Source organism: Shewanella sp. T24-MNA-CIBAN-0130 (assembly GCF_040310185.1).
Classification (GTDB): domain Bacteria; phylum Pseudomonadota; class Gammaproteobacteria; order Enterobacterales; family Shewanellaceae; genus Shewanella; species Shewanella psychromarinicola.
This window is the reverse complement of sequence record NZ_JBEOPP010000031.1, coordinates 1-50,659: the sequence shown is the minus strand read 5'-3', so window position 1 is coordinate 50,659 and position 50,659 is coordinate 1. Positions and strand designations below refer to the sequence as shown.

46 protein-coding genes and 1 pseudogene are annotated in these 50,659 nt (G+C 41.7%); 19 read left to right on the top strand and 28 right to left on the bottom strand.

Features of this window, described 5'->3' with window-relative positions:
• Window positions 1-119: 119 nt before the first annotated feature.
• The 6 genes and pseudogenes from AAEZ02_RS13390 to AAEZ02_RS13365 form a co-directional block, all read right to left on the bottom strand.
• Window positions 120-497, bottom strand: a complete 378-nt coding sequence (locus AAEZ02_RS13390; protein ID WP_124012290.1) for a hypothetical protein — start codon at window positions 495-497, stop codon at window positions 120-122.
• Between the two features lie 4 nt (window positions 498-501).
• Entirely contained in the window at window positions 502-1,182 is a 681-nt protein-coding gene (locus AAEZ02_RS13385) for a hypothetical protein (RefSeq protein ID WP_351123554.1), read from the bottom strand.
• A gap of 24 nt (window positions 1,183-1,206) precedes the next feature.
• Window positions 1,207-1,632 carry a hypothetical protein gene (locus AAEZ02_RS13380; RefSeq protein WP_351123551.1) on the bottom strand — a complete coding sequence of 142 codons (426 nt, stop codon included), beginning with the start codon at window positions 1,630-1,632 and terminating at the stop codon, window positions 1,207-1,209.
• Between the two features lie 149 nt (window positions 1,633-1,781).
• The gene (locus AAEZ02_RS13375; RefSeq protein ID WP_124012292.1) at window positions 1,782-2,240 is read right to left on the bottom strand and encodes a hypothetical protein; all 459 of its coding nucleotides are present in this window, start codon (window positions 2,238-2,240) and stop codon (window positions 1,782-1,784) included.
• A 364-nt stretch (window positions 2,241-2,604) separates the two neighbouring features.
• The gene (locus AAEZ02_RS13370; protein ID WP_124012294.1) at window positions 2,605-3,063 is read right to left on the bottom strand and encodes a GNAT family N-acetyltransferase; all 459 of its coding nucleotides are present in this window, start codon (window positions 3,061-3,063) and stop codon (window positions 2,605-2,607) included.
• Between the two features lie 344 nt (window positions 3,064-3,407).
• Window positions 3,408-3,734, bottom strand: a pseudogene (locus AAEZ02_RS13365) (transposase); the annotation flags it as partial.
• A gap of 223 nt (window positions 3,735-3,957) precedes the next feature.
• Between AAEZ02_RS13365 and AAEZ02_RS13360 the strand changes: the two are divergent.
• Window positions 3,958-4,296, top strand: a complete 339-nt coding sequence (locus AAEZ02_RS13360; RefSeq protein WP_123776827.1) for a cytosolic protein — start codon at window positions 3,958-3,960, stop codon at window positions 4,294-4,296.
• Window positions 4,297-4,919: 623 nt separating this feature from the next.
• On the opposite strand, the gene AAEZ02_RS13355 is transcribed toward AAEZ02_RS13360, so the two are convergent.
• From AAEZ02_RS13355 to AAEZ02_RS13345, 3 genes are all read right to left on the bottom strand, one after another.
• On the bottom strand, window positions 4,920-5,753 hold the full coding sequence (locus AAEZ02_RS13355; RefSeq protein WP_124012296.1) for a sulfurtransferase: 834 nt from the start codon (window positions 5,751-5,753) through the stop codon (window positions 4,920-4,922).
• A gap of 37 nt (window positions 5,754-5,790) precedes the next feature.
• Entirely contained in the window at window positions 5,791-6,213 is a 423-nt protein-coding gene (locus AAEZ02_RS13350; RefSeq protein WP_124012297.1) for a VanZ family protein, read from the bottom strand.
• Between the two features lie 237 nt (window positions 6,214-6,450).
• Window positions 6,451-7,947 (bottom strand): aldehyde dehydrogenase, encoded by a 1,497-nt coding sequence (locus AAEZ02_RS13345; RefSeq protein ID WP_351123547.1) that lies wholly within the window; start codon window positions 7,945-7,947, stop codon window positions 6,451-6,453.
• Between the two features lie 303 nt (window positions 7,948-8,250).
• On the opposite strand from AAEZ02_RS13345, the gene aptA reads away from it, so the two are divergent.
• The 5 genes from aptA (at window position 8,251) to AAEZ02_RS13320 (ending at window position 13,624) form a co-directional block, all read left to right on the top strand.
• Window positions 8,251-9,603, top strand: coding sequence for an omega-aminotransferase AptA (gene aptA, locus AAEZ02_RS13340; protein ID WP_124012299.1), 1,353 nt, complete (start codon window positions 8,251-8,253; stop codon window positions 9,601-9,603).
• 65 nt (window positions 9,604-9,668) lie between these two features.
• Window positions 9,669-11,168 carry a CoA-acylating methylmalonate-semialdehyde dehydrogenase gene (locus AAEZ02_RS13335; protein WP_124012300.1) on the top strand — a complete coding sequence of 500 codons (1,500 nt, stop codon included), beginning with the start codon at window positions 9,669-9,671 and terminating at the stop codon, window positions 11,166-11,168.
• Window positions 11,169-11,180: 12 nt separating this feature from the next.
• The gene (locus AAEZ02_RS13330) at window positions 11,181-11,555 is read left to right on the top strand and encodes a cupin domain-containing protein (protein ID WP_124012670.1); all 375 of its coding nucleotides are present in this window, start codon (window positions 11,181-11,183) and stop codon (window positions 11,553-11,555) included.
• A 112-nt stretch (window positions 11,556-11,667) separates the two neighbouring features.
• Window positions 11,668-12,390, top strand: a complete 723-nt coding sequence (locus tag AAEZ02_RS13325) for a TorF family putative porin (protein WP_351123544.1) — start codon at window positions 11,668-11,670, stop codon at window positions 12,388-12,390.
• An 889-nt stretch (window positions 12,391-13,279) separates the two neighbouring features.
• A complete protein-coding gene (locus tag AAEZ02_RS13320) occupies window positions 13,280-13,624 on the top strand; it encodes a DUF3634 family protein (protein ID WP_101034451.1) in 345 nt (114 codons plus the stop codon).
• Window positions 13,625-13,836: 212 nt separating this feature from the next.
• Here AAEZ02_RS13320 and AAEZ02_RS13315 read toward each other — a convergent pair whose 3' ends face one another.
• From AAEZ02_RS13315 to AAEZ02_RS13255, 13 genes are all read right to left on the bottom strand, one after another.
• Complete coding sequence (locus AAEZ02_RS13315; protein ID WP_101034450.1) at window positions 13,837-14,388, bottom strand: DUF3833 domain-containing protein; 552 nt, start codon at window positions 14,386-14,388, stop codon at window positions 13,837-13,839.
• A 56-nt stretch (window positions 14,389-14,444) separates the two neighbouring features.
• On the bottom strand, window positions 14,445-15,131 hold the full coding sequence (locus AAEZ02_RS13310; protein WP_124012302.1) for a chalcone isomerase family protein: 687 nt from the start codon (window positions 15,129-15,131) through the stop codon (window positions 14,445-14,447).
• The gene (locus tag AAEZ02_RS13305; RefSeq protein ID WP_124012303.1) at window positions 15,128-15,658 is read right to left on the bottom strand and encodes a DUF2878 domain-containing protein; all 531 of its coding nucleotides are present in this window, start codon (window positions 15,656-15,658) and stop codon (window positions 15,128-15,130) included. Before AAEZ02_RS13305 ends, AAEZ02_RS13310 begins: the two co-directional genes overlap by 4 nt.
• A gap of 82 nt (window positions 15,659-15,740) precedes the next feature.
• Window positions 15,741-16,976 (bottom strand): SAM-dependent methyltransferase, encoded by a 1,236-nt coding sequence (locus AAEZ02_RS13300; protein WP_101034447.1) that lies wholly within the window; start codon window positions 16,974-16,976, stop codon window positions 15,741-15,743.
• Between the two features lie 164 nt (window positions 16,977-17,140).
• Window positions 17,141-17,962: a DUF1365 domain-containing protein gene (locus AAEZ02_RS13295; protein WP_101034446.1), complete on the bottom strand. Its 822-nt coding sequence runs from the start codon at window positions 17,960-17,962 to the stop codon at window positions 17,141-17,143.
• On the bottom strand, window positions 17,959-19,227 hold the full coding sequence (locus tag AAEZ02_RS13290; protein WP_124012305.1) for an NAD(P)/FAD-dependent oxidoreductase: 1,269 nt from the start codon (window positions 19,225-19,227) through the stop codon (window positions 17,959-17,961). The genes AAEZ02_RS13295 and AAEZ02_RS13290 overlap by 4 nt, the downstream gene beginning before the upstream one ends.
• 86 nt (window positions 19,228-19,313) lie before the next feature.
• Window positions 19,314-20,063: an SDR family NAD(P)-dependent oxidoreductase gene (locus AAEZ02_RS13285; protein WP_124012306.1), complete on the bottom strand. Its 750-nt coding sequence runs from the start codon at window positions 20,061-20,063 to the stop codon at window positions 19,314-19,316.
• Window positions 20,063-20,461, bottom strand: coding sequence for a nuclear transport factor 2 family protein (locus tag AAEZ02_RS13280; protein WP_232772238.1), 399 nt, complete (start codon window positions 20,459-20,461; stop codon window positions 20,063-20,065). Before AAEZ02_RS13280 ends, AAEZ02_RS13285 begins: the two co-directional genes overlap by 1 nt.
• Before the next feature lie 340 nt (window positions 20,462-20,801).
• Window positions 20,802-22,211: an ammonia-forming cytochrome c nitrite reductase subunit c552 gene (locus AAEZ02_RS13275; RefSeq protein ID WP_124012307.1), complete on the bottom strand. Its 1,410-nt coding sequence runs from the start codon at window positions 22,209-22,211 to the stop codon at window positions 20,802-20,804.
• A gap of 153 nt (window positions 22,212-22,364) precedes the next feature.
• Window positions 22,365-23,576 carry an NnrS family protein gene (locus AAEZ02_RS13270; RefSeq protein ID WP_124012308.1) on the bottom strand — a complete coding sequence of 404 codons (1,212 nt, stop codon included), beginning with the start codon at window positions 23,574-23,576 and terminating at the stop codon, window positions 22,365-22,367.
• 278 nt (window positions 23,577-23,854) lie between these two features.
• Window positions 23,855-25,288: a deoxyribodipyrimidine photo-lyase gene (gene phrB / locus AAEZ02_RS13265; protein WP_124012309.1), complete on the bottom strand. Its 1,434-nt coding sequence runs from the start codon at window positions 25,286-25,288 to the stop codon at window positions 23,855-23,857.
• 12 nt (window positions 25,289-25,300) lie between these two features.
• Window positions 25,301-26,263, bottom strand: a complete 963-nt coding sequence (locus tag AAEZ02_RS13260) for a YbgA family protein (protein ID WP_124012310.1) — start codon at window positions 26,261-26,263, stop codon at window positions 25,301-25,303.
• 227 nt (window positions 26,264-26,490) lie between these two features.
• Window positions 26,491-27,420 (bottom strand): polyprenyl-phosphate transporter, encoded by a 930-nt coding sequence (locus tag AAEZ02_RS13255; RefSeq protein ID WP_459178786.1) that lies wholly within the window; start codon window positions 27,418-27,420, stop codon window positions 26,491-26,493.
• A 140-nt stretch (window positions 27,421-27,560) separates the two neighbouring features.
• Between AAEZ02_RS13255 and AAEZ02_RS13250 the strand changes: the two genes are divergently transcribed.
• From AAEZ02_RS13250 to bamJ, 6 genes are all read left to right on the top strand, one after another.
• On the top strand, window positions 27,561-28,046 hold the full coding sequence (locus tag AAEZ02_RS13250; RefSeq protein ID WP_101034438.1) for a hotdog fold domain-containing protein: 486 nt from the start codon (window positions 27,561-27,563) through the stop codon (window positions 28,044-28,046).
• A gap of 36 nt (window positions 28,047-28,082) precedes the next feature.
• Window positions 28,083-28,970 (top strand): prohibitin family protein, encoded by an 888-nt coding sequence (locus AAEZ02_RS13245; protein ID WP_124012311.1) that lies wholly within the window; start codon window positions 28,083-28,085, stop codon window positions 28,968-28,970.
• Between the two features lie 202 nt (window positions 28,971-29,172).
• Window positions 29,173-30,324 carry a DUF418 domain-containing protein gene (locus AAEZ02_RS13240; protein WP_124012312.1) on the top strand — a complete coding sequence of 384 codons (1,152 nt, stop codon included), beginning with the start codon at window positions 29,173-29,175 and terminating at the stop codon, window positions 30,322-30,324.
• A 41-nt stretch (window positions 30,325-30,365) separates the two neighbouring features.
• Window positions 30,366-31,769 carry a hypothetical protein gene (locus tag AAEZ02_RS13235; protein WP_124012313.1) on the top strand — a complete coding sequence of 468 codons (1,404 nt, stop codon included), beginning with the start codon at window positions 30,366-30,368 and terminating at the stop codon, window positions 31,767-31,769.
• A 26-nt stretch (window positions 31,770-31,795) separates the two neighbouring features.
• The gene (locus AAEZ02_RS13230) at window positions 31,796-32,146 is read left to right on the top strand and encodes a DUF1294 domain-containing protein (RefSeq protein ID WP_101034434.1); all 351 of its coding nucleotides are present in this window, start codon (window positions 31,796-31,798) and stop codon (window positions 32,144-32,146) included.
• A gap of 104 nt (window positions 32,147-32,250) precedes the next feature.
• Window positions 32,251-32,721 (top strand): BamJ family beta-barrel-assembly machinery protein, encoded by a 471-nt coding sequence (gene bamJ / locus AAEZ02_RS13225; protein WP_101034433.1) that lies wholly within the window; start codon window positions 32,251-32,253, stop codon window positions 32,719-32,721.
• A gap of 113 nt (window positions 32,722-32,834) precedes the next feature.
• On the opposite strand, the gene AAEZ02_RS13220 is transcribed toward bamJ, so the two are convergent.
• Window positions 32,835-34,049: a M24 family metallopeptidase gene (locus tag AAEZ02_RS13220; protein WP_351123539.1), complete on the bottom strand. Its 1,215-nt coding sequence runs from the start codon at window positions 34,047-34,049 to the stop codon at window positions 32,835-32,837.
• A 305-nt stretch (window positions 34,050-34,354) separates the two neighbouring features.
• Here AAEZ02_RS13220 and AAEZ02_RS13215 point away from each other — a divergent pair, with 305 nt between their 5' ends.
• The gene (locus AAEZ02_RS13215; protein ID WP_351123536.1) at window positions 34,355-36,142 is read left to right on the top strand and encodes an aminopeptidase P family protein; all 1,788 of its coding nucleotides are present in this window, start codon (window positions 34,355-34,357) and stop codon (window positions 36,140-36,142) included.
• A 530-nt stretch (window positions 36,143-36,672) separates the two neighbouring features.
• On the opposite strand, the gene AAEZ02_RS13210 is transcribed toward AAEZ02_RS13215, so the two are convergent.
• Window positions 36,673-36,810, bottom strand: a complete 138-nt coding sequence (locus AAEZ02_RS13210; RefSeq protein WP_164839445.1) for a hypothetical protein — start codon at window positions 36,808-36,810, stop codon at window positions 36,673-36,675.
• Between the two features lie 114 nt (window positions 36,811-36,924).
• Here AAEZ02_RS13210 and AAEZ02_RS13205 point away from each other — a divergent pair, with 114 nt between their 5' ends.
• The 3 genes from AAEZ02_RS13205 (at window position 36,925) to AAEZ02_RS13195 (ending at window position 39,295) form a co-directional block, all read left to right on the top strand.
• Window positions 36,925-37,374, top strand: a complete 450-nt coding sequence (locus tag AAEZ02_RS13205) for a phosphate-starvation-inducible PsiE family protein (protein ID WP_101034429.1) — start codon at window positions 36,925-36,927, stop codon at window positions 37,372-37,374.
• A 123-nt stretch (window positions 37,375-37,497) separates the two neighbouring features.
• Entirely contained in the window at window positions 37,498-37,818 is a 321-nt protein-coding gene (locus AAEZ02_RS13200; protein ID WP_124012671.1) for a YbjQ family protein, read from the top strand.
• 385 nt (window positions 37,819-38,203) lie between these two features.
• Window positions 38,204-39,295: an NADH:flavin oxidoreductase gene (locus AAEZ02_RS13195; RefSeq protein WP_124012316.1), complete on the top strand. Its 1,092-nt coding sequence runs from the start codon at window positions 38,204-38,206 to the stop codon at window positions 39,293-39,295.
• Window positions 39,296-40,165: 870 nt separating this feature from the next.
• Here the strand turns inward: AAEZ02_RS13195 and xapA are convergent.
• Entirely contained in the window at window positions 40,166-40,990 is an 825-nt protein-coding gene (gene xapA / locus AAEZ02_RS13190; RefSeq protein WP_101034425.1) for a xanthosine phosphorylase, read from the bottom strand.
• A gap of 131 nt (window positions 40,991-41,121) precedes the next feature.
• Between xapA and AAEZ02_RS13185 the strand changes: the two genes are divergently transcribed.
• Complete coding sequence (locus tag AAEZ02_RS13185; protein ID WP_351078255.1) at window positions 41,122-42,051, top strand: LysR family transcriptional regulator; 930 nt, start codon at window positions 41,122-41,124, stop codon at window positions 42,049-42,051.
• Between the two features lie 420 nt (window positions 42,052-42,471).
• On the opposite strand, the gene AAEZ02_RS13180 is transcribed toward AAEZ02_RS13185, so the two are convergent.
• Entirely contained in the window at window positions 42,472-43,308 is an 837-nt protein-coding gene (locus AAEZ02_RS13180; RefSeq protein WP_335688757.1) for a mechanosensitive ion channel family protein, read from the bottom strand.
• 350 nt (window positions 43,309-43,658) lie between these two features.
• On the bottom strand, window positions 43,659-45,725 hold the full coding sequence (locus tag AAEZ02_RS13175) for a methyl-accepting chemotaxis protein (protein WP_351078259.1): 2,067 nt from the start codon (window positions 45,723-45,725) through the stop codon (window positions 43,659-43,661).
• A gap of 667 nt (window positions 45,726-46,392) precedes the next feature.
• On the opposite strand from AAEZ02_RS13175, the gene AAEZ02_RS13170 reads away from it, so the two are divergent.
• Window positions 46,393-47,202, top strand: coding sequence for a RecX family transcriptional regulator (locus AAEZ02_RS13170; protein WP_124012318.1), 810 nt, complete (start codon window positions 46,393-46,395; stop codon window positions 47,200-47,202).
• Between the two features lie 198 nt (window positions 47,203-47,400).
• On the opposite strand, the gene AAEZ02_RS13165 is transcribed toward AAEZ02_RS13170, so the two are convergent.
• Entirely contained in the window at window positions 47,401-48,162 is a 762-nt protein-coding gene (locus tag AAEZ02_RS13165; RefSeq protein WP_124012319.1) for a hypothetical protein, read from the bottom strand.
• Between the two features lie 707 nt (window positions 48,163-48,869).
• Here AAEZ02_RS13165 and AAEZ02_RS13160 point away from each other — a divergent pair.
• A complete protein-coding gene (locus AAEZ02_RS13160) occupies window positions 48,870-49,649 on the top strand; it encodes an acetoin reductase (RefSeq protein WP_124012321.1) in 780 nt (259 codons plus the stop codon).
• Window positions 49,650-50,659: the final 1,010 nt, after the last annotated feature.

Below are 50,659 nucleotides of genomic sequence, written 5' to 3'. Positions count from 1 at the left end.
ACAGCGCGTTTTCTCGAGCTGTTATTTACATAATAAAGAGTCACTCTCGGTGTTCGGGCTTGTTCAACACTTGGGATAAGGACGCGGCTTCGCGCGGCCTATCCTTATTTGTTAAGCCTCTATTCACTGAAAATCCCAATATAATTGAGCAATACTAATAAAGCTCCAGACAGTCCAGTAGTTGTTAATACCCAATAAAACACAAAACCTAATACCTGATCAAATTTGGTTGTATTTTCATATAATACGGTTGCATTAGCATAAAAGAATGAAAATTTACTCTTTTCGATTTTCCGAGTCCAAGACCTTGGAAGAGAAAATGCTTGAGCTACATTAATAATATCCCAACCACTGGCATACTCGACACCGAGTAGACCTTTAGTTTTAGGGTTTTTCCTTAACTTCCGTACAGTGATTTGTCCAAAAGCAACATATAAGACACCGCTCACCATTGAGGCAGCGATCATTACTCCAACTAGCATTGTTATAGTATTCATTAATTTATAAACTTTTAATTAATGCATCATATGTATTACCTGCATTGTCTTTAATAATATTATTCATTCCTATTGATGCGGTCGCCGCCGCACCTGCAACAACCAAGCCACCCACTATTAAACCAATCCAACCAATAGGTGTCGCCACCATTAAAAATGTTAAGGCTCCCGCTCCTACATTGACTACGCCAATTCCTGTAGCTGCACTAGCAGCAAAGCTACTAGACTCAATAAACATTTCACGTTCCCAGTTACCACCTGCTTTATAGCTATTCTGAATATTACCTACACGACTACCAAAGTCGATAATGGTAAGACCATTACCTAAAACTTTTGCGTATTTAGTAAATTTAACAATCTTGTCAGCTTGAACAGGTGTCATTATGTCTAATTTAGCCATATTCCTACTACTTTTGGCGATATTTGCACCTCGGTCAAAATTAGTCAGTGGTGTACCGCGACTCGATTTAACTTGGCTTGTTACAACCTTAACTTCGTGTTTAAAGCTATTTTGCATTTTATCGAAAGCCATTTTGGCTTTTTGTTTAGCGGCTACTTTAAGAGGTGATTTACTTTTTGCTACTTGGCTATATTCAATTAAAGCAGATTGGTAGTTTTTAACTGAGCCAACAAACAGGGTAACCGCATGAGTGCTTGTTTTTTGAACGCTACGTTTAACCTGCAAACAAAAAACAAAAAATCATCCAAGCTATGAAGACTTTATGAACCATAATAATTCATTAAATAAACTAATTCTGTTCAAAAAACGTTCGCGATCTCGCCCTGAGCCAACAAAGCCTCCCATTCTATTTGCGTAGACACTGGTTGATGCGCCCATTAACCCCACATTATACTCTTGCAGTTGAGAGCTAATAGACGAAAGAGAAATCAGATTATCACCACCAAAAGATAAAGCTAAGCTCGTCAGGTTTTTTGTAATTGAAGGATTAGATAGTTTTGCTAATGATGCTTTACAAACAGCTGAATTACCATTTTTTAATAAATAAGGCGTATTAGCGATAATCATATCTGGGTTGGCACAAGTAAGAGATGAAGCCAACTCAATCCCAATGCCACACTCATTTTTAAATACACTTGCACTATAAGTGCGATTACATAATATTATTTCACTCATTTTCTTTTAAGTTCCTTTTAAAGTTTGAATTATACTCTAAACGTTGGTTTAGAGGTTTAACGCCCTGCTAATAAGTGAGCCATGTGCTGGCGGGCGATTTGCTCAGCAAATGGCATGACAGCCTTGGTGAATCTGAATTTAGCAGCTTGTTAAGTGGCATTTTCATTTTGCTCTGTGGATTTCCGGATCTCAGGTAATTGGTACTGTAGTATGCCAAAAATTACAATCAGCGGAATTATTGCAAGCCATAATAATCCATCGAGAAACCACAATGAGGTGAATAGGATTTGAATACATACATATGAGGTCAACTTGAGCCAAGATGGAAGTATGAGCATTTGGCCAATTGCTAGAAATGGTAAAGCAAAGAGCAAAGTACCAAACACTAGAAATGCAGGTTGAAAACCAAGAGCTTCTTTACCAAAAAAACCTTGATAGAAGTCATAGCCAAAAATTGTAACTATTGGAAATAGCGACAAAGCCAAATAGAGTGCGCTATGCCTTTCCTTAGCTATCAACTTCGAATGTTCATCATTTTTCTGCTGAAGAGTCTTCATGCCATCATTGCCATTTAACGTTTTAGTATTTATGCGTTGCGCTGTTTGCATGGCATAAATCGCTTGTTGGGCTTGGCCGATGCCGAGTCCAGGTTAATTGGTACGCTTTATGCTATAGGAATTTGCTTTTTTTGATGCTGGCTATGGGCTGTAGAGCAGTTCTGAACTGATTATGTGGCTTGTTTTGTACGTGTTTCATTGAAATTCCCTTGTCATTGTGGTGTTCCATCACATCTTTTTTAAGTCTAGCTGATTCAATACGAGTAATACAGTCAATTGAAGCTTGATTTGGCTCCGCGCAGCGGCTTCGTTCAACGCCTCACTAAGAGGCAAATAATAGTTGGTTAAAATAAGCGACGAAGGAGCAAAAACCAACTGTTATTTGTCCTTTTGAGTGACTTGTTAACTTCCGTATTCATGACTGTAACAACATTGTATGAAAAATTATACCGTCTGTATTTTGTTGAACCGAATCAAGGCGGAAACCGAAACGCTCATAAACAGGAATAGCCATAGTTGAAGACTTTACCCAGTAATTTCCATTACCTCCTTGAGCTATACAGATTTCATTTGCTGCTGACCACAATTGTTTAGCGATATTTAACTTTCTAGAAGTAGGGTCAACAAAAAGCTGACTTAACTTTTCTTTTTTGAAAATTGCTATTATTCCGACAATTTTGTATTCCTTGATAAAACATAACATCAAATAGTTTTTATTTTGGATGCGTGCTTTTATAGCTTTCAATTCAAGGCTTTCTTTAAAGTGTACAACACCTTCTTTATTAAAGTCAGAGTTGGTTTCTGGTTCAGCGGCGCTCAGGATTAGAGATCGAATTCCTACTGCATCATTAATTGTAGCTTTCCGTATACTCATTCTATCCCTAGGAAGTTAACGTTTTAGTATTTATGCGTTGCGCTGTTTGCAGGGCATAAATCGCTTGTTGGACTTGGCCGATGCCACATCCATATTAATCGGTATGCTTTATGCTATAGGAATTTGCTTTTTTACGGTAGTTGTTTTTTGTACAGCACTTCGGCTAATCGGTTGTTCTGATTACACCTTTTAAGGCAGGTTTTGAACTGTTTCATCTTTTTCTATCGTCCTGTTACTGTATTGCATAGCGATTTGCCTGCGTGATGATGTGTGCTGTCGTCCCAGCTAATTCTGTATTAACTAAGCACGCCGTTTCATGGTCCACATCACTCATTTTTGGGCATTTAGCCCGACAGCCTCAGTGCGGCTTCGCGCTCGACTATTTTTAATAGCGAGATGAGTCCCATAAACTGTAACCGCCCCGTTTCACATTGCGGGCAACACCAATGCCCTAACGGCTCTATCACCTTTTCTTTCTTGGGGGCTTTCATTGCCAGTTGTGAGCGGATTTGGCTTAACTTTTTACATCGACAACTGTTGGCTAAAAAACCAAAATGCCTTATCCGCATCACGCCTTTTGGCAGCACATGCAATAGGTAACGCCGGATGAACTCTTCGGGAACCATTTGCATGATTTTGCGTTGATTATCCCGATAATCGGTGTAACGCATATCGATTGAACTGGAGGGATCTAGTAAATGATCAATAGCATAAGTAATGGCTGGTGAGCATCCCACCAAATAGTAGTGTTATTGTTCTAAATGATAATGGGGCAAAGACGTGTTTCAAGGTGGCCTAGTGAATGACCGTAAATTGCACAGAATCACTAAATCTCTACTACGTTCTGCCCCTGATAATGTTAAAATCTCCGCATCAGAATTACCGAGAAACTCAATGTTTATCCATCATGTTAACGGCATCGACTGGCTAGTGATCACAGCTTTTGAAGAACTGAAAACTATGTTTATCGAAGAAGCCGGTACGATACCCTCTTGCTTCTCTACCGCCAGCGAATTGAACCTGGTTGATCAAGCAAAGCGAACTTATAGATATTTGCCTACTCTCAGCGGCGTAATCACCGATATCGGCACATATCAAAGACAGGGTAACGAAGAAGATTTGAACCCACAGCTTGCCTGCTTAGTTGAGGGACGTGGTCGGGTATTTATCTATCACGGCGGCTTTGTAGCTTTTGTGGATGACGAGCAAACCTTTATTACCCGAATAGACTGAAAATTATTCAGTAAGTTGAAATTGGCGAATTGGCATCCCTAGCAAGGAATGGGGCATAAATGATTTGCCTACCTTGCTTGCAATTGGCGTGATTCAACTCTGAACTTGAGGCCGTTGAAGACTCTTTACCAAAGAATGCGTGAGCTGTTCCATAGCTTCAGGCTCAATAAAAATTGAGGCCGTTGAAGAAAATAGCGTGAGTCCAGACATGGATGTCTGGCTAGCTTTCGAGGGGAAGGGACGCCCCATCGGAAGCGTTAGCATTTTCGAATAAGACCGAGGCAAGATTCAAATGAGGTTAAAAGCTGGATCTGACCCCATGGCGACCTTTTCGCTGTTTGAAAATGTTGCGGGGCGGCTGGGAGTTCCAAGAGGGAACAGCCGTTGGTTTCCTCTTGGTCTGGTGTGGGTGAAGCGCCACGACGTTAGTGGCCGTAGGCCATAATCTAATAGCCCGTGCAGGGTGGAACCTTGCGATCTTAATCTGGTGTGAGTGAAACGCCACGACGTTAGTGGCCGCAGGCCATAATCTAATAGCCCGTGCAGGGTGGAACCTTGCGATCTTAAGCGTTAGTGGCCGCAGGCCATAAAACAAAAAATACCGACCAATTATTCAATTTGCCCTACTCTATTGGAAGCGCAGCATCCCCGCCCCATTCCGCCCATGAACCATCATAAAGCACCGCTTGATGATGCCCTGCGGCATAGGACGCCAAAATCAAAATACAGGCTGTGATCCCAGAACCGCAACTGAACACCCGTTGAGCATTATGGCTAGTATCTAAAGCCGCAAAAATGGTTTGCAACTCACGGGGTGATTTCATTTTAAACCGACTTAAAACCTGAGCAAACGGCAAACTCAGCGAGCTGGGAATGTGACCACTGCGCATACCAACACGGGGCTCTGGTGAAGTGCCATTAAAACGCCCTGCTGCGCGAGCATCAATAATATCAACTTTGGCATGACCAAGATGGGTTAACACAAACTCAGTGTCACATACCTTGTGTTGCTGCAAACGGCCTTTGATATCGCCAGAATGAGTAGCAGAGGCAAACTGGCGCACAGTATCCCGCCCTTCTACTTGCCATTGCGGTAAGCCACCGTCAAGCACAAATACCTTATCAAAGCCCATCGATTTAAAGGTCCACCACGCACGCGGCGCAGAATAAATACCTTGATTGTCGTATATTACCACTGTGCTGTTATGGTTTATCCCTAACGTTTGCACAGCATCGGTAAATTGCACTGCTGTTGGCATAGCATGGGTTTGCGAAGCACGATGATCAAAAAGTAGCTTGTCAATTTGGCAAGATAGCGCACCAGGAATAACATAAAGCTCATCGTATACCAATGGCTCTTTACCCAATACCACTTCCATACTGGCATCAAGTAACACAAGTTCTGGGTATTCTAGGTGTTGCGCTAACCAATCGGTAGTCACTAAAGGAAAATTCACATTAAACCTCTCTTACAATTGATGGCAAATATTGATGTTAACTTAAGCGAGTCTGATGGCGATGATTGTCCAAATAGCGCTGAGTTAACCCACTTAAATAACTAAATAAAATAATACCTACAGCATCGGCAACTAAATCGATGATGTCTAATGTTCTTGACGGGATAAAACCCTGACTGATTTCTTCACTCAAGACGAATATCGACACTAACACAGCGCCGTAATAAAGCGGAAGGCGCCCGATACAAAAATGACGACTGAGTAAGGCTAAATTGACAACATACGTTAATAGACCGAATAACAACATGTGGCCGACTTTATCGCCGTAGGGGACATGTTTTATTAAGTCGAAAAACACACTGTGACCGCCCGTGTTGGCGAGGTAAATAATCCACAAAATAAAACTAAAAAAACCACCAGCAACAATAATAGCCAAACGAGAGAAGCTCTTATGGGTCATCTGCATTCATCCGTGTATGAAATGTTGATGTAAATAATGCTTTTGAGTCTACCGCAATAGCTAATATTTTAGCGTTAATTTTGCTTAACCTGCGCTCGATTTAAGGCGTCAGCAATAGGGAAGTACTTGTTAAACAAAACCGGAGTATTTGCTCTGAATTATCCCGCCCGATGATGAGCAATAAAAAAGCCCTTTATCACTAAAGGGCTTGATATCAATCACCATAAAAAATCCCAGTTATAGGACTATCCAAGTGGCTTTGATTTCGGTGTACTTATCAAACGCATGTAATGACTTATCACGGCCATTACCCGACTGTTTGTATCCGCCAAACGGCGCGGTCATATCGCCGCCATCATAATGATTAATCCACACCATGCCGCTGCGGAGTGCTTTGGCCGTTTTGTGAGCTTTGCTTAAGTTTGATGTCCACACTCCAGCCGCTAAACCATACACAGTATCGTTGGCAATTTTGATGGCTTGTTCCATGCCATCAAACTCAATAACCGATAATACCGGGCCAAAAATCTCTTCACTGGCAATGGTCATGTCATTGTTAACATTACTAAAAATGGTCGGTTGCACATACATACCGCCGGTTTCAGCCATCACTTGCTGTCCGCCTTCGACTAAGGTGGCACCTTGCTCACTGCCACTTTTAATGTAGTTCAATACATTGGTCAGCTGCTGTTGATCGACCATTGCACCGCAAGTGGTTTTAGGATCAAGTGGGTGACCAGGCTGCCAGCCTTGCATTTGTTCGGCTATGAGCTTAATCAATTCATCTTTTACGCCCGACTCCACTAATAAGCGTGAGCCCGCAGTACACACTTCACCTTGGTTAAAAGCAATGGCAGTAGCCGCCGCTTCAGCTACCGCTTTTAGATCTGGTGCATCATTAAACACAATATTAGGGCTCTTGCCTCCGGCTTCTAGCCACACGCGTTTCATGTTCGACTCGCCTGCGTAAATCATTAACTGTTTGGCAATTTTAGTTGAGCCAGTAAAGACTAAAGTATCAACATCCATGTGCAGAGCTAACGCTTTACCGACAGTGTGGCCATAGCCGGGTAATACGTTCAACACCCCCGCGGGCATACCTGCTTCAATCGCTAATTGCGCCATACGAATAGCGGTAAGCGGTGATTTCTCGGAGGGTTTCAAAATAACGCTATTGCCGGTGGCGAGCGAAGGCCCAAGCTTCCAGCATGCCATAATCATCGGGAAATTCCATGGCACAATGGCGGCGACTACGCCTACTGGCTCACGGGTGATCATGCCTATCTCATTATGAGCAGTTGGAGCGATTTCATCATAAATTTTATCTATCGCTTCACCGTACCAGCGTATGGCGCGGGCGGCACCGACCACATCAACACCTTTGGAATATTGAATTGGCTTACCCATATCGAGGGTTTCAAGTAACGCCAACTCATCGGCATTGGCTTCAAGTAAATCGGCAAACTTAATCATCACTTGCTTACGCTTAACGGGCGGTAACATTGACCAAGTACCCGCTTCAAACACTTCACGCGCATTCGCCACCGCAAGGTTAGCATCGGCTATATCACAACTAGCCACTTTGGCTAATACTTGGCCATCAATAGGACTGATACAGTCAAATGTGTCACCCGAAGAGGCACCTTGATATTGTCCATTAATGAAGGCTTGCCCGGTAATTGTCAGACTCGCTGCTAGTGCTTCCCAATCGCGACGGCTTGTTGGAGTACTCATTGTGACCTCGAAATAATAAATGGATTGATACGCACCCATTAGGTAGATGCCAAACACAAGATTTGTGTCGCATAAAAGCAACTATCGACACAATAATATTAGTGAATATTGTCACCAGATTATGCTGAACAGCAAGATATTTTCAATATATTTTACAAAAATAGCTCATTTAGTATAAATAAATGCACAAAACACTTTAACGTTCATTATTTTTGACATAGCATAGCAAATATTAACCACTCATAATTTAACCAATGTGAGATGGATCTCCCATAATTGTAGCGATCAATATAGAGTCAATTTATGAGCCAATATCAGCGAAACAATAGCGGCGATTCATCGCAAATGTGGCCCAACATGGAACATTTTTGGATGCCTTTTACCGCTAATAAGCAATTCAAGGCCAATCCAAGATTATTAGTATCAGCCCAAGGCATGTATTACACCGATATCGATGGTAATAAAATACTCGATGCGACAGCTGGATTATGGTGTTGCAATGCCGGACATGGCCGCCAAGAGATTTCCCAAGCGGTAAGCCAGCAGATCAGTCAAATGGATTATGCGCCGTCGTTTCAAATGGGTCATCCGCTCGCATTTGAATTAGCCCATAAACTCTGTCAATTAAGTCCAGATGGATTGGATAAGGTGTTTTTTACCAATTCAGGTTCAGAATCGGTTGATACCGCCCTAAAGATGGCACTTTGTTATCATCGCGCTAATGGCCAAGCAACACGAACTCGGTTTATCGGCCGTGAGCTTGGCTATCATGGCGTGGGGTTTGGTGGTATATCCGTCGGTGGCATTAGCAATAATCGCAAAACCTTCAGCCAGCAATTACTCCAAGGCATTGATCATCTACCTCATACCCTCGACATTGCCAATAATGCCTTTAGCCACGGTTTGCCTCCACATGGCTTAGATAAAGCCGAAGTGCTTGAACAACTGATTACCTTACACGGCGCCGAAAATATTGCCGCTGTGATCGTCGAGCCCATGTCGGGATCGGCAGGGGTCATTTTACCGCCAGAAGGTTACCTAAAGCGCCTACGTGAAATCACTCAAAAGCACGGTATTTTGCTTATTTTTGATGAAGTGATCACCGGATTTGGCCGTCTTGGTGCCGCTTTTGCTAGTGAACGTTGGCAAGTCACCCCAGACATGATCACCACTGCCAAAGCCATTAATAATGGTGCTATTCCAATGGGCGCAGTGTTTGTCAGTAATACCATTCACGACACTTGTATGCATGGCCCTGATGAATTAATTGAGTTTTTCCATGGTTACACCTATTCAGGCCATCCGGTGGCGGCGGCTTCAGCACTGGCAACCTTATCGATATATGAAGATGAAAAATTATTTGAGCGCGCTAAAGGTCTTGAGTCTTATTTTGAGCAAGCGGTTCACAGCCTTAAAGGACTAGCCAACGTAATTGATATTCGTAATACCGGTTTAGTTGCCGGTATTCAACTGGCGCCGAGCGATAAAGGCGTGGGTAAACGAGGTTATGCCATTTTTGATCACTGCTTTAGACATGGCGCGTTGGTGCGGGCAACCGCTGACATTATCGCATTATCGCCGCCACTGATTGTCGAGAAGTCACAAATCGACGACATGGTTAATCACATTAGCGATGCAATTAACGCTGTTGGTTAATGTTTTTGAATACACTTTTTTAATACACTTTTTGAATACATATTTGGCTTAAAAGGATCCTGTTCATGCTTAACATCACTCATTTTGTCGATGGACAACACACGCCAGCCAGTCAGCGCAATCAAAGGATCTATGATCCCGCAACCGGTGAAGCCCGTGGCCAAGTATCATTGGCGAGTCACGATGAAGTCAGCTTGGCGATAGCTGCTGCCAAAAATGCCTATCAAACTTGGTCGCAAGTCACGCCACTGAATCGTGCCCGGGTATTATTCAAATTTAAAGCCTTAGTCGAACAACATGTTGATGAATTGGCCAAACTTATTACCCTTGAGCATGGCAAAGTGCTAGACGATGCCAAAGGTGAAATCACTCGAGGACTCGAAGTGGTTGAGTTTGCTTGCGGTATTCCACATTTACTCAAAGGCGAACACACTCAACAAGTCGGTGGCGGCGTTGATTCATGGTCAGTCAACCAATCTTTGGGGGTTGTCGCAGGCATTTCGCCGTTTAACTTTCCGGTCATGGTACCGATGTGGATGTTCCCCATCGCCATAGCCTGCGGTAATGCTTTTATCATGAAACCGTCTGAAAAAGACCCTAGTGCAGTGATGTTCCTTGCCCAATTACTTAAGCAAGCGGGTTTGCCTAATGGCATATTTAATGTCATCAACGGCGATAAAGAAGCGGTTGATGCCTTACTGACCCACCCCGATGTACACGCCATCAGTTTTGTTGGCTCAACTCCGATTGCCGAATACATTTACACCACAGCCTCTGCTCACGGTAAACGGGTGCAAGCATTGGGTGGGGCTAAAAATCACATGCTATTAATGCCAGATGCTGACTTAGACCAAGCCGTGAATGCGTTAATGGGTGCGGCATATGGGAGTGCAGGTGAACGTTGTATGGCCATTTCAGTGGTATTGGCCGTAGGCGATGTCGGCGACAAATTAGTCACTGCATTATTACCGCAAATTAGTGCCTTAAAGGTGGGCAGTGGTATTACCCCAGAAATGGACATGGGACCGTTAATTTCAGCTCAGCACTTAGCCAAAGTACGCGACTATGTTGAAGCTGGCGTGAATGAAGGCGCGACCTTAGTGGTTGATGGCCGCGATATTAGTATTAGCGATCACCAGCAAGGTTACTTTTTAGGGGCGTGCTTATTTGATCATGTCACGCCAACGATGAGCATTTACCAACAAGAAATTTTTGGTCCTGTGTTAGCTATCGTCCGAGTCGATAACTATGCCGATGGGTTGGCACTGATCAACCAACACGAATTTGGCAATGGTACAGCTATTTTTACTCAAAGCGGCCAAGTTGCACGCCACTTTTGTCACCATGTTGAAGTGGGCATGGTCGGCGTTAATGTGCCGATCCCAGTACCGATGGCATTTCATAGCTTTGGCGGTTGGAAACGATCGCTATTTGGACCGCTACACATGCATGGTCCAGATGGAGTGCGTTTTTATACTAAGCGAAAAGCCATTACCGCCCGCTGGCCACAAGCAAAAATCGACAATAACGAACCTTCGGCTTTTATTATGCCGACGATGAAATAAATGAAACCAACGATGAAGCATATTAACGATATTACGCTTTTTAGTAGCCAATCAACTGCGGTTGAGTCGTATCATTTAACTGATGAAAAACGGCTTACTGGCGATCCACTGCAGTCAGTGCAAAACCATTTTCAAAGCCCGTGCAAGCAGTTTAATGTTGGCATTTGGCAAAGTGAACCAGGCAGTTGGAATATCAATTATAGCGAATATGAGTATTGCGATATTCTCGAAGGCTGCAGCATTATCACCGACAGTCGAGGCAAAAGCTTAACCGTCAATGTAGGTGATAAATTTGTTATTCCTGCTGGGTTTTCCGGTACATGGGAGGTAGTCAATCACTGTATAAAAATCTACGTTATGTTTGAACAACAGCTTGAGCAAACATAGTGTTTAACCGCCATGCGGTACAGACAAGGCCCTTGCGGTTTTGACTCTGATAAGTGGCATACGCAGTAGCTGGAGACCAGCGGCTGCATTTTATGTAAATGGAGATAATATCGTGTCGAACACATTAAAAAGAACGCGAATTGCACTGTTAAGCGGATTAACGTTATCAGCTACCCTACTGGCTCCGTTAGCTACGGCAGAAGTGTCTGGTGCGGTTACTGTAACCAACGATTATCGTTTCCGTGGTGTATCACAAACAGCCGGTGACCCAGCGCTACAAGCCAATATTGATTGGAGCCATGAAAGCGGCTTTTTTGTTGGTGCTTGGGGCTGTAATGTCGACTTTGATGAGCCCGGATATAACGGCCCAGACATAGAAGTAGACCTGTACGCGGGCTACTACGGCGAGATTAACGACAACACCAGTTATGACTTAACCTTGTACCGTTATAACTACCCAGGAGAAAGCGATTTAGACTATTTAGAAGTCAGCGCAGGTATTGATTTTAGTGGTTTTAGAGCCGCCTATTGGTTTACCAATGACTATGGTGGCAGCGATCTTGATCTACATTACACCGAAATCAATTACGGCTGGGAGTTTACTGAAAACTGGAGCCTAGATGTGCATTATGGCTACAACTTTGGTGACGCGATTGATGACGGTGAAGGCTTTGATAGCTACTCAGACTACTCTGTTGGAGTATCAACTGAAGTCGCCGGCTTTGGCATCTCGGTTGCCTATCTAGACACCGACATTAATGGTGATTACGAAGTGAGCTCTGGGCTATATAAAAACTCAGGCACCTTATTGGCGAGCGTCAGTTACGCGTTCTAAGTCACTATGTGTTAATAAGTGATGCTAATCAGTGTAAATCTGAGCTAATGATGATGAATAATGTTTGTCGCTCAGTATTAACAACAAAAACCGCCATGGGGCGGTTTTTTTATTACTTAACCTCAACCCTGGATAAGAGAGGGAATGAATCGATGGGTTAAGGGGTAGAATAAATGGATAAAACTAAACTTACTTGGTGGTTAACGCTATTAGTGGTTGCCCTTGCCGCTTGCGTTTTCACGACTTACCAACCTAGTAGGACGGACCTACGCCCTGCTATAGTGCGCTTCGCTGCTAGGACGGACTGCGCCCTGCTATAGTGCGCTTCGCTGCTAGGACGGACTTCGTCCTGCTATAGTGCGCTTCGCTGCTAGGGCGGACTTCGTCCTGCTATAGTGCGCTTCGCTGCTAGGACGGACTTCGTCCTGCTATAGTGCGCTTCGCTGCTAGGACGGACTGCGTCCTGCTATAGTGCGCTTCGCTGCTAGGACGGACTTCGTCCTGCTAGGGACAGCTTCGCTGTTAAGATTTTATAGCATCTAGCTGCGTAGCATCCTAGCAGCGCAGCGCTCTAGGCTTGTTGATTCTAGATTTTAGCTTGTATGTCATCGTTCGTCATCGCTCGTCACCGCTTGTCATCTCAGGGATAGGGATAGAAATAGCTTGCTTCTCGGCTTACCTTTCGGGAGACAATACGAGCATGTTGAAGTGGCTTGGGTATCACACTTAAAAGACAAAAGCGTGCTGCATTTCTAAATGATCTATTATTGATAGAACATAACTTCGATCTTGCGCATAGATTTCAACAAAATAGCGTTGCATCCATGACGTACGAGAGTATCTTATTGTTATAGCAACCGTATAACTAAACGGCACAAAGGAGCAAACTATGGCTGATAACATTATTAAAATACTGGTCATTGCAGTATTATTTTTTCTGGCCTATAAACTAATTTTTAGTGGTAGCCGTGGATTAACACTTTTTGAAATGCATTTTAAAGATGGCAAGCTCAATAAGCATAAAGGCAAAATACCGGAGAAGTTTGAACGTGATTGTCGTGCAATAGCTAAATCTAATAAACTGACTTGCACTGTCAGAGCAGAAAAGTCTGGTGACGTGCGTTTGCATGTGTCGGCCAATATTGGCGATAACTTAGTCCAGCAAATTCGTAACCAGTTTCCATTTGAATATTACGACAAGAAACAGTCAGACGCGTCTAAACTTAAAGGTTAATACAAGTTGTTGGCGGACATAAAAAATGGACTCTATTGAGTCCATTTTTTATGTCCGTAGAGGCGTTAGAATACCTTGTTTTAGATTAGCCTTGTGTGGCCTGTTATTGCTTAGCAACTCATATAGCTATATGAGTCAGCTATATGAGTTAACTTTTTGCTTTAGTCTGTTACTTAATATTTTTGCTTAATCTTGTTAGTGAGCCTTGTTAATTAGTCTTCTTGCTTAGAGATGACCAAGGTCACTTGAGCGACAGTAATACCAAACTTGATAATGTCGCTTTTGTTAATAATGGTTTGGTTATCAACTAGAAACATCCAATCATCAAAGTGCACTTGATACTCACTACCATCGACGGCTAATTGCATATCATAACGCCAGCGTAATGCGCTGCCGCGCGACTCCCCTTGGGCAATGCCTAATATATCATTGGCTGTACCCTGATAAACCCCATTACCTTTATCAATAATTTTCCACACACGGGTTTGCTTTTCACCATCATCGTAAATAAACCATTCGTTAATCACTCCTTGCTTACCTTCAGGAGAATCAGTCCAGTTTGCTTCCATAGTGACAGTAAATTTGCGGGTTACCTTGCCCGAAAAGTCTTGTACTATCCCTGCTGCTGTTAACTTACCATCAAAAAACGTGGCTAAATCTAACCGGGGGGTGGTGTTTTGATAATCTTCAATCGATGCAGATGAGCATGACATGACGCCTAAAAGTAATCCTGTGTATAAACATACATAAGCTAACTTTTTCATCAACCCTCGTGCAAAAATATGACCTCTGTGGTGCATAGAGAATAGGATGGTGGGCATTAGTTGGCTCCAATTAATTGTTTGCGTAATTTAGGGTGGCTGGTTTTTTCCGACAACCAAATGTCGAGAAATGCTTCAGGAAATTGCGCATTACTCACTTGATAATAAGGCGTGTCATTGAGTAAAAATGCAGCGTCATTAGGATTGTTGACCCTAAAGGTAAGTCTGTCGCCCTGTTTAACATCAGGCCATGCTCGCACTAATTGCTGGCTTAGCAGGCTGATGTCGTCTTCGGTTAACCCAAGGTGTTGCCATTGTTCGATAGTGGCATCAACTAAATCAGGGGCTTTGATATCACGGTGATATTGAATATCGAGGATCATTGGGAATCGATTGGCTTGGTAGTTGCCATCAAGAGAAAACAGCTTGGCAGTGTAGATATCGAACCATAATAAGCTCATGTCGGCAGAACCCACTTGAATCAATGTCGTATTTGTTATGCTGGCTTTATTTGTGGTCTTGGCGCTATTGGTTATATTGGCTGCATCGGTTGTATTGGCTGGTTGCATCGACAATGTCGAACCAATGTCGCTATTATTGGCAGCAGCATGGTTAATACTAATCGCGATGATCACTACTAATACTAATGCCCCTCCCGCACCAAATAACAATTCACTCAACCAATGAGTTAATGGTTGCAGCCCTTTGTCTTGCTGCAGCTTGTCGGTGCTCAGTAAGGTTTTCATTGATTGTTCTCCAAGACCATATTCGCTGGTGCGATACGTTTACTCACCCAAATCAATACGGGAAATAAGCCACTCCAGATCAATGCCAATATCAGTGCACTCTTTTCATAACCCAAAGGCAACACCACAGCATCAAATTTAGCGCCCGTCAGATAACTTAAACAGCCAAACACGCCACCGAGTATTGATTGTAACCATAGTGGTAAGGTTTTAAAAAAAGCTAAGCTGTAATCTAAACTGAGAGCAAAATAGCACCACAATACCGCCAACCAATAAGGGATTATGTTGAATTCAAACACGCCAAACCATACTAATAAGCTGTCAACGACTATCCCAATTGCACCACAAACACCCATTAACAGAGCATCATGACGAGCAGAATTGGATAATAAAAAATGACCGATGATCAGTAAAATTGACAGTATGATAAGTTGGTTTTGGGCTATCACACCCGACCACCACACCAACTGAAAACACACGGCGTTAATCAGGATAAATAATGTTGAGGGCAAAGCGTAAGTAGGCATAATATATCACCCAAATAGGAGGATACGACCCGGTAAGCCGTTACCGGGGATGTAAATCACTAAGGGCAATAAAACGCAATTATCAAGGGCGATATAGCGGTCTAACCGCGACCAAGTGAACTGTACTTGTAGTACGTTCTAAAAAGCCACCTTCGCAATAGCTTAGATAAAACTTCCACATCCGAATGAAATCGTCACCGTAATTTAACGCTTTTATTTTATCGTAAGCGGCATCAAAGTTTTCATGCCAATGCTTTAATGTGCGGGCATAATCTCTACCCATGTCGTCAATTGACCAGGTAACCATGTCAGTTTTCTTGGCAATGTGTCGGGTCATTTCGCTGACCGAGGGTAAACAGCCACCAGGAAAGATGTAGCGCTGAATAAAGTCGACACTCTTGCGATAACTGTCATAACGTTGATCGGCAATGGTAATAGCTTGGATCAGCATTCGCCCTTCAGGCTTAAGTAAATGCTGTAGCTTTTCAAAAAACCCGCCTAAATATTCGTGACCCACAGCTTCGATCATTTCAATAGAGACAATGCGATCATATTCGCCAGTCAATAAGCGGTAATCTTGTTTGAGTAAGGTGATCTTATCTTCAAGGCCTAGTTGCTTAACTCGTTCAACAGCGAACTCATATTGCGCATCGGAAATAGTGGTGGTGGTAACATTTACGCCATAGTGTTTTGCAGCATAAATAGCTAATGCCCCCCAACCGGTACCAACCTCAAGTAATGTTTGACCTGGCGATAAGTCTAGGCGTTCACAGATGGTTTGCAACTTATGTAATTGCGCTTCATTTAGATTGCTATCATCGTTCGGATAAAGTGCACTTGAATACATCATTTCCGGGTCAAGAAACTGTTTATACATGTCATTACCTAAATCGTAATGAGCCAGAATATTGCGCTTTGAACCTTGTTCAGAATTACGATTAAACACATGCTTAATCCGGTTAACACTATTACTCAACCATGAAAAATAGCGTTCAATATTGTCTAACAAGGCTAAGTTTTTAGCAAAAATTTGCACCACTTTGGTTAAATCTGGACTGCTCCAGTGACCTTGAATATAAGCTTCACCGGCACCAATTGAGCCACCAAACACCACTTGACGATAAAAGTTAGCATGCTTGACTTGCATGGTGGCGTGAACGTTGCTGTTAACGTTACCAAACTCAGACGTTTGGTTGCCGTCAACAATAGTTAAATGCCCTTCAGCAAGATGGGCTAATGCGCGAAGTAAAATTTTCCTTGCAAGACTGTCAGATAGACTCGCTTGAGTCATGCTACTTTCCGTCGCCATATTTTCCATGTCATCTCTCCAGTTCGTACACTGTATTATTCGCTTTATTGGCGTCATTACAGCTTAGTACGTGGTAACCATCCATTTGGTTTACATTTTGCTATTCACATTTTGCAAGAGTGAGGGGCCGATTGTTGTTTGCTGGTAAAATTCATCTCGATAGGTCAACAGGCCTAACTCACCTTAATAGTTTGTTTGCCGACAAATGGGATCCGTTTAATAAATAACTTCATTGCTTGCCAATAAATACCTAACATAATTTTGCTGGTCATTAATGGATAACTCAACATAAATTGACGCATGGAACTCGAAGTAATTGGTTGGCGTTTTAACACTAAACTGGCATCAAATAATTTATCATTATTAGCATTTCGATTTTCAATGATCACTTTTAAATGCTTGGCTGGCGGCGTAATACGCCACAGATAATGCATCTCTAAATTCATAAACGGCGACACAGGAAATACTTTGTCGGTTTGAATAGTATGGGCAATATCGACCAGATAACAATGGCGCTCATTCCAAGGAGTATTACTCACCTCAGCAAGCATATAAACCATGTCATTTTGATGATAGCAAAAGTAAAAGTTGACCGGACTAAAGTAAAAACCACAGTGGCGTATTTGTCCAGAAAATATAATTTTATCGCATACTTGTGTGGCCCCAAGATGCTTAATGGTTGCTAACACGCGCAGCTTCAAGGCCATAGCATCATTGCCATGACAGGCTTGGTTCAAGACAAGCTTGTCACCAAATTGCTTATCGAGGGCATTGAGGTAATCACTGGGATTAAATTTAAGCGGGGTAAATTTGTCTGTTGAAAACAACTTACTGACCGCCGTTAATGCAGGCAGTTCATCTAAATCAATCGCCATCATCGCAATATTATAACCAAAATGATGCAACTTAGGCGTATGACGGCGATGGTTTATATTGCCGCAATAAATGCCACTGTTTAATTGATCATGTTCCATTACCGATGTGGTTTGATTCATAAACTAATCCCAAACAGATCACATACTTCAACCGCGCTACGAACGCCGTCCTCATGAAATCCATTATGCCAATAAGCTCCGGCAAAGTAAGTATTATGTTTACCATTAATAAGCGACTTTTTCGCTTGAGACTTCATGCTAGCATCATTAAAAACTGGGTGAGCATAATTAAACTTGCGCAAAATTTTACTGTCGTCAATTAATGCAGTTTGATTTAAGGTGACACAGAATGTGGGTGCACTGGCAGGCAAGCACTGCAAAATATTCATATTATAGGTCACACTGGCTGGACGCTGGGCAACATCTTGCGGGTTATTGCCATCCAAACGATAGTTCCAGCTTGCCCACGCCGCTTTGCGCTTAGGCAACAAATTAATGTCAGTGTGCAGTACCACTTCATTATTTTGATATTCCATCGCAGCTAACACGTCTATTTCGTCTTCAGTAGCATCGGTTAACATGGCTAATGCTTGATCGCTGTGACAACTTAACACCACATCATCAAAGCGCTGCCATTCGCCTTTAGCAACTTGAACATACACACCATCATCGGCGCGTTTAATACCGGTAACTGGAGAATTTAGCTGGATGCGATCTTTGAAAGGCGCGGTTAAGGCGGGGATATAACTGCGCGATCCACCTTCAAGCACATACCATTGCGGTCGATCATTAATATTTAATAAACCATGGTGTTGGAAAAATCGAATAAAAAATCGCAGAGAAAAACCACGCATGTCATCAATACTGGCAGACCAAATAGCCGCGCCCATAGGCAGAATGTAATGCTCACAGAAAAAGGCAGAAAAACCTTGTTCATTAAGGTACTCACCTAATGAAGCGGTAGGGTATTTGTCGGCCTCATAAATCACTTTACAACCATTGTTAAAACGAACAATTTCGCCCAAAAATCGATAAAAACTCGGACGGAGTAAATTACGACGCTGGGCAAATAAGCTCCACAAATTATTGCCATTATATTCAAGCCCGGTGAGTGCATTATTAACACTAAAACTCATTTCTGTAGGGAGAGACTTAATCTCAAGCTGCGCCATTAATTTTTCAAAACGCGGATAGGTACGGTCATTAAACACAATAAAACCAGAATCAATGGCGTATTGCTGCCCAGCCACTTCCACATCTACTGTAGCGGTATGTCCGCCAATATAATCATTGGCCTCAAACACAGTTACCGTGTGTTCACGGCTTAATAGATGGGCGCAGGTTAAACCGGAAATTCCAGAACCAATCACGGCGATATTTTTCATTAAGTTAATCCTTGACCTAATAATTATTATTGTTACTTTTATTGTTACTTTTATTGTTAATTTTATTGTTAATTGAGTTGTTCCAGCTATTTGGGCGCCAAAAAATACACTAATAATTTTTCTGGTAATAAAGAGGCTAATTTAAGTAACCAAGTAAATTTAGTTGGAAAATGGATCTCACGTCGTTGACGCTGCATGCCATTAAAAATTTCAGTCGCAGCTTGCTCGGCACTGATTTGCATTGGCATGGCAAAGTCATTTTTGGCGGTTAACGGGGTTTTAACAAAGCCTGGGCAAATGACACTCACCCCAATACCATGCTGAGCAAGGTCAACCCGTAAACTACGACCTAAATAACCAATAGCCGCTTTAGATGCACCATAGGCTTCGGCACGCGGAAATGGTAAATAAGTGGCACTTGAACTCATTAATCCAAGTTGTGCACCACGACTCAGTAAAGGCAAAAAATGCTCAAGGCAATAACCCATCGCCACCACATTGGTATTGATCACTCGGGAAAATAGTGCCGAGTCAAAATGTAATGGATCGTCAATGTATTCACAACTTCCGGCATTTAGAATGATATGGTGCAACTTCCAGCCGTTATCTTTTAGCAGTTGTTGCAAGTGAAGAGATGCCGCAGACACTTGTCCAATGTCAGTGATATCAAATACCAAAGGGGTTGCAGATGAAATTTTCGCCAAGTTTTGTTCGTTGCGACCACAGGCAATTACCGCAAAACCTTCACGGATATAGTGCTGAGCTAAAGCAAGACCAATGCCTGAGCTGGCACCGGTGATCAGTACTGCAAGCTGTTTGTCATTGGTGTTAGTCATTACTTGCCCGCCCTATTTTTGAGTAATCCAATTAAGCCACCTAAAAATGGCACTTGCTCATAGAGCATTTGGCCTACATCAAAGTAATCTCGGTGGGCAAAAATTTTATCGCTAAACCTAAGCTGTGACATGCCTTCGACATTGATACTCTGCCCTTTGTTTAACTTAGGGTGCGAGTAGGTCATGGTCCAATATAATCCAGCTTGTTGCTGATTAGCACTGATAACCACTTCTTTAATATCAAATTCAATGTGGGTGACATTTTGGTACATGTTAGCAAAATAACGCGTTAGTGGTGCAATGCCTTCCACTTTATGGAGCGGATCTTGAAAGCGAATATCGTCACGATACACTTGCGCTAACATTGATAAGTTATCTTTATTAAGCTTTTGATACATATCTATAAATGCATCAATAATAGCAGGATGACCATTAATGGACGCTGAGCTATCCGGATTTAATGGTTCTGATTGAGTATCAACTATCGACGGTGCGCCTTGCATTTACCAACTCCTATTACGTGACCCAGAAAACTCACGGAACATACTTATAAGAATGCCTTATATGACAACAAGATAAAAGTATTTATTGGCCGTGAAGTAAATAAAAACTAACTGGGAATTAATACGAGATAGCGCAGGAAGTAGATCACCGTTTTACACCAGTCACAAAGCAAAACGCCTAAGCAGGGCTTAGGCGTTAATAAAGTCAGTAATTGGGGTGCTTTTATTCAGAAGCTTAGTAACCTTTTTTAGCTACCGGCTGCCAGTACTTATCAACTTCTTGTTTAATAAAAGCTTGCTTGGCTTTAATGGCGTCGGCTTCAATAAAGCCAATAGCAGCATGGGCTTTTTCTTTGGTACTGTAATCTGGATACTCAACCTCAGTAACGGATAATTGACTCAAAATGCGGGCTAATGCTTCACGTGCATAAGTAACCTGTTCAGTCGATTTATCCAGTAGTTCAATGCCTTCTTTAGGATTATGAGCGTACATTCCATGTGATGCTGTCGCAAAATCCCAACGCCATTGTGAATGACGTATAGCCATAATCGCATCATTCATTTGCGGCCATGTGGCCCCCGCATCCCATGCCGCTTTAGCTTCATAATGTGCTTTAATCAGTAATGACTCTACATTTCGTGATTTAGCATCAATATTAGCCTTGGTTTTATCAAGCTTTTTGGTGATGGCCGCTTCACTACTATGACAACTTGCACAACTACGATCAAAATTGTCTAATGCGCCACCAACCTTATGGTCAGTAAATGTAGCGCCTTTTTCATCGGTCGCAGGCGGCATATGACAGGTTATACAGGTCACGCCTTGCTTAGCGTGAACCGAACGACTCCAATGCTCAAACTCTGGATGACGCGCTTTTAATATTGGGGTTTTAGAAATGGGGTGGATCCATTCATAAAAGCGGCGAGTGTCATAATACTTTTCAATTGCATCGGCAGTGCTGCCGAAAATCCATGGAATATTAACTTTGTTATTATTTTCAGGCTGGAAATAATAACTCACATGACATTGACCACAAACCTGTGCCCCTTGCATGCTACGGTCTTGTTGATCAAACGGTAATTTAATTTTAGCCATCGCATTTTGAGCATGAGGGCGAGGCAATGCCAGTTCAGCGCTGCCATCAACATGACAATCGCTGCAATAGACAACAGATTTGATTTCACGGCCTAAATCGACAAAATTGGCACCTGAAAAACCTTGAATACCCATTTCTTTGATCAATCTTGGTGCATCGGGTGTTTTACAGGTCCAGCAACTGGCAGATAAGCCTTTGTCACCTTCAGCTATTGCAACACCAGTGCGCAAAGTATGTGTCACGTCAGCCACAGCAAATTGATGACCACGAGGGCTATGGTATTCTTTGGCAAATGACGAACCCGCCCACAAAATGATATTGGCAGGATATTGCGCCAATATATCGTCTCGTTCGGTTTGTTCTTCTGTCGCTTGCCAAGAATCATATTGTTGTGGAAATTTAAGTTGATTGGGATCCACTTCAGCACTTTTAAGCGACCAAGATGTCAGACTCAGCAGCGCGAGTGCGGAAATAACGATGCTTAACCCTACCTTACTTCGCATCGGCCGCGTTGCTTTCATTACCACGTCGACAAGTTGAACCATCATATTGCTAACCTTTCTCTGTTAATCGCTTAATTAAAATTACTAGATAGAACCGTAAGTCTGTAACATTACGTTTATTAACGGCTTTAGTTAACTGCTTTAGTTAACGTTTACCAAATTCGTTGCTTGGATAAATTTATTTAAATTGCGCTCAAACTAGCCTGGACGACCATCAAGACGCGGACGCATTAAAATTGGCGCATAAAACCACACAAACGAACCAAAACCAATAAACCAACACGCGCCTGCAGCCCACAACCAGACTTGGGTATATTCAGGCATCAATAGCGGCATTCCTGCACGTAACACGGCAGCGAGAGGCACAGATAAAAATGCCAACGTCATGTTTGGGCCTTGGTATATATTACGACTCGTGTGCCCGAGAGAAACCCGTGAAATCATTGATAAACACAATGATGCAATTCCACCAATGGCAAACAGATGTAGCAAGGTGCGATAGGCATATTCGTTGTCGATATTGATTGCCATTAATAACAGTGTCAGCGGCAACGATAAATAAGAAATATGTAACGACCACAACATCGGTTCTTTTAAGGTTTTATGGGCTTGCCAGCGAGCAACTCGAAGTAAATGTAATATGCCCGCAACAGCAAGCAGTATCTGTTCAACACCCTTAGGCAACCAATGGCTTATCGCTTGAACAAACAGTAAACCCATTACAAATATTAACGTATTCTCTAGCGCATTAATGGGATCGGGCTTGGGTTGTTTAATTTTCATTGCGGTAAAAAATGGGATCACCCGTCCACCCACTATGGTGATCACCATCGCGAACCACCAAATCATCCCTTGCCATAACTGAGTCGATAACGAAAAATCACGTTCCGACAACGCATAATAACTGGCTAAATTCACCAGCAATGCAACGATGAGCATGATGGGAAAACCAATATTGCGCCATTGTTTGACTGGATAAATACAGCGCCATAATGCATAAGCGCTCAAACCTAAAAATAAGCTGTCAAATATTGCCGGTAATACCAACGGAATGTTCATCGGTAATAGCAACATCAAGCGAGCAATGAGCCAACAGCCAAACGTAACCATTAATGCGCGACCCGTGATGGTGGGTTGATTGGTCCACGCTTGCACTGCCGTGAGCAGAAAACCACACACTATGGCCATCGCAAAGCCAAATAACATTTCATGAGGATGCCACCATAGCGGCACCACATTTGTCCAAAACTCAGTGCTAAATAAACTATATTGTGGTGTGAACCAACCCATTAGCCAAAGCGGAATGTATAAGGCTGCGAGAATTGCGCCGCCAAGAAAAAACGGCCTAAAGCCCAAACGCCATATTGCAGGCGTGTTATCAATTTTAGCGGGATCATCAATATTCAGCATAAGCAGTACACTCACTTAGTGGGTTAACATCAACAAGATTTAAACATGTATAATATATGAATCTTTAATTGCGCTATTCTATGCTGTTAATCGATCGGCTTCAATCAATACTCACATATTCGCTATTGAGCCAAGCTCATAGTGTGATCTAACGCAAAAAAAAACCGCTATTATCCTAAAAGATAATAGCGGCCTTACCGTGATTTTGCTGATGTATCGAATCAAGGCAGTCAAACTAAGTTAACTGAACAATTGGTCTTGGTTGTTAATAAAAAGGCTTAACCACGCTTTAGCGCACTTAACACCTCTATCGCCCGAAGTCGCGCCATCTTGTGTTCGACAATAGGCTCTGGGTATCGGTCATCTTGTCGTTGTGCAAACAGATCATTAACATTAATAGATTTAGGTTGATGAATATCAGCCAAAGACCAACCTGATACCTCACTAACATAACGCTTTATAAAACTGGCATCTGGATCAAATTTGCTGCTTTGAGTCATCGGATTAAACACTCGAAAATAAGGTTGCGCATCGCAGCCTGTGCCTGCAGACCACTGCCAGCCGCCATTGTTAGCGGCTAAATCACCATCAATCAGTTTTTGCCTAAAATAACGTTCGCCCCAACGCCAATCGATCAATAAATGCTTGGTTAAAAAACTGGCTACTACCATACGCAAGCGATTATGCATCCAGCCCGTTTGGTTTAGTTGGCGCATGGCTGCGTCTACAATCGGGTAGCCCGTTTGCCCGTCACACCAGGCAGTAAACTCATCAGGATTATTGCGCCACGCAATCGCCTTACCCAGTTCATTAAAGTTATGGTTCATGGATAAACGTGGAAATGCCACCAGCAAATGATGATAAAATTCACGCCAAATCAGTTCATTGAGCCATGTTTTAGCAAGGCAAGTATCATCCACTAACGCTTGGGGGTAACGCGCTAAAATTGCCGCTACACATTGACGCGAACTCATTACTCCGATGGCTAAAAAGGGTGATAAGCGGCTAGTACCTTCTAGGGCAGGAAAATCTCTTTCGGCTTGATAATCTTCTACTTGGCTTGCTAAAAATTGATCCAGTATTCGCTTTGCAACGCCCTCTCCTGCAGCCCATTGATCGCTGCTGTGTGTTGGGCAATTAAATTCGATAGCCGCTGGCAATGCCAGCGCTGCAGCAACAGGTGCTGGCGCGGCTAAAGGCACTATCGCTTTTTGACTGGCAATACTTTTCCATTTTTTAGCAAATGGGGTAAACACCTTGTACATATCACCGGACAAATTTTGCACTTGTCCGGCTGCAAATACGCAGTCTTGATCGATTAACGTCAGTGGCAACCCCTGGCCAATTAATGCGCTATCACGGCGACGTTCGTTAATTTCCGGCTCGTTACCAGCGAAAACAGCATCAATATTATGTTGTTGTAAGTAATCATTTAAAGCGGTCTGGGTATCGCTAAACCACTCAAGATGCAGCACATCCAATGATATGCCTAAGGCAGCAAGCGACTGTGCTAATAGATTGACATGACGCTGGATAAAATCAATTTGTATTGGCGCCACATCATGCTGCGCCCATTGCGACGGAGTAACAATATACACAGCCCGAACCTTGCCTTGATGTTGTTGGGCAAATTGACACGCTGCCACAAGGGCTGGATTATCGCCAACCCGCAAGTCTTGCCTAAACCACATTAAGCTATTTACGTTACTCATATTACCGGCAACCTAATAGGCATAGCGAAGCTTTAGCGCTTCTGGGTGCGGATTTAAATACACTTGCTCTTCAATGTACGCGGTGGGAAATTCGCGTACGTAATGATTAATCAAGGTAATAGGCACTAACAAAGGCAATAGCCCTTGGCGATATTTTAAAATCGATTCGCTCAACTCTTCTTTTTGTCTCGCATTGAGCTGTTTCTTAAAATAGCCTTGAATGTGCTGCAAAGTACTGGTGTGATTTTTGCGGGTAGCAATAATTTTGAGTGCCGTCATAAAGCCTTCAAAATATTGTTGTGCGGTTTGCTCCACATCTTGAATATCGGCCAATATAGGCCCTAAATCTCTGTACCACTGTGGACTGTGGGCCATTAATAAATACTTATAACGCGAATGAAACTGCATTAGCTTGTGTTTAGTGAGACCCGATTGAGTCATTTTCTTCCAATCGTTATAAGCAAATACGCGGGTAAAAAAGTTTTCTCTTAATGGCAAGTCATGTAAACGCCCTTCTTCTTCTACAGGCAGAAATGGGTAGCGTTCCATTAATTTTTTTGCAAAAACACCCACACCGGTTTTAGTGCCATGATTGGTACCAATTTTGTACTCGGTAACCCTTTCCATGCCACATGTTGGTGATTTTGCACATAAAATATAACCGCCCAAGTAATCTAGTTCTTCCACTTTGGCTTGGGAATACTCATTAAGCTTGTCAGTCACATCGAGCGATCCATCAGCACTGCGAATATGCACCACATCGCCGTCTCGCACTTGGCGAATACTTTTACGCGGTGTGCCCATGCCAATGGCCATCTCAGGACAGACTGTGATGTATTCAAAAAACGGTTCAATTTCTTGTTTACAGTAATAAGAATTTTTGTGTCCACCATCAAAACGGACTTGATTACCCAGCAAGCAGCTGCTGATCCCAATTTGGATTTTTTGTGGCACAAATGAATCGGTATCTGGCATGTTATGCACTCCTGTGGCGGCCGTAATATCCCTAAGCGGGATGAAAAATGAGGTTATCTTTACCCATACAATATGCTAAAAAAATACGCGTAATACACCAATTAAGTTCATTATTGTATTATTCAAGCATATTGGCTGTATTTGCAATCATAGTCTGCATATTTGCCATAAAAATAAAGCAGAACGCGAGTTCTGCTTTATAGGGATCGATTGACATATCGTGCATATTAAGCCTGAGCTTTCGCCCCTAGACGCTCTACCCCCCATACCAGACCAATGCCCACAAACACACACACAATCGCCACAAACAGTTGCGATGACTCACCGGTGATTTGCTCAAATTGAAATGGGGATAGATTTTGCTCTACCAATGGCACTAACTCGCCTTTAGAATTCTCGCGCCAGCTAATTACTTGTTTCCAAGGCCAAATCTTACCTAATGTCCCCAGCATTAATCCGGTTAAAAACAATAATGTTGCATCATGGAATTTACGTAACAATGCCGATAACACGTGACTAAAACTTAATAATCCAACCACAGCCCCAATAGCAAAACAGGCCAAATACACAATATCAAATCCTTTAGCCGCCGCTAACACCGCGGGGTACATCCCTAAAAGCAGTAAAATAAAACTGCCTGAAATACCGGGTAATATCATGGCGCAGATAGCAATCGCACCACAGAAAAAGAAGTTAAGGTAACTCACTTGCAATTCAATGGGGTGCAACACGGTAATGGCCCACGCAAAGGCGACGCCGACAATAAACATGGCAACCCGAATAGCACTGAATTTATTCACTTGTTTAAGCATGTGAACCACGGAAAACAGAATCAAGCCCAAAAAGAACGACCACACAGGTATAGGATGTGTCACCAACAACCAAGAAATTAGCTTAGCTAAGGTAAAAATACTGGTTAAAATCCCGCCGAACACGCACAGCAAAAAAGGACCATTAATATGTAAAAAAGCAGCTTTAATCCCTTTGTGTTTGATAATCCCTACTAAAGACAAGTTAATCTTGCGAATGCCATCCAATAATGGATCTAAAATACCGCTAATAAATGCGATAGTGCCACCCGATACGCCCGGCACAACATCTGCAGCGCCCATGGCCATACCTTTGAAATAATTCAATAACAGTGAGTCAGTTTTCAAAATTCATCCTTCAATGTGTCTACACCGGTAAATTATACCTGTGCCCTGTGTAATGAGCGATGGAAAATATTGATCGGGGCTTTTCCACAGGTTACAACAATGTTAACCTCATCCGATAAAATAACGAGTAAAGTTTATTTATGACCCACACAAAACCCAATAAAGTCATGTCGCTATACCACAAAGTCACTGCTTATCCATTGGGTAAGCATATTTTCTCTAAAATGGTGTCTCGGATGGCGCCCTATTTTGGCACAGTACACCCTTACATAAGCGATTTACGCGTTAACCGCTGCGAATGTTTAATAAAAAAACGCAAAAAAGTCCAAAATCATATTGGTACCGTGCATGTAATAGCCATTTGTAATGGCTTAGAAATGGCCATGGGCACGATGGCAGAAGCATCGATCCCGGCTCATTTACGTTGGATCCCAAAGGGCATGAGCGTTGATTACACCGCAAAAGCGGGTAGCGACATTTTATGTGTTGCACAGGTAAAATCAGAACAATGGCAAGTGGGTGATATGTTAGTTGACGTAAAGGCCTATGATACTAATGGTGTTGTGGTAGTCCAAGGGCATATTAAGCTATGGATTTCAGAGAAACCTCAAAAAATAACGAAGTAAATTAATCACCTTATTCACTTTTGCTAGGGAAGCATAATGTTAAAGAATGATCTGGCGCAAGCCAACAAAAATCATCTAGGAAAAATTATTCCGATCGCTATTTTGCTAATAATGCTTATCAGCTTATATGGCAGCTGGTATACCGTTGATCAGGGCGAACGTGGCGTCGTGCTACGTAACGGTAAAATTATCGATACTGCAGAACCAGGGCTTGGGTTTAAAATTCCGCTTATGGATACCGTGGTTAAAATTTCAACTCAAACTCACACAGCAAATTACCAAGGTTTACAGGCTTATAGCCGCGATCAACAACCCGCAACTTTACGCGCCTCAGTGACATTCAGCATACCGCCAGATCGTGTTGAAGAAGTGTATGCAAAATTTAAAAGCATAGACTTAATGGTATCGCGCTTACTTGACCGCCAAGTGCCGACTCAAATTGAGAATATTTTTGGTAAATATACCGCTATTTCTGCGGTTCAAGAACGGATCAAGTTTGGTATTGATGTCACCGAAGCCATTACTCAATCGATTAAAGGCCCGGCGACCATTAACTCAGTGCAAATTGAAAATATCGACTTTAGCAATGCTTACGAAAAATCGGTAGAAGACAGAATGCGCGCAGAAGTAGAAGTGCAAACCCAATTACAAAATCTTAAAAAAGAGCGCGTGAGTGCCCAAATTGCCGTGACTCAAGCGCAAGCTGAAGCAGACTCGCAACTGGCCCGTGCCATTGCCGAAGCAGAAAGTATCCGAATTAAAGGTAACGCAGAAGCATCAGCCATTAAAATTCGTGCAGAAGCGCTAGCGCAAAATCAAAATTTAGTTGAATTGACTAAAGCTGAACGCTGGGATGGAAAATTGCCGACCACCATGTTGCCGACAGGTACAATCCCGTTCCTTGAAGTGCAAACCACCCAATAAATATCTCTATTGTAAAAAAACCAAGGGATCGGCATTAAAGCGGGTCGTTTGGTTTTTTTATGATGCTTTGCCCTACTTAACAATATTTTCTAGCGGCATTACAAGGTTTGGCTGTTAATCTCTAGTCGCGCATCTTTATTTAATAAAGAGGGCTTATAAACAGCTAATAGTAAGAGGAATTCAGAGATTAAGTACAACTAACATGAATAAGCATGGTTCTCCCATTCAATCAATACGTTTAGCCAATCTTGATGCAATCAGAGGTGTTGGCGTATTAGGTATTTTCTTCCTTAATATCTATTTTATGGGCAATAGCTTTTTGGGCTATGCTCCTCATGAAATTCAACCTACAACAGATATAGCCATACTCATTTTCAGCAACTTTTTTTTAGAAGGACGCTTCTTTAGCCTATTCGCCATGCTTTTTGGGGTGGGATTATTAATCCAATATCAACGCCAGCAAGCGAGACCGGTATCTGCCGTCGCGGCACCATCCCAAAATAATCAGATAAAATCCCGCTTATATTGGTTAATCGTCTTTGGGGTAATCCACGCTATTGTTATCTTCCCAGGAGATATATTATTGTCTTATGGCGTGAGTGGGTTATTGGCTTTTCGCTACATCAATCTCAATGCTGATGAGCTACTGCGCAAAGCCAGAGGGTTTATCTTGTTATCATTGATCCCCATTGCGCTCATTTCACTTATGCCTGACGAGCACGTTTATATACGCGACTCAGCATTTTTCATCGAGCAACTGTCAGCTTGGACAGGCAGCTACAAGCAACAACTCACTCTGCATTTAACCATGTTGGCTTACATGTTAGCGGTTATTCCGTTAACCCTAATGTGGTATATCGCAGGTCTAATGTTATTGGGGATGGCATTATATAAACGCAACATTTTTACCAATGGATTAGAGAAAAAAACCCTGTGGCAATGCGTATTTTGGGCCATCATATTGTCATCATTAGATTCGCTATTCAGTCTCAGCGGCAATCCGAGGTGGGAAGCGATGTCAGACCTATTATTATGGTTCAGCGCTATTGCGACGGCATTAATTTATATCCATATTATTGTTAAATTTTGTCAAAATGCCCCCCACAGACTAACACTTCTGCAAAATGCCGGCCGAATGGCATTTAGTTTGTACATTCTCCAGTCTATTGTTGGTATTTTATTATTACGTTATATTGCACCAGACTGGTTGTACTCACTAGACAGGATAGGTTATCTCTCCATTGCCATTATTTACAGTGTGTTACAGTTGCTATTAGCCGATGTCTATTTACGCAAATTCAATCAAGGTCCGTTAGAAAAACTTTGGCGCGTCTTAGTCTCCCGCACAAGTTAATCAATCTCAGCTTAGGATCATAACCACTCAAGGAAGAATACATGCAACTAAAATACTGTGCCATATTGATTAATCTCATCAGTATGAGTGCCATTGCCGCAGAGACATTACCGCCTATTTTAGATTTTAAGCCTAATTGCAGCCCAACCATTATCAATCAGCTTGCAGTAAGAGACGTTTATCTGACTGAGGATTTTCAAAGCCAAACCGATCAACAAATAGAACTGAGTATGTTCGACACCAGTATGTTCAAATTGCAGCGAGCAGCAAAACAACAACATGCTGACGCCATCATGTTGATGGCGTTGAATAAAACCACTATCACTAAAAGCAGTCACACCAGTGACTACAAAAGGGTAATTGAATACCAAGCCGACTTAGTCACGTTTTGTACTGATGATCGATCATTATCTGCCACACCAACGCCCTATAATCACTTAGGTAAAAAGCTGACGGTGACGACCTTCAACTGGCAAGTTAGCGAAACAGCAGAAGAATCGTTAGCCTCTCTGGCAAAAGCGGTTAAAAAGCCCCAAGCCGATGTGTCATTCACACATATTTACGGTATTCCCATGAGCGCATCAAGCCAAGTACTGTTTAGCACTCTTGGTCCGGCAAGTGTACAGCTGTCGCTTGAAAAAAATCAGTCAGCTTGGTTATATGGCCGTAATCTGTGGTTTATTTTGATTAATGATAAAGTGGAATTTGCCAGTTCAACGACCGCGCTACTGAGCGCATATGGTAAAAATTGGATCAGTTTCAATGATAATTTCGACGATAATCCTTGGACCTTGTTCGGCAAGATTAATATAAGAGATGAATTAGCCGATGTGTTAACCCAGAGCGATCACAAAGCGGTAAAAATCAATTCGCATCAATACGCCATTAAGCATCAAAACAACACCTTAATAATGGATTTTGCTGACTACAAACCCAATGCAACAAAACCCGTTAACACTGAATTGACTCAATTTACTCTCCATAGTAATCATTTCACTCAACCGATTGCTCAACTTCAGTTCAGCCCTATCGATACTCAAGGTTTTTCCAATGTGGTAAGCGGTAAAAATGCCACCTTAGCAGACCGCTCTGCAGCGCGTTATATCAATAACAATCAGCAAAACAGCTTTAACCTAACCCAAGATAAACAGTGGTTTATGTTATCGAGTTTTATCTTGGTCAAACAAGCCAATGAAGTGATCACTCGAGTCAAACTCACATCAGCCCTAACGACAGAAAAATATACCCAAGGCACATTTGCCCAAGCAGCAGTAGCGCTAAATTTACCGCAAACTAAAAGTGAATTTATGGCGCATTATCCCGATGCAGAAGACAACTATGATTCGGTCAATATCGATGGGGATAATTACACTATTGAAGCCATATTTGAATCGGAGCAAGATAATGCCCCTTTGGTTGAATTTGAAATAAGCTACCTAGACTGAATTAATCCCCCTGGACTGATATTAGAATGAATAAATTTGCTTGGTTGATGTTGCTGTTAATCGGCGCCATTTTTGGCGCCGTCCAACCCTGGTTGGCAGGTATTTATGGATTAATTAATGTGATCACATTTGGTTTGTATTACCGTGACAAATCGGCCGCTAAGCAGGGCCAGTGGCGCATAAAAGAAAGCACCTTACAATTTTTTGCTTTGATTGGAGGCTGGCCGGCAGCACTACTTGGCCAGTATCACTTACGCCATAAAACCCAAAAATCATCTTTTAAACGGCTATTGTGGTGTTGCATAGTACTCAACTCAGTCGGGGTTAGTTTATTGTGTTACCAGCAATGGCAGCCGCTATTTGATGGGTATCGTTAATTAACTTATTGGTTCAATTATCTCTTTAAACGAGGTGATAAGTATTAGCCCATCACTTTTTACGCTAAACTAGTCGCCCAATTACTAACCATTCGAGAGCAACTATGCGTATGATTTTGGCCATTGTGGTCATTGCGGGCGTTATTTTTTATTTTTTCACTCAATCGAACAATCAAAAAGCCGCCAAAGAGAATATTGAGAAAGGTAAGATTTTTTTAGCTGAAAATGCCCAACGCGAAGGCGTCACGCAAACCTTATCTGGCTTACAATATGAAGTGCTCGTTAAAAGCGAAAACACTGATCATCCAAGCGCAAAAAGTAAAGTGACCGTGCATTATCACGGTACGCTAATCGATGGCACTGTATTTGACAGCTCTGTCGATCGCGGCGAAACCATCAGCTTTGGTTTAAATCAAGTGATTAAAGGTTGGACTGAAGGCGTACAATTAATGAGTATTGGCGACAAATTCCGTTTTTATATTCCAAGCCAATTGGCTTACGGTAATCGCTCCACTGGAAAAATTGAAGGTGGCGCAGTGCTCATTTTCGATGTCGAGTTATTTGAGATTAACTAATCAGCAATGAATATCAGTTTAATCTGAAAATGAAAAAGCCTCCTTGTGGAGGCTTTTTGCTATTGGCTCTTGGTTATTGGCAAATGAGTCTTTACCCCATCACCATTTGACTATCATGCTAGGTAAAACGGATCGTCAATCGATTTTGCGGGCGCTGTAAACCATTTTGGCCCTTGGGCTGTCATGTAGAAATGATCTTCATGACGGATACCAAACTCGCCTGGCACACATATCATTGGCTCGTTGCTAAAACACATGCCAACGGCTAACGGCGTAATATCATTGCGAACCAAGTATGGCCATTCATGAATGTCTAAACCTATGCCATGGCCGGTACGATGAGGTAAACCCGGCAGCTTATAATCTGGACCAAAGCCAGCCGCTTCTAGCACTGTACGAGCGGCTGCGTCCACATCGCTACAAGATGTGCCAATTTGCGCCGCATCAAATGCCGCAATTTGCGCATCTTGCTCAAGTTGCCATAATTGACGTTGGCGATCATTGGCTTCACCAAACACATAAGTGCGAGTAATATCAGAGTTATAACCCTGTAACTGGCAACCCGTATCAATTAATACAGTGTCATTTAATGCTAGCGCCTTAGGCGATTTAACCCCATGGGGATAAGCGGTATCTTCACCGAATAATACGATGCAAAAATACGAGCCTTTTACGGCACCCACAGCATAATGAGCTTGATTAATAAAGTCTTCAACTTCAGCGGTGGTGATGCCCTCACGTAATATACTGGCCGTCGCTTTATGCACTTCAAGGGTCATGTCCTTAGCCCGCTGCATTAAGGCAATTTCAGCAACCGACTTAATCATCCGACAACCCGCCGTCACACTTGTTGCACTCACAAACCGTTGCTGAGGCGCAGCTTGAGCCATGCCATCGCTAATAAAAAAGGCGGTTGACTCATCAATACCGATTTTTGCTTGGTTAATGCCCATGTTAACTAACACATCGGCAAATAGCTGGAATGGGCTTTCATCTTCATGCCAAGTATTTACTCGACCTTTAATGATCATGTACCCCTGTAAGGTATCGAGTTCAAAAGCGGGGGCAATATACTGCACCTCACCAACGGCTGGAATAATCGCTCCCACCATACGCTCACTCGCAAACCACGATGTACCGGTAAAATAGTACAAATTAGTGCCCGCATTAACATAAATAGCATCCAAGCCATGCTGTGTCATTAATCGCTGAGCATATTGAATACGTTGGGTAAACTCATCATCACTTATCGCCGCCATGCCATCGGTCATATTGGCTAATGTGGCTAATGCTTGTTGTGGGCTTGCGCCGCCGACACCCATTGTCATAGGATTTCCTTTGGTTATTGTTTTCGTTTTTGTTATCGTTTTTGTTATCGTTTTTGTTACCAGATTAACAGTAGATTGCTTATAACGTATCGTCTTACCTTATTTAAATATGCCAGATAATCAACATAGCCAACGATACCGTCTGCATCGTTTTGTTACCATCTTATACAATATAAGGTTACAATTTTAGTCTGCTAGCTAAACATAATGTCGGCGACTTCACTTGCCAGTTTACTGCCACACTTGCGATAATCGTTATTCATTCTACAGAGCTGAGTTCATCAGCCGCCTCCAACGGAGAAACCATGACCAATATCATTGCTAAGCGCCTTAGCGCCATTCGTCAGCAGCTTGAAGTTAATCAAATCGATGCCTTTATTATTCCCCGCGCCGACGAGTATTTAGGAGAATACGTGCCTGCACGTAATGAGCGCTTACAGTGGGCCACTGGCTTTACCGGTTCTGCAGGCATGGCCATAGTGCTAAAAGACCGCGCGGCAATATTTACCGACGGACGTTACACTGTGCAAGTACGCCAACAAGTGGATGGCAACCTATTTGAGTATTTAAGCCTGCATGACGATCCCAAAATTGACTGGTTAATCGACACCTTACCTGCTGGCGCTAGCGTCGGCATCGACAGTCGCTTACATACGCTGGCTTGGTATCAACAAACCAAAGCGCAATTTGATAAAGCCCACATTAATTTAGTTGAAGTTGATGACAATCCGATTGATGTGAGTTGGTTAGATCGCCCGGCGTTATCAGCATCCATCATGACTTTATTTAGTCATCAAGGCGCTGGACGCAATAGCATCGAGAAGCGCCAACAAATTGGCCAGCTGGTGAAAAAACAAGGCGCAGATGTCGCCCTTATCGCGGCATTAGATTCATGTTGTTGGTTACTCAATATCCGTGGTAACGACGTGCCCCGCTTCCCAGTGATCCTTGGCTGCGGGTTATTATCAGCCAATGGCGACATGACCTTTTTTACCGATTTAGCCAAAGTACCGCAAAACATTGAAGATCACGTAGGTGCAGGTGTTAGTTTTAAAGATGAAGCGGAACTGGCAAGGGTATTAGCCCAAATGAATGGGGTGAAGCTATTAGCCGACCCACATTCTGCCAACGCATACTCGCAGTTACTGGCACAAAAAGTCGGTGCTAAGCTGATTGCAGGACTTGATCCTGTTGCATTACCTAAAGCACAAAAAAATGCTGCCGAATTAGCCGGTATGCGGGCGAGTCATATTCGTGATGGCGCAGCCGTAAGCTGCTTTTTAGCTTGGTTAGACAATCAAGTTGCACAACACATTATGCATGATGAAGCACAACTGGCTGACAAGTTAGAAAGCTTTAGATTGCAAGACCCGCTGTACCGTGAGCCAAGCTTTGACACTATTTCAGCCACTGGCGCCAATGCCGCCATGTGCCATTACAACCACAATAATGGCACCCCAAGCACCATGACCATGGACAGCATTTACTTGGTCGATTCTGGCGCCCAGTACCTTGACGGTACTACCGATGTCACCCGCACCATCGCCATTGGCAAGGTGACAGATGAGCAGAGAAAAATGGTCACATTAGTATTAAAAGGCCATATTGCCTTAGATACGGCCCGCTTCCCTAAAGGCACGTCGGGTCAGCAGCTTGATGCCTTTGCACGCCAGCATTTATGGCAACACGGTTTTGATTATGACCATGGTACAGGCCATGGTGTCGGTCACTTTTTAAGTGTTCATGAAGGCCCACAGCGCATTGGTAAAAACGTCAACGCCGTGGCTTTACTGCCGAGAATGGTATTGTCGAATGAACCAGGTTATTACCGCGCCGATGGTTTTGGTATTCGCATCGAAAACCTCGTCACCGTGCAGCATTGCCAAGCCCTAGCCGGTGCAGAGCGTGAAATGTACGAGTTTGACGTATTAACCCATATTCCAATGGATGCACGTTTAGTCGATAAGTCGTTATTAACTGAATTTGAAGTGAATTGGTTTAATCAATATCAGCAAAAAGTACGTAATACCTTAGCACCACTGATGCAAGGCGACGCGCTAGCGTGGCTCAATAAAGTCACCATCGCCATGTAAGCTTTTATCGCTACCGCCAACATCAATAACCGATAACCAAAGGCTTAGGACAAGTAATTTGACCTAAGCCTTTTTTATACATGTGATATGACTTTAGATATTAATACCTTACGGATATCACTCTTGATATTTACAATCTATTAACGTTTAATGGCTGTCTTATGTAGTTCAAAAGCTTAGTTGGACGTACACAAAAAATGTATGCCTAAACGACTACGACATCAAGGTGAACTGATTGCAGGTAATTGAAGCTAAGATAGGATGATATAAATCAATAACTTACATGTCGGATATTATCAGGCAAGCCGTGCAATAAGCCTTAGATGCTATAAGTAATTGAAATCGTTAACAACACAAAAACGGTTGTTATTGAAGTGTTTGAATTGCCTTACGCAGTTTTATTGGTATCGGAAGCTGAAAATAATATTGTCGACATTTTTGATTACATAGTGTTCCCGAACAATATGCCAGCTCAACAGTTAATATGCATTAATCGTCATGGACAAGTGTTGTGGGTTGCTAAAAATCCTTCAGTACCAAACACCAGTGCATATACAAATTTTACCCGTTCTACCAATAATGTGCTGAGTAATAGTAGTCAATAATGTCGCAGGTTGCTCTTGTTCAATCGGCTTATCTACAGGGAAATGACTGGGTACGGAATTCACAAAATAATCACCTAACCAAAAGCAGCAACTGACGCTATCATTTGTCGCGGTGCTAAACGTTAGGTTTTTTAGCTCTCTTATCGTTTACTGATAATATCTATCTTGGGAAAATTTATGAAACATGAAGAGTTACCACAAGATCATTCTGATCAATTATTAAAAGTACTGCATCGCACGATCCGATTTGCGATAAGAATACTTGCCGTGTTGATGGTATTAGTCATTTTTTGGAGCGTTGCAGACGTTGTCTATGTTATCTATAGCAAAGTGATAGTACCCCCGTATTTTCTCCTCGATGCTGAAGATATTCTTGAGACTTTTGGCGCTTTTATGCTTGTGCTCATAGCCGTTGAAATCTTTATTAATATTCGTTTATACCTTGGGTCAAATATTATCCCAGTAGAATTAGTGATTGCCACCGCTCTTATGGCTGTAGCGCGGAAAGTTATCGTGTTAGATCTTAAACTTGTTTCTTCAGAACACATCATAGGTCTTGCTTTGGTAACAATTGCATTGGGCATATCATACTGGTTAGTAAAACAAAGAAACGCATCCCAAACCTGACAAGTGCTTGCTACAGATTGGATACAGATCTCACCCTTTTTGCGCTAGGCATTAACGAGCCAACAACGGCACCTAATTGAAGAACCCGGTGTTAGCTTTATTTATCAGGTATAAGGAAATATGATGATCATCTCAAACACCCCCGAAATTTCTGGCTATAAAATTGTTGAATCAATCAACCTTGTCACCGGAAGCATGGTTCAGTCAAAACATATCGGTAGAGATATTATGGCGAGACTCAAAACCATCATTGGTGGTGAAGTGGCTGGTTATACTGAAATGCTGATCGAGGCCAGAGAGGAAGCATTGAGACGAATGATGACACAAGCAAAAAGCAAAGGTGCTAATGCTGTTGTCAACGTAAGATTTACGACAAGCGCTATTGCAGTTGGCATGTCAGAACTTTTAGTTTATGGAACTGCCGTTGTTGTAGAGAAAAGCTAATCGGGTTGCTGGGGTCTCTAAGCTCCAGCCCTAACCACTCTAGATGCTGCTTCGCACGACAATCACGTTTCTCCGATACCAACACGACCTGAAATTCCTTGTGGTCACCTTGAGCCTAAGACGCTTTGGCGATATAAGTCTTCCTGAACTCTTTCGGATGACATAAATCAGACTTTTGGAAGCGTTTTTTACATGATGTATATGACAATAACTTAATCCAGATTAAAGATTTTCATATACATTATCGGTAGTATTTACCATCGCTCATCGCACATACCAAACACACTCAAGATAAGAACAGCCATGTAATAAGCATGGCTGTTCTTATCTTGTTCTTTATAAAGCTGATGAATAATACTAAAAACGATTTTTAAGAGGATTGGACTTGAGTACTTTGTTTACAGAAACTCGTATTGGCAAAATGAGATTGAAAAACCGCTTTATTAGAAGCGCTACGTGGGAAAATATGGCAACAGAAGATGGCCATATGACGGATAAGCTATACGCTATCTACGAAGAACTTGCCAAAGGCGAAGTCGGCCTAATTGTAACGGGTTATGCCAATATTGTAGAAGAAGAGAAGCCAAATGCCGGCATGATGGGAATGTACAATGATTCCTTTATCGATGAATACAAAAAGCTCACCGAGTTAGTCCACCGCAATGATGCTAAAATAGTGATGCAGCTTGCTTACGGTGGCACAAAAACCACTCACAATGTAGGTGAAAGGGTGATCTATGCGCCGAGTGAAGTGTGTGAAAGAGGCACACAAACATTAGGCAAAGCGATGACTAAAGATGAAATAGATTACATCATTAAGGCATTTGCTCAAGCAAGCAGAAGAGCCCAACAATCAGGGTTTGATGGTGTAGAAATACACGCTGCACATAGCTATTTAATCAATCAGTTCTTGAGCCCATATTACAATCAAAGACAAGATGAATATGGTGGCAGCCTAGACAATCGGATCAGATTATTAGTAGAGATCTATGCTGAGATTAGAAAGCTTGTGGGTAATGAGTATCCAATATTAGTTAAATTGACCGCATCGGAGTTTTTTGATGGTGGGTTAACCTTTGATGAAACACGTATTATTTGTAAAAAGTTAGCCGCCATAGGGGTTGATGCCATTATCATCTCAGGGAATATACATGGCAAAGCAAGCACCATGATTGGCGAATCTTTTGATGGATATAACATTCAACAACAAGGCTATTTTCATGAATATGGGCAAGTTATTAGCGCAGAAGTTAATGTACCCATTATTACCGTTGGTGGATTAAGTGATATTAGTGCGATAGAAGAGATTGCAAATACAACCAATATTCAATGTTTTGCGATCTCAAGACCTTTGCTTGCTGAACCTCATTTAATTAAGCGCTGGAAAGAAGGCAACAGAGCACCTGTTGATTGTGAAAGATGCTCAAAATGTCGCACAAGACGTGGCAATTTTTGTGTTGTCCACAAGAAGAGATAATAAAGACTCGATCGCTTTTAAACTAAGCATTAACACCTTGATGTCCAGAAATGAGCTGAAAAGGCTCATCTGGCTAGGTATTATAAAATGATATCACCCCATTAATGTCTATCAGAGTGCATTCCTATCTGATAGATATTAGTCTATTTCATGTTAAGGCATTGGCCATTAAGGCATAGGGCCCCTATACCCTTGTTTATAAATAAATAGTTATTCCGCAGCATGAGTTCAGCAACAACTACATACTGACCCCCATTACTCTGATCTTAAGATAATATATTCTATATCCTATGTTGTTGTGATCTATTTTCGTACAACTTAAGTATTAGTATCGGATCATTTTTCAGTAACTTTTTTCAGTAACTTTTTTCAGTAGAGAGGGATTATGTGGTTTAGTTCAAAAGTTTATAGAAAAGCACTGGCAGCACAACTAATTATCACCCACCCATCAATCAGCGGCTATTGTGGTCGAGGTTAACAACTGCGCTAATCATAAGTGAGTAAGATTTGTTGGCATTGCAATTAAGATCGGTAATCACATTAACTGTCGTACAGGACTTAACGTCTTTATGGCATTATTTAATATGGCAGTCACAGTCACGCTGTGGCCCATTGTTAGGCCGATAGTTAGGCCGATTAAAAGAGGATGGGGGAATTTCATTATCCATGTTGTTCGCAACGAGTGAAAACAGCGTTACTCCTCGCTTAAGCGGGTTAACATTGCTAACACTCATCTTTGAGGAGTATGTTTGGCTGCCTACTTCTGCGTTGAATGACTTCAGAAGGGAGCGCCATTCTTTTATTCATTCGTGTTGAATTAGTTTGTCAAAATGCACTAAGTAGATGTTTTTTAGACCTCTTGGTATAACATCAAAAATGTTCTGCCATAAATGCTTTGATGAGATTGATAAAGTCATTCTGCGCTAACTTTGCACACTTCAGTGTTTGTTCATGGGATAGGGCTACATCTCCTAGGCCTTCTGCCATATTAGTGATAGCACAGATAGCCAGTACCGGGAGATTACAGTGAGCAGCTGATATAACCTCAGGTACTACAGACATTCCGACTACGTCTCCGCCTATTATCTGCATCATGCGGATTTCGGCAGCCGTTTCGAAATTCGGTCCACTGTAAGAGACAAAAACTCCTTCTGTGGCATTAATACCCTCTTTTTTTGCCACCGCCAATGCTTGCATACGTAAGGATTTATCATAAGCATTCGCTAAGCTAAAAAAGCGTGGGCCATAGGTGTCATCATTACGACCAGTCATAGGTGTGCCTGGCATGGTATTGATGTGATCGTTGAAGATAACCAGGGATCCGACGTCAATAGTCTCGGGGCGTAAAGACCCTGCAGCATTGGTCACAATGAGCAGTTCGCAGCCTAAACGTTTAAAAGTACGCACCGGATTGGTCATGACTTTCATGCTTTGGTGTTCGTAGTAATGGCCGCGGCCTTTCATGCAAACAACGTCAATACCATTCATTCGCCCCAGCACTAACTCGCCAGAGTGACCTTCGACAGTGCTGACAGGGAAGCCATCAAGATCTTCATAGGCAATACAAACTTTGTCTTCCAGTTCGTCGGCAAGGCTTCCCAAGCCGGAACCTAAGATGAATGCAGCCTTGGGACTAAAATGTGGTTTACGATCTGAAATGGTAGCTAGCGCATTGTCTACAGGATCGATCTTCATGGTTTATTCCTTACTGATTAATTATCTTAAGGTTAATTTACCCCAAGCTTTATTCTCAATTAATCACTAAATTCAACACTATTATCCTGATTTTAAGTACAATATGATTGCCAAATATTGAGGACCAGATAATGGATATTAATGAAAATGTACTAAATGGTCGTATAACATTGAAAATGCTTCGTTATTTTTATGCAGTGTCTCAATGTATGCATTTTGGGCAAGCTGCAGAACAACTTAATATTTCAACATCGCCCTTAAGTGCTCAAATTAAAGCGTTAGAGTCGGTGCTTGATGTGACCTTATTTGAGCGAACGACCCGCCATGTTCAGCTCACTGAAGTGGGTTTGATATTAAAACAGGAGTGTGCACTATTATTCGATATGTTTCGTGATTCGGTAAACAAGGTGGCTAAGGCGGGGCGGGAGTTAGATAACACAATCAACATAGGGTTAATGAGCTCGGTCTTTTGGACCGGTTTCGGCACAGTTCTAAGAGAGTTCAAAAAGCGTTATCCGCAATATACCTTTAATTTTATTGAGCTATCGCCAGAGATGCAGAAACAAGCGTTAAGCGAGCATCGTATCGATATAGGATTAGCCCGATTCGCTGATACCCGTAACATTTATCCACTGAGTGAAAGGCTTTTATACGCAGAACCCATGTGTGTTTTGGTGTCGGATGAGCATGCATTGAAAATGAAACAAAGTCTCAGTATGGATGAGCTTATTAATCAAGAGTTTGTGTTTATGAAGCGTACTAACTCTGCATCCACCGATATGATTATTGAGCGACTTTTAGCCAGCGGCTTTTACCCTAAGGTGACTCAGGAAGTTATTGAGCCTACGACGTTAATGGCTGTTGTGGCGACGAGCACTATGGTATCGATTGTGCCTCAAAGTTATCGTCAACATCAATGGCACAATGTGTGTTTTATTCCGTTAAAAGAGTCTATTCAAGCCGATATTTACGCAATTTATGACAGCCGGAGTGAAAGAGAGTCCGTGAATGTGTTTTTAGCAGAAATACCCGCTTTACTGAGTTTACAAAATATCAATTAGCGAATGAATTCGAATAGATGCCCCGCTCAAATGTTGAGGATTTAATCCGCTTAACCTAAGCGGCAGAAATGGGGGACTTTTGTGAGATGGTATTACATCATGTCTTCAGTTCTGTCTTGTTCACGTCAGGTTCCCGTTCCATTTTGGCCAGTCATCATTGGTTACAGCTCACTCGTTATATCGACAATCAAGGATATACCTTGTTCCATGTCACCCAGAGACCTTGAGGCTGAATAGTCGTTGGCCTCTTTGTGATGTCTGAGGCTAATGTAGTCGGCCAAGAACACAAACTCATAAACAGTAAACCTAGCACGTCCTATTTGATTAATGAGCAGTGAACGGCGTAAAAAATCAGGCCATTTTTCGGTCTTAGGTCAATTGGACACGCTGCGGTCTACTGGCAACCCTTTTTAAATAGTACTAGCCAAATTGTTGGTGGTAAGCAACCATAAAATCTTCTCTTATAAGCTGCTCTAACTGTATAGCGCGTTCAGTGGGGCAAAAAATCATTATATGAACATTCTGCTCACCATTTATGCCACTAGTGATATGGATATGCGGTTCGCTGCCAGGTAAATCGACACCTGCATGTTTTTCTATAACGCCGTTGTAGCGCTTGGCCACTTCAATAAAGTCTTCGCAGTGATCTTCTATTTGACGGGTTAGCCCAGGAAAAAGCTTATAGAGATTAACGAACTCGACCACGGTAATCGTAATGTTATGGTAAACGTAGCGTTTCATAAAGTTGAGGTTTTTGACCGCATAGGTAAAAAACATACTGTTTGGCAACGTCGCGGTTTTACCTGTGTAATGGTATTGACCCTGATCCAGATCGATCTCTTGGATCACTGTGGCCATTAAGTTGTGTTCAATCACTTCACCATATATTTTGCCAACTTCAATCCAATCACCTATCACAAACGAACGAGAACTAGCTCGTTGTATCGAGCCAGTAAAGCAAAGAATAATCTCTTTTGAAGCTATCACTAAAGCAATGGCAATAGCGGTAACTGACAGAGCAAACTTGCTGACTTCGGATTGCCAAAGCATGAACAAAATAACCAGTATTAAAATGAATGTGCCATTTTTAGTACGTGACATCCATTTACGTTGCACATCAGAAAGAAAAGCCACATCACCACGAATACTTGAAATGATAAAGCGCTTAATCACTGAAATAAGCATTACTATCAAAACAGTTAATAATAATTTGTGTTCGAGAAAGAAATCGACTATTGATACAATTTTATCTACCAAACCTGCTACCTATATTGTTATTTTTTAATACTGATGGTGCTGAATCGCTATGATTCTGGGCCGACACTCTATGGGGAATGTTACCAGAAAACAAGGTGATTTTCAGATAACTAATAGGGGGGCTAACGTTGGGATAGATCGAGTTATTAAAGCAACTGCGGTAGATCCAGCCCAAGTCAAACCAAGCGAGTGGAATAACCCCTTTAGCGCTGTGGCGTTGAAAGTATTGAAGCGTTTTAAGCAACTAAATACGGAAGCGATTATTCACGGATCTAACGCCATGTTAAGCAAGACAAAAAATATCGAAATACTGACAGACATTGGGCTATCGATACCCACCAAACCAGCTCTTAGGCTAATTTGAACTTATTGACTAACAAATTGAGATGATCATTTGCAGTCGAAAGGTGTTGAGTACTCACTGCGGTTTGCTTACCATTTTGTAACAACTCAAGCGCCATAGTTTCGATGGTGTGTATATTTCGACTAATTTCACTGGTTACTGCACTTTGCTCCTCAGATGCAGTGGCTATTTGACCGCCTAAATCGTTAATGTTTAAGATAGAGCTTGTCATTGAATCAAGGTTAGAGGTCACTCTAAAGGTGTTATCTGCCACCTTCTGACAGCTCTGCTTAGTCTCAATCATCACCTTTACTGCCGACGAAGCGTCATCTTGTAACCTTATTAAGATCTGGTCAATTTGAGCTGTACTCGATTGGGTACGAGAGGCGAGTGAGCGCACTTCATCAGCGACAACGGCAAAGCCTCGTCCTTGTTCTCCTGCACGTGCGGCTTCAATTGCAGCGTTGAGTGCCAACAGATTGGTTTGATCAGCTATCCCCTTAATTACGCTTAAAATCGATACGATTTGGTCGGTATTCTCGCTCATGGTATTAATCTTGTTGGTCGCCGCATTCATATCTTCTACAAGGGCTATTACGCTATTTGATGCATCAACAACGTTGATTTTAGAGGCTTTAGCTTCTTCGTTGGCTTGCTGGGTGCTCGATGCAGTTTGCGCTGCACTGTTAGCCACCGCTTCTGCTGAGCTGTTCATCTGAGTGATTGCGGTAGCTGCGAGACTCGTTTCTGAACTGTGGTTGTTCAGAGCAATGCTGTTACTTTCTGATTGACGGTTAAGTTGTGTGATGCCTTCAGTAATGTCTTTGGATGAACGGGATATATCAAGCATCATGGTTTGAAGGTAACCAATAAAATTATTAACTGAATGGCTTATATCTCCAAGCTCATCATGATTAATGATTTCCAATCGGGAGGTGAGATCGGCTTCGCCAGTGGATAAGGTGTCTATACGTGTTTTTAACACCACCATGTCGGTGATTAGTTTGCTTATAAGCCAGACACAGAAAATGAGTGCAACGATGATAATGATGCTTGCCACTGCAATACTCTGGAAAATTTTGTTGTCGAATATCTCACGAGTACCATCCGTAAGGCCCTGTTGAATCGAGGTCACATCAGACTCGTAGGTTCCCGTTCCTATAATCCAGCCCCATTGAGGTAGGATCTTTCTGACGTATGAAATTTTGGTTTTATTCACATTCGTTAAAGAAGAAAACTCAGAGAGCAGAACAAAGGCATCAGATTTTCCCTCTAAGACTTGGTTAACTTTAGCGGTGTTGTTTGTCTGAGTACCAATAAGATCTGTTTGCGAGTGAGCCAGAATATTACCGTTTAGATCCTGCACCCAAAATTTACCATTTTTACCATATTTTGCTGCCATTATAGTTTGTAGAGCAGCAGTGACATTCCCCTGTTTTAGCGTGCTGATGTACTCACCTGTAGCAATCACTAAATTAAGCGGTTCAAAATAGAAAGAAGCTGATATTTTTTCTTCGATCTGTCCTGTTGATGGGTTTGAAAAGAAGTAGTTGGTGAAACCTATCTTGTTTTCCTTGGCGGCGGCAACAATATTCCTCGCGTAATAGTTGCCTTTTTCATCGATAGCATCACGACTATTTCCCATTGAAACGCTGCCATTGCCAGCGGCTTCATTCGTTAAGGTATCTGCATCATAGGCAAACAGATAACGGCCCTTTCCCCATTGGTATTCATTGATGAAGGTATAGATCATCATATCGGGGTCATCGGTGAGATTATTTTCATACAGGTTATTAATGGTATTACGCAATATGACAATCTCATCGCTCAGGCCCAGCCTAATATTTTCGACTTTGGACTGTTGATAGAAATCATTGACTGAACGGCTAAGAGTATCCACCTGACCGATAAGGTTATCCTTTACTAAACTTTCGACTTTATCATTGATATTAAGCTTTTCTTTTTTAAGAACAGCCTGTTCAACCATGAACATGTTGACGATAAAAAAGCTAGATACAAGGATTAGTAAAGTACCTACTAATATGATTAATTTAGCTTTAATAGTATTTATCATAATAAAACCTTAGATAAGCTCAATAGTACATAAGAAAAATCTAATAGCATTAAGTGATAAAAAACAGCTAAGTTCAACATGGGTGTTGCGGGAGTGTGATCTAGACGTTAACGCATTAGAAAAAATGCGAGCTAATTAACAAAATACAATCCAAGCATTCATCATTAATAATACATTTTAAAAAAAACTGACTAATCTTGGGTGATAATTTAAGTAGCAGTAGCTGTGCTCAAGAAGTACTGACTCAATGGCATATAAATGAAAACAAATACATTCACTATAAATATTGAGGGGTTGTTGAGCATCAAGCTCACGTAAAGTGGCATAGTAAATTTGGCCACCGAATAACAAATCGACTATAAGAGCCCCCTAGTGTTTAACAAAGAAGCCATACTTATAATAATGCGAACTATTGAATTTTTAACTTTGGCGCTAACAAATTTATGCTCCAAAGCTTATTAGCCTTTGGGCTTTCCCCCCGAGTAATACTTAAACCATTTTGATATTTAAAAATCCACTATAGGCCATCAATTCAATGGCATTAATCAGGCCATATATGGCTTTTTTCAAATAGTATTCAAGCACAAGGATACGTCTAGCGCGTACTCAATAACACCGGGAGCTGCTACACTGTTGTTGGTTATTTTTTAATTTAAGATCAATTTTTATGCAGCGCCCTCCTCTACGTCAAGCCAAAACCATCGATAACGTTTTTAATAGCGCCTATTGGCACCTTGGCCAACAAGATTTTACCATTAATGAAATTCGCACTAAGCTTGAGCGTAAAACAGAAAATCAACAATGGATTGAAACCGTACTGGCCAAACTCATAGAAAACGGTTATTTAAAAAATGACAATGACTTTGCGGTACGCTATTGCGAGTTAGCCTTTAGAAATGAACTCGGTACCAGCGCGATAAGACGTAAGTTACAACTGCGCGGCGTACCCGTTACCGTGATTGATACCGCGATAGAGCAAGTGATGTACGAGCAAAAAGTCGATGCCTTTGCGATGGCCACATCTAGGCTACTAAGGCGATTTGTTAACTTTTATGGCACCAGCAGAGAAAAAGTCTACACCCAAATGACCACAAAAGGGTTTTCTCGGGCCGAAATAGATCACGCATTAGCACAACATCCAGAACGTGAAACACTGCGCAGTAAATTAGCCATAAAAGCAGACAAAGTTGACTTAACCACTGAAATAATCAAACTATTTAACAAAGGCAAAGGCAAAACCCTCATCTTGCAAGAACTAAAACAGCGACTGATTGATGTGAGCGACTTTGAAGATACGGTGTACCAATTAACGTTAACAGAGGATGTCGATTTTTATCAAAGCTGTAAAAATGAGCTGGCGAAAAAGCGCTATGACTTATCAAACTATAAAGAAAAGTCCAAAGCGTATGCCTATTTATCCCGTAAAGGGTTCGGCAGTGATGAAATAAAAGAAGCAATGGGTCCAGATGATGACTAACAAAACACAAGATTGCCACCCAAGATTAATGAAGCAAAAAAGCGTTTAATTTGTACGTTTGAATAGCCATAAAAGGCTATCGCAATGAATGACGAAAGCCATGATGTTAATGATTATATAATTATGGGTGGCTTAATAACTATCTGTTTCATAGGTATTTTCCTCATAACTCTCGGCTTCATAAATAATGATATCTCATTATAATTCTGTTTTTATATCCCACAGATAATCTTGATGACTAGTGCAAATGTCACTAAATTCGGCACTGTGTTTATTGTCTTTATCATAAAGGGTATCAAGGATATTTTTTTTTGCTTTTAATAAATCAGAATAGTTATCTGCGGTGGCCGTTTGCAATCGACGGTATTTGCCGCCAACGACATGAGATAACCAACCCCAGGATGTGAGTTTTCCTTTACCGACTTGAGCATTGAATACTGGAGCAAAATGTTCTTTGACAATAGCATCTGCTTTTTCTTCTCCCGAAAAACTACATTCCATGTAAACAGATAAGCTTACTTTTCCACGCGTTTCGCCCCCCAAAGTAGGTCGACTCCCGGTCACATACTGCCAAATATAATCTTCATGAGATTGACAACCACGTCCAAGGGCATCAGTATTTTTTCCCAAAACAGCTTCAAATTTTTTGTTCATCGTCTCTTGTGCAGCAAATAATGAATCTATACTCGGTGCTGAATGGTATAAAATTCGACGCCATTCGCCTCCGGTATGATGCTTCAGCCAACCCCAACTCGCTATGGTGCCATTGTTAACACCATCATTATATATGGGGGCATAGGCTCTTTGAACTAGCTCGTCTACAGCGGATTCTTGCTCAGGTATGCATTTAAAATAGGTTGAATAAACATACATTTCTGGCTCTTCTTCGGCAGCACATAGCGCTGTGAATGAAAATAGCAGTACGCCTATAAATTTTGGTAGAACGTTAAAAGGGTTCATATTGAATCATCCTTAACTATTTCTAGTAGCATTTCTACTAGATATGAATAAATGAAATGTTTTTCATTCGTATTACCACCAATTAACCATAGTCCAATAAGGTAATTTTATTTAATTAAAATATGATAGAAACTAGGCATAGGATTCAATTCTGGTAAATTAAATATCTTTACATAATTAAATTCAACTGCTTGAGTGAATTAACCGGCTTAATCAAGTGTCATTAACGGCTTTGATTGGCCTTGTTGATTAAATCATTGTCTGGGCAAGCTAACCCGTTTCTATTTATGCCCCAAGTTGGTTAGTCTTTGGTGTATGGCCTACGGCCAATAAGGTCGTGGCCGTAGGCCATATCCATAATCAACTTTAGGCAGAAATAAGTTAGCAGACCTTCCCTGCATGAAACAATTCCAAACTGAACATCACTAAATAGCTAAACAACCGATTATGGCTGTCTACGTCTATTTTCTCTAGATATTTACATAGAATAAAACAACTAATAATTAACATAATATCTAAAAATTTATCACTAATATTGAAAGGTCATTCTTAGAGATTAAACATGTTTAATTCTTAACCATTAAGCTGTCTCAAATTGATCTATATCTAATTTTATTGTTCTACGTCCTTGTAAACTGATCATTCAATCGTTATCTGGAAGGCTATAAAAAGGTCTTCCTTATCCTATTATCAAAAAGGAGTCAGATATGTCATTACAAGGAAAAGTCGCGCTCGTCACTGGTGCAGGTCAGGGCATAGGACGTGCCATTGCACTTCGTTTAGCAAAAGATGGAGCAGATGTTGCCATCGTTGATCTAAACGAAGAAAAAATGCTCGCGGTATCTCTTGAGGTCAAAGCCTTAGGTCGAAAATCAACGACTTTTAAAGCTGATATAAGCGACCGGAAACAAGTTTATGCCGCTATAGACCATGCAGAGAAAACCTTAGGTGGATTCGATATTATGGTGAATAACGCAGGTATTGCGCAAGTTCAAGCCATAGCAGATATTACTCAAGAAGAAATGGATAAAATCCAAAAGATCAACGTAGACGGAACTCTTTGGGGCATTCAAGCCGCTGCAAAGAAATTCATCGAACGCAAGCAAAAAGGCAAAATTATAAGTGCCTCTTCCATTGCTGGCCATAATGGGTTTGCTTTACTGGGCGCATATTCGGCGACTAAATTTGCAGTGCGTGCGTTAACTCAGGCTGCAGCACAGGAATATGCTAGCGCAGGTATTACAGTAAATGCTTATTGCCCTGGTGTGGTTGGAACCGATATGTGGGTCGAGATTGATAAACGTTTTTCTGAAATTACTGGGGCTCCAATAGGTGAAACGTATAATAAATACGTCAAAGGCATTGCACTTGGTCGTGCGCAAACACCTGTGGATGTCGCCAACTTTGTGTCATATTTAGCCGGTCCAGACTCTGATTACATGACAGGTCAAGCACCACTGATAGATGGCGGTATGGTTTACTGTTAATAATAACCAAACGATCCCGAAATGCAGGATTGTGTATTTTGATGTGTCTTGGGTATATATATGGTTTAAAAATTGCGGGCTAACATTGAGAGTAACAACATAGCCTGCAGTTTTTAGCTCTGTGATTAACAGCAATGTGAAAAATAGGCTGGATTCTAAAAAGCACTACTCTTAGGTGACAATGTCTATTGCTAATCAAGTTTCAATCTAAGGCTTTAATTTCCTGCTTAACATTCTTTATTTTTTACTTTTAAACTTAATTACCATTGTTCTCGAAAGCCTTTCTGAAAGAAATAAAACTATGCTGAAATGAAACTAAATGAAACTATGCCACCCATTTTCTGAAGTATCTCGAATTATTAAATAAAAACTCGAACAAAAATGAATATCGTAATCAAAAAGTATGTCACATAGTTGTACAGCCTAATTTTTTTTGAGTCTATACTGGTTTTAAAATCAAGTTCATACACTTTTAAGCTTCTACAAAGCAGAGAGTTAATATATAGCCATAAAACACATATTATAAAAATAGAAAAATACCCATACCATTTAAAGCTTGAAAAAAAACTAAAACCATTAGTGTTTAAAAATCCATGCAAGATTAGAAAAACAAAACCTAATGATGAAAGTAATACCATAGAAACAGAGCCAGAATGGCCAAATCCTTTTTTTCTATAATATGCATAACCACCAACAATAAAATTCCGGACATAAAACATTTTTAATTATCTCCAAGGTTTATAGCTTGAACGCCGATCACCTTTTGACATAATCCTATCATAAATACATGGCCATATATGGACGCTCCCGGTGAGTCAAGATAATACTTTGCTCACCGAAGGCTTTTTGGCCTTAGTTTTCTATACAACATTCTCACTCTTATCGTTGCTTTTGATGTGCTCATTTACCGCTAGAAGCGGTTGTACTGCCATATATACGTAAGCGCTCAATTAACCGCACATACCAATAACCTTCAAATGTGACATGATTATTTCCTAACTAAATCTAGG

What these genes read in the sequence shown, in the direction of transcription:
- AAEZ02_RS13175 (WP_351078259.1), bottom strand. Translation starts at nt 45,725, where the DNA reads ATGATAAATACTATTAAAGCTAAATTAATCATATTAGTAGGTACTTTA.
- AAEZ02_RS13260 (WP_124012310.1), bottom strand. Translation starts at nt 26,263, where the DNA reads ATGCCAGATACCGATTCATTTGTGCCACAAAAAATCCAAATTGGGATC.
- AAEZ02_RS13315 (WP_101034450.1), bottom strand. Translation starts at nt 14,388, where the DNA reads ATGAAAAAGTTAGCTTATGTATGTTTATACACAGGATTACTTTTAGGC.
- AAEZ02_RS13360 (WP_123776827.1), top strand. Translation starts at nt 3,958, where the DNA reads ATGTTTATCCATCATGTTAACGGCATCGACTGGCTAGTGATCACAGCT.
- AAEZ02_RS13240 (WP_124012312.1), top strand. Translation starts at nt 29,173, where the DNA reads ATGAATAAGCATGGTTCTCCCATTCAATCAATACGTTTAGCCAATCTT.
- AAEZ02_RS13290 (WP_124012305.1), bottom strand. Translation starts at nt 19,227, where the DNA reads ATGAAAAATATCGCCGTGATTGGTTCTGGAATTTCCGGTTTAACCTGC.
- AAEZ02_RS13335 (WP_124012300.1), top strand. Translation starts at nt 9,669, where the DNA reads ATGCTTAACATCACTCATTTTGTCGATGGACAACACACGCCAGCCAGT.
- AAEZ02_RS13295 (WP_101034446.1), bottom strand. Translation starts at nt 17,962, where the DNA reads ATGAATCAAACCACATCGGTAATGGAACATGATCAATTAAACAGTGGC.
- AAEZ02_RS13170 (WP_124012318.1), top strand. Translation starts at nt 46,393, where the DNA reads ATGCAGCGCCCTCCTCTACGTCAAGCCAAAACCATCGATAACGTTTTT.
- AAEZ02_RS13160 (WP_124012321.1), top strand. Translation starts at nt 48,870, where the DNA reads ATGTCATTACAAGGAAAAGTCGCGCTCGTCACTGGTGCAGGTCAGGGC.
- AAEZ02_RS13200 (WP_124012671.1), top strand. Translation starts at nt 37,498, where the DNA reads ATGATCATCTCAAACACCCCCGAAATTTCTGGCTATAAAATTGTTGAA.
- AAEZ02_RS13230 (WP_101034434.1), top strand. Translation starts at nt 31,796, where the DNA reads ATGAATAAATTTGCTTGGTTGATGTTGCTGTTAATCGGCGCCATTTTT.
- AAEZ02_RS13305 (WP_124012303.1), bottom strand. Translation starts at nt 15,658, where the DNA reads ATGCCTACTTACGCTTTGCCCTCAACATTATTTATCCTGATTAACGCC.
- AAEZ02_RS13380 (WP_351123551.1), bottom strand. Translation starts at nt 1,632, where the DNA reads ATGAGTGAAATAATATTATGTAATCGCACTTATAGTGCAAGTGTATTT.
- AAEZ02_RS13350 (WP_124012297.1), bottom strand. Translation starts at nt 6,213, where the DNA reads ATGACCCATAAGAGCTTCTCTCGTTTGGCTATTATTGTTGCTGGTGGT.
- AAEZ02_RS13165 (WP_124012319.1), bottom strand. Translation starts at nt 48,162, where the DNA reads ATGAACCCTTTTAACGTTCTACCAAAATTTATAGGCGTACTGCTATTT.
- AAEZ02_RS13330 (WP_124012670.1), top strand. Translation starts at nt 11,181, where the DNA reads ATGAAGCATATTAACGATATTACGCTTTTTAGTAGCCAATCAACTGCG.
- AAEZ02_RS13285 (WP_124012306.1), bottom strand. Translation starts at nt 20,063, where the DNA reads ATGACTAACACCAATGACAAACAGCTTGCAGTACTGATCACCGGTGCC.
- AAEZ02_RS13275 (WP_124012307.1), bottom strand. Translation starts at nt 22,211, where the DNA reads ATGATGGTTCAACTTGTCGACGTGGTAATGAAAGCAACGCGGCCGATG.
- AAEZ02_RS13270 (WP_124012308.1), bottom strand. Translation starts at nt 23,576, where the DNA reads ATGCTGAATATTGATGATCCCGCTAAAATTGATAACACGCCTGCAATA.
- AAEZ02_RS13375 (WP_124012292.1), bottom strand. Translation starts at nt 2,240, where the DNA reads ATGCAAACAGCGCAACGCATAAATACTAAAACGTTAAATGGCAATGAT.
- AAEZ02_RS13300 (WP_101034447.1), bottom strand. Translation starts at nt 16,976, where the DNA reads ATGGAAAATATGGCGACGGAAAGTAGCATGACTCAAGCGAGTCTATCT.
- AAEZ02_RS13345 (WP_351123547.1), bottom strand. Translation starts at nt 7,947, where the DNA reads ATGAGTACTCCAACAAGCCGTCGCGATTGGGAAGCACTAGCAGCGAGT.
- AAEZ02_RS13320 (WP_101034451.1), top strand. Translation starts at nt 13,280, where the DNA reads ATGGCTGATAACATTATTAAAATACTGGTCATTGCAGTATTATTTTTT.
- AAEZ02_RS13235 (WP_124012313.1), top strand. Translation starts at nt 30,366, where the DNA reads ATGCAACTAAAATACTGTGCCATATTGATTAATCTCATCAGTATGAGT.
- AAEZ02_RS13185 (WP_351078255.1), top strand. Translation starts at nt 41,122, where the DNA reads ATGGATATTAATGAAAATGTACTAAATGGTCGTATAACATTGAAAATG.
- AAEZ02_RS13280 (WP_232772238.1), bottom strand. Translation starts at nt 20,461, where the DNA reads ATGTATCAAAAGCTTAATAAAGATAACTTATCAATGTTAGCGCAAGTG.
- aptA (WP_124012299.1), top strand. Translation starts at nt 8,251, where the DNA reads ATGAGCCAATATCAGCGAAACAATAGCGGCGATTCATCGCAAATGTGG.
- xapA (WP_101034425.1), bottom strand. Translation starts at nt 40,990, where the DNA reads ATGAAGATCGATCCTGTAGACAATGCGCTAGCTACCATTTCAGATCGT.
- AAEZ02_RS13250 (WP_101034438.1), top strand. Translation starts at nt 27,561, where the DNA reads ATGACCCACACAAAACCCAATAAAGTCATGTCGCTATACCACAAAGTC.
- AAEZ02_RS13220 (WP_351123539.1), bottom strand. Translation starts at nt 34,049, where the DNA reads ATGACAATGGGTGTCGGCGGCGCAAGCCCACAACAAGCATTAGCCACA.
- AAEZ02_RS13370 (WP_124012294.1), bottom strand. Translation starts at nt 3,063, where the DNA reads ATGAGTATACGGAAAGCTACAATTAATGATGCAGTAGGAATTCGATCT.
- AAEZ02_RS13245 (WP_124012311.1), top strand. Translation starts at nt 28,083, where the DNA reads ATGTTAAAGAATGATCTGGCGCAAGCCAACAAAAATCATCTAGGAAAA.
- AAEZ02_RS13215 (WP_351123536.1), top strand. Translation starts at nt 34,355, where the DNA reads ATGACCAATATCATTGCTAAGCGCCTTAGCGCCATTCGTCAGCAGCTT.
- bamJ (WP_101034433.1), top strand. Translation starts at nt 32,251, where the DNA reads ATGCGTATGATTTTGGCCATTGTGGTCATTGCGGGCGTTATTTTTTAT.
- AAEZ02_RS13390 (WP_124012290.1), bottom strand. Translation starts at nt 497, where the DNA reads ATGAATACTATAACAATGCTAGTTGGAGTAATGATCGCTGCCTCAATG.
- AAEZ02_RS13205 (WP_101034429.1), top strand. Translation starts at nt 36,925, where the DNA reads ATGAAACATGAAGAGTTACCACAAGATCATTCTGATCAATTATTAAAA.
- AAEZ02_RS13310 (WP_124012302.1), bottom strand. Translation starts at nt 15,131, where the DNA reads ATGAAAACCTTACTGAGCACCGACAAGCTGCAGCAAGACAAAGGGCTG.
- phrB (WP_124012309.1), bottom strand. Translation starts at nt 25,288, where the DNA reads ATGAGTAACGTAAATAGCTTAATGTGGTTTAGGCAAGACTTGCGGGTT.